Below are 48,093 nucleotides of genomic sequence, written 5' to 3' on the forward strand. Positions count from 1 at the left end.
AGGTTCACCAGCCCCGCGGTCGGCAGGTTGGCCAGCAGGGCGCCGAAGGCAATCGGCACCAGCAGCAGCGGCTCGAACTTCTTGAACACCGCGAGGTACATCAGCCCCAGCACCACCACCCACATGACGGCCATGCGCCACGTGATGCCCGGGATGCCGGTGAGGGCGAACAGGTGCTCGAAGGTTTCCATGGACGGCGCTCCCCAGTGGCGCTTGCCGGTGACGGCCCGCTTGTCGGACCGGCGACGCTCCAACCCGGCCGAGGGCGGACCGCGCGGCATGGGACCTGCTCTCGGGCGCCCATGCCGTGCGTGACCCCGCCCTCACGCTTTGAGCCGGGGCGGAGTTGCGGGATCAATCCGAGTCACGCCGTGAGTCGGATCGATCACGATCGGCCCTAGCTCAGGGACAACAGGACCTGGCCCTCGGCCACACTGGTGCCGGCCTGCACCGCCACGCTGGCGACGGTGCCGCCCTGCGGGGCCTGGATCGGCGTGTTCATCTTCATGGCCTCCAGCATCACCACCTGCTGGCCGGCCGTGACGGTATCGCCGACCTTGACGTCCACCGCCACCACGGTGCCGGCCATGGGGCTGACGATGTCGCCGCTGCCGGCCGGGCCGGCGGGCGTGGCGGGCGGCTGGGCGGTGGCGGCCGACGCCGCGGCGGGCGCGGCCGGCGAGGGCGCGGCCGGCGGCGGGGCCACGGGCGCGCGCGCCGCCGCCGGGGCGGCGGTGGCGGCGGGGCCGCCGGCGTCGTCGTCCAGGGTTTCCACGGTCACGTCGTAGACCGTGCCCTCCACGGTGATGCGCAGCTTCTTCATGTGGTGGTCCCCCTGCGAGACTCTGGCGTTGCTCGGGCATTCGAAACGCGGGCCTGGATGGCCCGGGCGCGTGGTCCCGGGACGGGACCGTGCGGTCGGGACCGGAGCGGCCGCGGTCCGGCCCCGGTGGCGGGCGGGTGCGGGCCGGTCATCGGCCCGAGGAGGCGGTCCGCGCCTGGGTCAAGGCCGGCACCGGGCGGCTCCATCCCCCCTGGAGGCGGTGCGAGCTGAACCCCTGGAGGCGCGCCTGGTTGGCCCAGTCGGTGGCCGGGGAGACCGGCATCCAGACCCGGGTGATGCGGTGCGGTCCGTCGATCGCCGCGGCGGTGGCGGCCGCGATCACCGCCAGGTGGTGGGCCGGGATGCCGCCGCCGGCGGTCCCGGGGGGCGGCGTCGCGGCCGGTGCGGGCGCCGGCGGCGCCGCGGCCGCCACGCGGGCCTGCTCGGCCGCCCGCCGGGCCTCGGCGGCCTGCTGGCGCGCCGTCACCGTGCGGAAGGCGAACCCCATGGCGGCGCAGGCCGCCCACAACAGGGACAGCACCGCCAGCACGACGATGATCCCGATCACGAGGATGTCCAGTCCGGCGAACACAGGCGCCTCCCTGGTGCTGTCGCACGCCCGCCGGCCGGCGGGCGTGGGCCCGGCGCGGCAGGCGCGGGGCAAGTCACTGCGGTTGCGGTCGTCCGGCCCGCGGGCGGCGGGGCGGTGCGGGCCGGGCCACGCATTCGGCGTGGTCCGCCGTCGGGCGGGTCAACGGGGACGCGATCCGCCCTACAGCGGAATGTTGCCGTGTTTCTTCGGCGGCCGCGTCTCGCGCTTGGTCAGAAGGGTGCGCAGCGCCAGCGAGATGCGGCTGCGGGTTTCGGAGGGTTTGATAACGTCGTGCACGAACAGCTTGCCGGCCGAGATATAGGGCGAGGCGAAGTGCGCCCGGTACTCGTCGGCCAGTTCGCGCGACCGGCCGGCGCGGTCCTCGGCCTTTTCCAGGTCGCCGCGATACAGGATGTTGACCGCGCCCTCGGCCCCCATCACCGCGATCTCGGCGGTCGGCCAGGCGAGCACGATGTCCGCGCCCATGTCGCGGCTGCACATGGCGAGGAAGGCCCCCCCATAGGCCTTGCGCATGATGATGGTGATCTTTGGAACCGTGGTGGCGCCGTAGGCGAACAGCATCTTGGCGCCGTGGCGGATGATGCCGCCGCGTTCCTGGCGTACGCCGGGCAGGAAGCCGGGCACGTCCACCAGGTTGACGATGGGGATGCCGAAGGCGTTGCAGAAGCGGATGAACCGAGACCCCTTGTCGGAGGCGTCGATGTCCAGGCAGCCGGCCATCTCCTTGGGCTGGTTGGCGATGAAGCCGACCACCATGCCGGCGATGCGCCCGAAGCCGACGACGATGTTCTTGGCGAAATCGCGCTGCACTTCCAGGAAGCTGTCCGGGTCGACCAGCCGGGTGATGACGTCCTTGACGTCGAACGGCACCTTGCCGGACTCGGGCAGGATGTCGTCCATGCCGGGATCGTCGCCAAGGTCCAGCTCCGGGGTGATGACGTGCGGCGGCTCGCTCATGTTGTTGGCCGGCAGGTAGGACAGCAGGCGGCGCACGATGTCCACGGCGTCCTGCTCGCTGTCGGCCACGAAATGGATGTTGCCGGAGACGCTGGCGTGCACGTCGGCGCTGCCGATCTCGTCCTTGCTGGTGGCCTGGCCGGTCACCCCGCGGATGACCTCGGGGCCGCAGATGAACATCTCCGAGCCGCCGCGGATCATGATGATGAAGTCCATCAGCGCCGGCGAGTAGGCGGCGCCGCCGGCGCACGGCCCGGAGATGACCGCGATCTGCGGCACCACGCCGGACAGGCGGACGTTGCGGTTGAACACCTGGCCGTAGCCGGACAGGGCCGAGACACCCTCCTGGATGCGGGCGCCGCCCGAGTCATTGAACCCGATCACCGGCACACCGCTCAGTTCGGCGTGATCCATGATGAGGCTGAGCTTCTCGGCGTGCATGGAGCCGAGGGAGCCGCCGGCGACGGTGAAGTCCTGGCTGAAGGCGGCCACCGGGCGGCCGTCAATGAAGCCGACGCCGGTCACCACGGCGTCGCCCGGCAGGTCCTTGCCTTCCATGCCGAATTGACGGCTCTCGTGCTGGGCGTGCAGGCCGAACTCCTGGAACGTGCCCGGTGTGAACAGGGAGTCCAGGCGCTCACGCGCGGTCCACAGCCCCTTGGTGTGGCGCGCCTCGATCTTCTTTGGACCGCCGCCGACCGTCGCCGAGGCGCGGCGGCGGTCTAGTTCCTCGACGGCCTGCTTGGAAATCGGCATTGCGGCTCCCCCTGCGTTCGCGGCGCGGCGAGTATAAGATGAGCCCCGGGGGTGTCGTCCACAGCGAACACGGTTCGGCGGCGATCCTGAATCCCCTGGGGTGCTCTGTGGTCGGCCCGTCCGGGGCGGCCGCGGCGGGCGAACGGGTGGGGTGGGGGCGCGGTCTGCTGCGGTGCGAGAGGCCCCCGCGCGCGATGCGCGCCGAGGCCGGCCGGGTGTCGCCCAGGGTGCGTGGGCGGCGCAATACAATAACGATCCGTGGCCGGATTGGATAACGGTCTTGCGTTTTTTGATGCTGCGCCGCATGGTTCCCATCCCGCGCCGCACCGTAATCCGGCCCCTTGTGGCTTGATGTCGACGCCGCCCGCGTGCGGGCGGCCGGACTCTCATGTGACGGGACGCGGGCACGATCACGGGTGCCGCACCAGGCCAAGGGGTCTTGGGCCGGGGTGCCGGCGTCGCGGCCAGCGTAATGCAGGGAACACCGAATCATGCAGGACATCATCCGCCAGCTCGACGCCAAACGCGGTCAGGCCCGCCTGGGTGGCGGCCAGCGGCGAATCGACGCCCAGCACGCACGCGGCAAGCTGACCGCGCGCGAGCGCATCGACCTGCTGCTCGACCCGGACTCCTTCGAGGAGTGGGACATGTTCGTCGAGCACCGCTGCCACTCCTTCGGCATGGACGAGACGCGGGTGCCCGGCGACGGCGTCGTCACCGGGCAGGGCACCATCAACGGCCGGCTGGTGTTCGTGTTCAGTCAGGACTTCACGGTGTTCGGCGGCTCGCTGTCGATGGCCCACGCCGAGAAGATCTGCAAGATCATGGACCAGGCCATCCGGGTTGGGGCACCCGTCATCGGCCTCAACGATTCGGGCGGCGCGCGCATCCAGGAGGGGGTCGACAGCCTGGCGGGCTACGCCGACGTGTTCCAGCGCAACGTCTTGGGCTCCGGCGTCGTCCCGCAGATCTCCATGATCATGGGGCCGTGTGCGGGCGGCGCGGTGTACTCGCCGGCGATGACCGACTTCATCTTCATGGTCGAGGACAGCTCGAACATGTTCGTCACCGGCCCCGAGGTGGTGAAGACGGTGACCCATGAGGAGGTGACGTCGGAGGAACTCGGCGGGGCGCTGACCCACACCGGCAAGTCGGGGGTGGCCGACCTGTCGTTCGTCAACGACGTCGAGGCGCTGCTGAACCTCCGTCGGTTCATGGACTTCCTGCCCGGCAGCAATCGCGAGGCAGCGCCGGTCAAGCCGACCGAGGATCCGTTTGACCGCATGGAGCTGTCGCTGGACACCCTGGTGCCCGACAACGCCAACAAGCCCTACGACATGAAGGAGTTGATCGAGAAGGTCGTGGACGAACACGATTTCTTCGAGATCGCCCCGCGCTACGCCCAGAACATCATCACCGGCTTCGCCCGCATGGAGGGCCGCACGGTCGGCATCGTCGCCAACCAGCCGATGGTTCTGGCCGGCTGCCTGGACATCGACAGCGCGCGCAAGGGCGGCCGCTTCGTGCGCTTCTGCGATGCCTTCAACATCCCGATCATCACCTTCGTCGACGTGCCCGGCTTCCTGCCCGGGGTGAGTCAGGAGTACGGCGGCATCATCAAGCACGGCGCCAAGCTGCTGTACGCCTATGCCGAGGCCACGGTGCCCAAGATCACGGTGATCACCCGCAAGGCCTATGGCGGCGCCTATGTGGTGATGGCGTCCAAGCACCTGCGCGGCGACGTCAACTACGCCTGGCCGTCGGCCGAGATCGCGGTCATGGGGCCGAAGGGCGCGGTCGAGATCATCTTCCGTAAGGATCTGAACGACCCCGAGAAGATCGCGGCGCGCACCGAGGAGTACCGCAGCCACTTCGCCAATCCGTTCGTGGCCGGCGCGCGCGGCTTCATCGACGACGTCATCATGCCGCACAACACGCGTAAGCGGCTGTGCAAGAGCCTGGCCATGCTGCGCGGCAAGCGGCTGGAGAACCCGTGGCGCAAGCACGGCAACATTCCGCTGTAGAGGCCGGGTCGGTGCGGGGAATGACCACCAAGACACCAAGGACACCAAGGCGTGGTCACTCGGCCGCACCCGGTGGCGCGGGCCTGGGCCTTTCGGGGGCTCTTGCGCCCCCGCTCCTGCGTGGGCGCCCCGATGGCGTTTCGCGGTGCGCCGCCGGATCGTGGGACCGGGAGGGAAGCGCGGCCGCCTTGGGGCCTTCGTGCCTTGGTGGGTCGTCTTCACGACGGCAGCGGGGATTGACCACCAAGACACCAAGGACACCAAGGCCGCGTCACCCAGCCTCGCCCGTTGGCGCCGGCCTGGGCGGGGTTGGTTCGTTTTCTGCTGACGACCTCGTGGTCAAGGCGGGTGATGCGGGTTTTGGATCGTGCGACGCCTTGGTGCCTTCGTGCCTTGGTGGTTCATTTTTGCGACGGTTGCGGGGATTGACCACCAAGACGCGAAGAACACCAAGGCTGCGTCACCCACCCTCACCGGCTGGCGCCGGCCTGGGCGGGGTTGGTTCGTTTTCTGCTGACGGCCTCGTGGTTAAGGCGGGTGATGCGGGCTTTGGATCTTGTGACGCCTTGAGGCCTTCGTGCCTTGGTGGTTCGTCTTCGCGCCGGGCGTCACAGGATCAGGCGGGTGATGCCTTGCCGGATCACGGGCACGTTGAAGTTGATCAACAGGCCCAGGCGCTGGTCCAGCAGCCGCATGTACGTCAGAAGCTGCGCCTTGTGCAGCTCGGTGACCCGCTCGACCGCTTTCAATTCGACGATCAGGCGGCCGCCCACCAGCATGTCGACCCGATACCCGGTGCCGATGTGGCGCCCGTCGTAGCGCACCGGCACATCCACCTGTCGCAGCAGTGGGACGCCGCGCTTGTCGAGTTCGTAGGCCAGGCAGCGTTCGTAGATCCCCTCCAGGAGGCCGGGTCCCAACGCCCTGTGAACCCGCAGGGCGCTGTCCACGACCACGTGCGCAAGATCGTCCAACGCCGTATCAATGGGGTCCATGACGGGCGCCCCCTTTGGTCGATGCGTTCCCCTGATTGCACTTAAAGCACGGATCTGGCGAACGCGCCACCGGCCGTGCCGTGATGCCCGCCGCCATGATCGACCGTTCACCGACCGAGGACCAGGACACGCCATGTTCAAGAAGATCCTGATCGCCAACCGCGGGGAAATCGCCTGCCGCGTCATCAAGACCGCGCGTCGCATGGGCATCCAGACCGTGGCCGTGTACTCGGACGCCGACGCCGACGCCCTGCACACCCAACTCGCCGACGAGCGCGTGCACATCGGCGGTGCGCCCTCGGCCGAGAGTTACCTGGTCATCGACCGCATCGTGGAGGCCTGCCGGCAGACCGGCGCCGAGGCGGTTCACCCCGGCTACGGCTTCCTGTCGGAGAACAAGGCGTTCCAGCGGGCGCTCAGCGAGGCCGGTATCGTCTTCATCGGTCCCGATGCCCACGCCATCGAGGCCATGGGCGACAAGATCACCTCCAAGAAGCTGGCCCAGGAGGCCGGGGTCAGCACCGTGCCCGGCTTCATGGGCATCATCAGCGATCCCGACGAGGCGGTGAAGATCGCCGAGGAGATCGGCTTCCCGGTGATGATCAAGGCCTCCGCCGGCGGCGGCGGCAAGGGCATGCGCGTCGCTTTCGACGCCGCCGGCGCCCGCGAGGGCTTCGTCTCGGCCGCCAACGAGGCCCGCTCCAGCTTCGGCGACGACCGCGTCTTCATCGAGAAGTTCGTCCAGCAGCCGCGCCACATCGAGATCCAGGTGCTGTCCGACGGCACCAACACGATCCACATCGGCGAGCGCGAATGCTCCATCCAGCGCCGCCATCAGAAGGTGATCGAGGAGGCGCCGTCGCCCTTCCTCACGCCCGAGGTGCGTGCCGCCATGGGCGCCCAGGCGGTCGCCCTGGCCGAGGCGGTGGGCTACAAGAGCGCCGGCACGGTCGAGTTCATCGTGGATGCCGACCGCAACTTCTACTTCCTGGAGATGAACACCCGCCTGCAGGTCGAACACCCGGTGACCGAGATGATCACGGGCCTCGACCTGGTGGAGTGGATGATCCGCATCGCCGCCGGCGAGCCGCTGACGCTGACGCAGGACGACATCCGCTTCAAGGGCTGGGCCATCGAGTGCCGCATCTACGCCGAGGATCCGTTCCGCAACTTCCTGCCCTCCATCGGCCGCCTGACCCGCTTCATGCCGCCACCCGAGGAGGACGGCCTGATCCGCGTCGACACCGGCGTGATGGAAGGCGGCGAGATCAGCATGTTCTACGATCCCATGATCGCCAAGCTGATCGCCTACGGTGGCACCCGTGACCTCGCCATCCGGCACATGCGCCGCGCCCTGGACGCCTTCTATATCCGCGGCGTGGCGCGCAACGTGCCGTTCCTGGCCTCGGTGATGGGCAAGGAGCGCTTCGTCCGCGGCGAGCTGACCACCAACTTCATCGCCGAGGAGTATCCGGACGGCTTCCATCTGCACGACCTGCCGCCGGAGGATCCGACCATCCTGGTGGCCGTGGCCGCCTGCGTGCACCGCAAGCACGCGGAGCGCGACGCCCGCATCAGCGGCCAGATGCCGGGCCACGAAAAGCAGGTGCGCGACCACTGGGTGGTGCGGCTGGGCGACACCAACCACCCGGTCACCGTCACCCCGATGGACGGCGGCTTCCGCGTCGTGGTGGACGAGGAGCCGATGGTCATCCGCACCGCCTGGCGCCTTGGCCAGTCGCTGTTCCGCTGTGAGATCAACGGCCATCCGGAGAGCGTGCAGATCGACCGCGACGGGGTCGGCTATCGTCTGTTCCATGCTGGCGCCGCCGACCGTGCGGTGGTGATGACCCCGCTGGCGGCCGATCTGGCGGCCCTGATGCCCAAGAAGCAGCCGCCGGACCTGTCGAAGTACCTGCTGTCGCCGATGCCGGGGCTGCTGGTCTCGGTGGCGGTCGAGCCGGGCCAGGAGATCAAGAGCGGCGAGACCCTGGCCGTGGTCGAGGCGATGAAGATGGAGAACATCCTGCGGGCCGAGCGCGACGGCGTGGTGGCCTCGCTGCACGCCGGTCCGGGCGACAGCCTGTCGGTCGATCAGATCATCCTGGAGTTCGAGTAGGCCCGCCGGGGCGGCGGCGGGCAAGGGGGGACGACCGCCGCCGCGCCGCGGCGGTCTCGACCGGCGGGCGGTCCGGCCTCACACCGCCCGGCCTCACACCGCCCAGCCTCACACCGCCCAGCCTCACACCGCGATGAGGCCGCCGGCGATGGCCAGGCTGGTGGCGTGGGTGCGGTTGTTGGCGCCCAGCTTGCGGGCGGCATTGCCGATGTGGAAATTGACCCCGGAGACGGAGATCCCCAGCGCCTCCGCCACTTCCCGGGTGGTCATGCCGTGGGCGCTCAGCACCAGGACCTCGCGCTCGCGGTTCGTCAGCGCGGGGGCCGCGCCGTCCTCCTCGACCCCCAGCTGCCCGAGCCGAAGCTGGGCCTGGCTGGCGGCGTAGACCAGTTCCAGGCCGTGCCGGTCGACCAGATCGCGACAGACGGCGGGGGCATGGCGCGACAACAGGATCATGCCCGCGGCACAGGCAACGCCGCCGCAGCGGAGCGGGACCAGCAGAAGTCCGCCATAGCCCGCCCCGGCGGCGGCCAGCAGAAGCGGCGGCGGCGCCTCGTCCGGCGCCGCCGTGCCGCACGTCTCGGTGGTGAGCAGCGCCGGGCGCAGGGCGCCCGCCATGTGGGCCAGGGCGCCGTCCTTGAGGGCGGCCGCCCGATCCTCGCAGACCGCGACCACCGCCGCCTCGACGGACGCCAGGAGCCGCCGGGTGCCGCGCCCGTCGGCGTCGGGCACGCAGGTCAGGGACAGGACGCCCTCGAACCCGTGCCCCCCGAAATGGGCGACCGTCTCCCGCCAGGCGATGTCCCGGGTCCGGGCCTCGGCGAGGCGATCGAGAAACAGGGTGAGGCCCGTCATCGCCGTCAGCGTGCCTTGGTGCGTCATCGCCGCCCCGTCGGCCGGTCGCCGCACGCCGAAGCCGCACCGACGGCGCGGGTGCGGCGGCCGACCTGACGGGCCGGCCGCACGCGGACCGGCGCGCAGACCACAATCTGTCGGCAGGACATGGCTGCTCTGTCTCTCCCCTCTGGCTCATGGACCGCGCGTGGTGCCGGCACGGCGCGGCCGCCTTCTTCACCTCATGACCCTGAAATACATCTAGTTTTTACACAACCCTAATGCGAACATGGCCGCCTTGCAAGAACTCTCTCTCGCATCGCGCGTCAATACGGTAGCGGTTATTCGCGTCTGACGTGCGCCCGCCGGCACCGCGCCCGGGCGGCGCGCGGCCGCCCCCCGGGTGCGGCGGGCGGACGGCCGGTTCCGCCCCGCCGGACGCCGTGCTATAGGACCGGCGCACCGCACTTCCCGTCCGTCGCCCGGAGTTTCCGCCCGTGTCCGTTGCCGCGCCCGCCCCCGACCTGATGCCCATCCGTCGTGCCCTCGTCTCCGTTTCCGACAAGACGGGCCTGGAGGAACTCGCCCGTGCGTTGTACGACCACGGCATCGCCCTGCTGTCCACCGGCGGCACTGCCCGGGCCATCGCCGCGGCCGGCGTGCCGGTGACCGAGGTTTCCGATCACACCGGCTTCCCGGAGATGCTGGACGGGCGCGTCAAGACGCTGCACCCGGCCATTCATGGCGGCATCCTGGGCCTGCGCGGCAATCCGACCCACGAGTCCGCCATGGAGGCGCACGGCATCGCGCCGATCGACCTGGTGGTGGTGAACCTGTACCCCTTCGAGTCCACCGTGGCGAAAGGGGCCGGCTTCGCGGATTGCGTGGAGAACGTGGACATCGGCGGGCCGGCGCTGATCCGGGCCGCGGCCAAGAACCATGCCGCGGTGACGGTGGTCACCGACCCCGAGGACTACGCGCCGCTGCTGGCCGATCTGAAGGCCCATGACGGCCGCGTCGGGCTCGCCCTGCGGCGCACCCTGGCGGCCCGCGCCTTCGCCCGGACCGCGGCCTACGACGGCGCCATCAGCCGCTGGTTCGCGGACCAGACCGGGGATGCGACCCCGCGCCACTTCATCGCCGCCGGCCGACTGAAGCAGACCCTGCGCTACGGCGAGAATCCGCACCAGCAGGCCGCGTTCTATGTCCACGGGCTGGCCCGCCCGGGCGTGGCGAGCGCGCGCCAGGTGCAGGGTAAAGCCTTGTCCTACAACAACCTGAACGACACCGACGCCGCCTTCGAGCTGGTCAGCGAGTTCAGCGATCCCGCCGTGGCGCTCATCAAGCACGCCAACCCGTGCGGCGTGGCCGTCGCCGACAGCCTGCACGCCGCCTACGAGCGGGCCCTGGCCTGTGACCCCGTCAGCGCCTTCGGGGGCATCGTGGCGGTCAACCGGGCGCTGGACCGCACCGCCGCCGAGGCCATCACCCGCATTTTCACCGAGGTGGTGATCGCGCCCGACGCCGACGACCACGCCCGCGCCGTCTTCGCGGCCAAGAAGAACCTGCGCCTGCTGGTCACCGGCGTGATGCCGGACCCGGAGACGCCGGGCCTGACGGTGCGCTCGGTGGCCGGCGGCATGCTGGTGCAGACGCGCGACAACGGGCGGGTGACCGAGGCCGACCTGAGGGTGGTGACCCGGCGTGCCCCCACGGCGGCCGAACTGGCCGACCTGTTGTTGGCCTTCCGGGTCTGCAAGCACGTCAAGTCGAACGCCATCGTCTACGTCAAGGACGGCGCCACGGTGGGCATCGGTGCCGGCCAGATGAGCCGCGTCGACAGTGCGCGCATCGCCGCCCGCAAGGCGGCCGACGCCGCGGAGGCCGCCGGCCTCGCGGAGCCGCTGACCCGGGGCGCGGTGGTCGCCTCCGACGCCTTCTTCCCGTTCGCCGACGGCCTGACGGCGGCGGTCGAGGCCGGGGCCACGGCGGTGATCCAGCCGGGTGGGTCGGTCCGCGACGAAGAGGTGATCGCTGCCGCCGATGCCGCCGGCCTGGCCATGGTGTTCACCGGGATGCGTCACTTCCGGCATTGAGGGCGGCTGTTTCTCGGCCCCAGGCTCTCTTTCTCGGCCCCACGCTCCGGCGTGGGGCCGCTTGGGTGCAGGGCGCCCCCGCGGGAGCGGGGGCGCGAGAGGCCCGGAGTCTCGGCCCCACGCTCCGGCGTGGGGCCGCATGGGTCCAAGGCGCGGCCTTGGTGTCCGTGGTGTCTCGGTGGTCAAACCCCCGCCGCCGGTTTCCCGGGCCAGCCGCACAGATCGGCGATCGGGCAGGCGTCGCATGCCGGTTTGCGCGCCTTGCACACGTAGCGGCCGTGCAGGATCAGCCAATGGTGGGCGTGCCGCCGGTACCGCTCGGGCACGACCCGCTCCAGGGCGTCCTCGACCGCGCGGACTGTCTTGCCCGCCGCCAGCCCGGTGCGGTTGGCGACCCGGAAGATGTGGGTGTCGACCGCGATGGTGGGCTGCCCGAAGGCGAGGTTGAGCACCACGTTGGCGGTCTTGCGCCCCACGCCGGGCAGCGCCTCCAGCGCCGCGCGCTCGGCCGGCACCTGGCCGCCGTGCTGCTCGATCAGGGCCTGCGACAGGGCGATGACGTTCTTGGCCTTGCTGTTGAACAGGCCGATGGTGCGGATATGCGCCCTGACCCCGTCCTCGCCCAGCGCCACCATTTTCTGCGGCGTGTCGGCCACCGCGAACAGGCCCTTGGTGGCCTTGTTGACGCCCTTGTCGGTGGCCTGCGCCGACAGCACCACGGCCACCAGAAGCGTGTAGGGATTGACGTAGGCCAGCTCGCTCTGGGGCTCGGGCAGGGCGGCGCTGAGACGGGCGAACAGGGCTTCGACCGCCGCCGGCGGCAGCGGCGGCGCGGCCGGCCCGGCCTCGGCAGAGTCGGCGGGGTCGGCGGCGGATGGGGCGGGCTTGGCGGTCGTCATGGCGCACCGAGCCTACACCGCCCGCGCGCCGGCGGGAAGCCGGCGCACGCCGCAATCATGCCCCATTTGGACGTCATCAAGGGCAGGCTGTCGTTTCCCGTGCCCGGTGAAAAGAGGCCGACTCCATGCCCCGTTTCCGTTCCCGTTTCGTCGTCCCGAGGGCCGGTGTGCTGATGGCCCTGCTGGCGCTGGTGCTGACCGCGCTGCTGGCGGTCGCCCCGGCTCAGGCGCAGGTGCGCATCGACATCACCGGCGGGCGCCAGGACCCTTTGCCCATCGCGGTTCCGGCCTTCGCCGGCGCCGGCGATGCGACCATGGCCCAGCGCGGCCGCGAGGTCGCCGCCGTCATCACCAACGACCTGCGTGGCTCCGGCCTGTTCCGGCCGCTGGATCCGGCCGCCTTCGTGCAGACCCTGCCCGACCTGGAGGCGCGGCCGCGGTTCGAGGATTGGCGCATCCTGAAGGCCCAGGCGCTGGTGCAGGGCCAGGTCCAGGGGCTGGCCGACGGCCGCCTTCAGGTCGGTTTTCGGCTGTGGGACGTGTTCGCCGGGCAGCAGCTCGTGGGCACCCAGATCGTCACCGAGCCGGCCAACTGGCGCCGCGCCGCGCACATGGTGGCCGACGAAATCTACAAGGCGCTGACCGGCGAGGAGGGCTATTTCGACACCCGCATCGTCTATATCGCCGAGACCGGCCCGGCCACCGAGCGCGTCAAGCGTCTCGCCATCATGGACCAGGACGGCGCCAACAACCGCTACCTGACGGACGGCCAGGCGCTGGTGCTGACGCCGCGCTTCTCGCCGACGGCGCAGGAGATCACCTACATGTCCTATTATCAGGGCGTGCCGCGGGTGTATCTCTTCAACATCGACACCGGTCGCCGCGAGCTGCTCGGCAACTTCCCCGGCATGACCTTCGCCCCTCGGTTCTCGCCCGACGGCAACCGGGTGGTCATGAGCATGGCCGAGAACGGCAATTCCGACCTCTACGTCATGGACCTGCGCACCCGGCAATCCCGCCGCCTGACCACCAACCCGGCGATCGACACCTCGCCGTCGTTCTCGCCCGACGGGTCGCGCATCACCTTCAACAGCGACCGCGGCGGCGCGCAGCAGATCTACGTCATGAACGCCGGCGGCGGCGCCGTCACCCGGATCAGCTTCGGCGACGGCCGCTATGCGACCCCGGTCTGGTCGCCGCGCGGCGATCTGATCGCCTTCACCAAGATGAAGGGCGGCACCTTCTACATCGGGGTCATGAAGCCGGACGGCAGCGGCGAGCGCATCCTGACCGAGGGCTATCTGGTGGAAGGGCCAACCTGGGCGCCCAACGGCCGCGTGCTGATGTTCTTCCGCCAGCAGCCGGGCGGGGGGACGACGCGCCTGTACAGCGTCGATCTCACCGGCTTCAACGAGCGACCGGTGCCGACGCCCACCGATGCCTCCGATCCGGCCTGGTCGCCGCTGCTGCCCTAGCGCCGATCGCGATCAATCCGAACCACGACGTGGTTCGGATTGATCGCATGACTCCGCGCCAAATGTATGAGTCTCAGCCGATTCATGAGTCTCAGCCGATGATCGCGACAAACCGAAATCGTGGCGCGAATCCGGTGTGTCGCCATCGGCTGTAAGGCGAGGGCCGCGCCGCCCAAGCCTCAGGGTTCCGCCAACGGGTCCCGCCGGCCGGACCCTGGGCGCCTGCGCCCGTCAGGACCGGAAGCGCTCCATCGCCCGTGACCAGGCGTCGGTCATGGCACCCCAGGAGGCTTCGAAGCCGGCGCGGACGTCGCGCCAGGCGTCCTCGCTGGCGTTGCGCAGACGATCCAGTTCGGTGCGCGCCTCGTCCAGGCGCCGCTGCATCTCGTCGGCCTGCTCATGCCACTTGATGCGGGCGTCGGCCTGGGCCGCCTCGGCCTTGGCGCGCATCTTGTCGACCTCGGCCCGCCATTCGCGCAGTTGGGCTTCCATGCGGGTGATGTAGGCGTTTTTCTCGTCTTCGGACCCGGTCATCGCACGTGTCCTTTCCTGTCTTTGGGTCCCGTCTTCGGGGCCGTCTGTGATGACGTCTCGTCGAGGCGGGCGGGGCCGCCCCCGCGCCCCCGCGCCCCCCGTGTGCCCCCCGGCGTTGCCCCCCTCGTCACAACATGGGGAGATGACGCGGCGCGCGCGAGTCCGCGCGGCGCGGGCGCGGAAGGGTGACACGGACGGCCAGTCCGCTGCCTGGCCCCGGGGCGTCCTCCAGATCGAGGGCCCCGCCCCAGGCGGCCAGGATGTCCTGGGCGATCGGGAGGCCCAGACCGGTGCCGGGGCCGGCGGTGTCCAGGCGGGTGCCCCGGTCCAGCACGGCCGCGCGCTGCTCGGCCGCGATCCCCGGGCCGTCGTCGATGACACGCAGCTCGACCGCCTCGTCTGCGGCCGCGCCGGTCAGGGTGACCGAGGTGGCGGCATGGCGGGCGGCATTCTCGATCAGCGCCCCCAGCACCTCGGTCAGGTCGTCGCCGTCGATGCCCGCCCGCAGGTCGGCGGGGATCCGCTCGTGCCAGGTCAGGCGGGCCCCCGCCGGGCCGCGCCGCACCACACCGACGACCCGGGCCGCCACCTCGGCCGGGCGGCAACTGCCGTCCAGCATGCCGGCGGCCAGGCGGGCGCGGGCCAGTTCCCGTTCGACGTGGCGGCGCATGGCGGTGGCCACCTGGTCGATCTCGTCGGCGACGTCGACGGCGCCCGACTCGCGCAGGCGCGCCACGTCGCCGGCCAGCACCTGCAGCGGCGTCTTGAGGCCGTGCGCGAGGTCGGCGGCGCGGGCGCGGGCGCGCGCCACGTCGCCCTCGCGCGCGGTCAGCAGGCCGTCGACCTCGGCGGCCAGCGGCTGCACCTCGTCGGGGAAGTCGCTGCCAAGCCGGCTTGCGGTGCCGGCGCGGATGGCCCCGACGCGGGCGCGGATGGCCGCCAGCGGGCGCAGGCCCACCGTGATCTGCAGCCAACTCGCCACGATCAGCCCGAGCGCCAGCACGCCCAGGTAGGGCAGCAGGTCGGCGGCGAAGGCCGCCGTGGCGGCGCGCAGGTCGGCGCGGTCGAGCGCCACCGCGGCGCGCACCTTGGGGCTGCCGAGCCGGCCCGGCAGGGTGACGCTGCGCTCCAGGGTCAGCAGCGACTGGCCCGCCGGGCCGTCCAGGGTGTGTTCATGCACCTGCCCGTCGCGCAACTCGTCGGCCGGCAGGTCCAGGCGGGCGTCCCACAGCGAGCGCGAGCGCAGCACCCGATCTTCCGCTTCGGCCTCCACCTGCCAGTAGAGCCCGGACAGCGGGCGCGTGAAGCGCGGATCGGCGGGCGGCTGCGGGGCCGCCAGCCGGCCGTCCGGGGCGCGGTCGAGGCCGGCGATCACTTGGTCCAGGTGGACGCCGAGTTCCACGAGGGCGCGGCGCTCCACGTGGCGCTCGAACAGCAGCGACAGCCCGGTGCCGGCCAGCGCCAGCGCGACCACAATCGAGACCGCGCCGGCGATCAGCAGCCGGACGCGGATGGACGAGGGCGCCAGGCGGGTCCCCACGGCTGACTCCCGCTCAGGCCGGGGTGTCGGCGAGTGTGTAGCCGAAGCCGCGCCGGGTCTCGATCACTCCCGCCCCCAGCTTGCGCCGCAGGCGGGTGACGACGGCTTCCAGCGCGTTGGCCTCGCGCGCGTCGTCGTCGCCGTACAGATGATCCAGCAGCTCCGGCGGCGGCACGACCCGGCCATGATGGTGAACCAGATAGGCCACCAACCTGTATTCCAGCGGCGACAGCGGCACCGGCACGCCGTCGACCGCCACCGTCATGGCGCGGGTGTCCACGCTCAGACGGCCGGCCGCGATGACCGCCGCCCCGTGCCCGGCGGAGCGGCGGATCAGGGCGCGCACCCGCGCGATCAGTTCCTCCATGCGGAATGGCTTGGGCAGGTAGTCGTCGGCCCCGGCGTCGATACCCTCGACCCGCTCGGTCCAGCTGCCGCGCGCCGTCAGCACCAGGACCGGCGTCTGCCGCCCGCCGGCGCGCCAGCGCTTCAGCACCGCCAGCCCATCCATGCCGGGCAGTCCCAGGTCCAGCACGATCAGGTCGTAGTCCTCGGTATCGCCCAGGAACCAGGCTTCCTCGCCGTCGCCGCAGGTCTCGACGCGGTAGCCGGCGCGCTCCAGCGCCTGGGCGGTATCGGCCGCGATGCGGGCGTCGTCCTCCACCAGCAGGATTCGCATCAGTCGTCGTCCTCGATCTTCACCACCCGCGCCGTGGCGGCGTCCACGTAGATCTCCTGCACCCGGCCGTTGGGCCGGACCACGGTGAACTCGTAGACATACAGGCCGTCCTCGCGCTCGAACTCGGTGTCGATCAGGCGGCCTTCCAGGGCCGTGCCCACCTGCGACAGGATCTCGGCGAGCGGCCGGATGCGGCCCTGCTGCAGCAACTGGCGGGCGCGCTCGTGGGCATCGGGGACCCGGTCGGAGTCGCGGCCGTAGCGATCGTCATGGTCGTCGTCGTCACCATGGTCGTCGTCATAGTGGTCGTCGTCCCACTCATCATTCCGGTCGTCGTCGCCGTAGCGGCCGGGGGCGGTGGGGCCGTGATAGTAGCCGTCGTCGTCGGCTCGCGCCGGCGCCGGAGCGGCGACGGCCGCGCTGATCAGCAGCGCCGCCGCGAGGGTGCCGTGAACCCAGCGGCGGGCGAGGGGGGATGCGTGTCTCATGGCGCGATCCTCGGCCAGACCGACTGACAGGACGCTGACGCGGGCGATCAGGCTGGCGTCAGCGGCGTTGGCGCAGGGTGGGTCCCACGACGGCCCGGGGCGGGATGGTCCCGCCGCCGGCGCCGTACTCCCCTCTCCATAGCAGACCCGAAGGAGACCGTCCCATGCGACCCACTCTGATCGCCGCCGCCACCGCCACCGCCCTGACCCTGGCCGCGGTGCCCGCCCTGGCCTCCAGCACCGACGTGCAGGGCACGACCGCGCCCCGCAGCGCGTGGATGAGCGTCGGCCAGGTTGCCAATATGTTCACGAGTCGCGGCCTCGACGTCCGCTCGGTCGACACCTACCGCGATCACTACGAGGTCGAGTTCATCGACGCCCAGGGTGTGCGGATGGAAGCCTACGTCGATCCGGTGACCGGCAAGGTGCTGCGCCAGGAACGCGACGACTAAGGACGGGTATGTCGGGCGCGGGGCCAGACCCGCGCCCGTCCCACCGTAGGACGTTTTACCGACAACAGGAGCACCATCGACATGGCTGAGATGTCGAGCACCGACCACGGCACCCCCTCCGAGACCGCCGAGTCCGGCAACGCCGACAGCCGCGGCATGATCCAGGTCTGGGATCCTTTCGTGCGCATCGGGCACTGGATTCTCGTGGCCGGGTTCCTGATCGCCTATTTCACCGAGGGTGAGCCCGCATGGCTGCACGAGTGGGCCGGCTACGCCGTCGCCATCACCATTCTGCTGCGCGTCGTCTGGGGCTTCATCGGCAGCGAGCATGCCCGCTTCAGCGATTTCGTGCGCAGCCCGGTGGCGGCGTGGGAGTACATCAAGGGCATTCCCGCCGGCACTGCCAAGCGCTTCATCGGTCACAACCCCGCCGGCGGTCTGATGGCCCTGGCGCTGATGGCGTCGCTGTTCGCGGCCAGCTACACCGGCATGGCGATGATCGCCCAGGAGGGTGAGGGGCCGCTGGCCTCGTTCATGGGTCCGGCCGCCACCGCGCAGGTGGAGTTCATCGGCCCGGCGTTCGCCGACGATGACGAGTATGGTGAGTACGGCGAGGGCCGCGAGCGCGGCGAAGGCGGCGAGGCCGGCGAGCAGTGGGAGGAGCTGCACGAGTTCTTCGCCAACCTGACTCTGGTGCTGATGGGCCTGCACATCATGGGCTTCATCACCAGCAGCTTCGCCCACAACGAGAACCTGGTGCGCGCCATGATCGACGGCCGCAAGCGGGCCTGACGCCCTGCGTTAGACCGACGCATCTTGTACAACTGAAGCGCAGCGCTATGGTATCGGTCTCGACACAACGCCGGGGCGGTCAACGCCCCGGACCCGACAGGGAGGAGATCCGACCATGGCGCTGCTGGACCTCGGTCCGGGGGCGGGGCTGTACCACGAGTACGACCCGCCCGCGGGCAACAAGCCCACCCTCGTCTTCGTCAACGCGCTGACCGGCAACACCGGCGCCTGGCAGGCGGTGGTGGCGCCACGCTGCCGGGCCGCCGGTCTGGGCACGCTGTGCTGGAACGTTCGCGGCCAGCAGGACAGTCCGTTCACCCCGGACACGGTGCTGGACGCGGCCCTGATCGCGGGTGATCTGCGGCGTCTGGTGGACCATGTGGCGCCGCCGCGCCCGCTGCCGGTGGGACTGTCCATCGGCGGGCTGTACGCCGCCCGCGCCATCCTGGCGGGAATGCCGGCCGAGGGGCTGGTGCTGCTCAACACCCTGCGTCGCATCGGACCGCGCATCGCCTGGATCAACGACGCCATGCTGGCGGCGGTCAGGACCGGCGGCGTCCCGCTGCTGCTGGACATGTTCCTGCCGCTCCTGACCAACGAGGACTACCAGGCCGCCCACCGCGCCCAGTTCCTGACCGGCGCCCCCTACGTGCCGCTGGATCCGGGTCACGGTCACGTGCGGCTGATGGAGGCCGCCGGCGGCACCGACTGGGACCTGCCCTACGAGGCCCTGACCCTGCCGGTGCTGACGGTGACCGGGCTCCAGGACCGGTTGTTTCTCGACCGGCCCATCGTGGACGAGCTGCGCGCGCGGCTGCCGGACGCCCGCCACCTGACCTGGGACGACGCCGGCCACCTGCTGCCACAGGAACGCCCGGAGCGGCTGGCCGATGCCCTGATCGCCTTCGCGGCGGAGGTCTGAGCCATGTGGAGCAATCCCGCGGTGGCTTACGGCGCCGTCATGATTGGCGTCCTCGGCCATGCCTCCAGCGAGTTCGTGGCCGTCTATTCCGGCGTGGCCGGACCGGAGGTGTCGAGCTGGCGCTATCTTCTGGGCGGCACCGGCCTGTTGCTGATCGCGCTGGCGGTGCCGGGCGCGCGCGACATGATCACCCCCCTGCGCGAGGCCGGCGGCCGGATTCTGGTGCTGTCACTGCTGGGGGTGAGCCTGGCCTACCTGCTGTTCCACTGGGCGCTGGACCACGCGACCGTCATCCAGGTGGCCACCCTGGTGACCACCATTCCGATCTGGGTCGGGCTCGCCAACCTGGTCATCAACCGCCAGCCGGTCAGCGCCGCCAAATGGCTGACCGGCGCCGCCGCCGTGCTGGGCGTGGCGCTGCTGCTGACGGACGGCATGCTGGGGCGGCTGATGGACGCCGGCGGCTCGCTGGTGGGCCTGCTGATGGCGCTGGGCTGCGCCGCCCTGGTGGCGGTCTACTCGGTCTTGATGAAGCCGATCATCGGCCAGTACGGCGCCCTGCGAATCACCGCCCTGTCCATGTTCCTGGGCGGCATCGGGCTGTGGCTGCTGGTGGGGGTGGCGTTCGGGGTTTGGGTTGATCCCACCGCGCTGCCGGACCGGCCGCCGCGCGAGGCCTGGAGCCTGCTGGCGATTGCGCTGTGGAACACCACACTGACCCAGTATCTGTGGATCGGCGGGCTGGCGCACGCGCCCGACATCACGCGGGCGAGCTACCTGTTCTTTCTCAAGCCGGTGATCGCCGCGGCGCTGGCGCTGCTGATCCTGGCGCAGCCGGTGACGGCGATCCAGGTGACCGCCATCGCGGTGATCTGTGGCGCCGTGCTGGTGGAGTTCCTGTGGCAGCGCCGGCGCCGCCCGGCGCCGGCCCGGGGATAGGGCGGGCCGGGGCGGCGGTCCGTACGCGGCGGCCGCCCCGGGCCATGACCCTCCGTGCCCTCAGCCCCTCAGTGCACGCTGAGCGGCTCCATGTCGTGCTGGCGGGTGGCCGCGATCGCCTGTTCCGGCGTCGGCGCGAAGCCGATGCGCTGGCCGTTGGCGGCGTGGATCGCCCAGCCGGTCTCGTCGTCCTCGGTGCGGACGGCGTAGATGTAGGCGATGTGGTTCAGGCCCAGACGCGCGAAGTCCTGCGGGCTCATGGACCCGATGGTGCCGCTGTCGTCCCGCTCGGGCACGGGCTGCGCGATCAACGGGCCGGGGGTGGTGGTCTTGGTCTCGGACATGACGGACTCTCCTACTCGAACCTCAGGAGGAGCGCAGCGGCGCCGAAGCGCGGTCGGTTTCCGGACCCTCCGCCTCGGTGTTGGCGTCGGCCCCCGCATCGGCGTCGGCCCCCGGATCGGCCTCGGCATCGACGGCGATGGTCTGGCCGGCGCCCTTGCTGCGCGCCCCGTTGCCGCGCCGGGCTGCGGGCTGACCGCTGATCTTGATGCGGCGCACGCGCGGCTCCGGCACCGGCCGGTCGAGGTCCACGTGCAACAGGCCGGTCTCCAGGTGCGCGCCCAGAATCTCCATGCCCTCGGCGAGCACGAACGCGCGCTGGAACTGGCGCGCCGCGATGCCCCGGTGCAGGAACACCCGCGTGCCGTCGTCGCTGGCCTGGCGGCCGCGGATGACGAGTTGGTTGTCCTCGACCGAGACCGACAGATCGTCCTCGGTGAAGCCGGCGACGGCCAGGGTGATGCGCAGGCGCGTCTCGCCGATCTGTTCGATGTTGTAGGGCGGGTAGCCCTCCGGCTGCGATTTCTGGACCCGGTCCAGCAGCCGTTCGACATGCTCGAAGCCCACCAGCAGCGGGCTGTTGAACCCGGACACGCGGGTCATGGGCGCTCCTCCTCCTCGGTTCCGAGCGAGTGGGTGGGCGGACCCGGTGACCCGGCATCCGCCGCAGCGGTCGGATCGCCCGCCCGACAACCCTGAGGCGGCGTTGCCGGGACGGATCGACCCTCACCCTATTTCGGGACAAAACCCCCAGCCGTCAAGCGGCGACAGGGCGGCGACAGGGTCAATCCAGGGCCACCCCAGGGCCGCCCCGGGGGTCGCCCCGGGGGCGGCCCCTGGATGCAGCCCGCCCTTCCGGGGCGCGGCCGGGACGCCTATACTCCGGACCGTCATGCGCCTCGTCCTCCACTACGTCCTGCGTCAGCTCGTCATCGCGCTCGTCCTCGGGACGACGGCGCTGATGGTCCTGCTGTGGCTGATCCACTCGCTGCGCTTCTTCGATGCCTTCCTGAACAAGGGCCTGCCGGTCGGCACCTTCCTGACCCTGACGGTCCTGTTGATGCCGGGGTTCCTGACCTTCTTCCTGCCCATCGCCCTGTTCGCGGTGATCCTGTTCGTCTACCACCGCATGATCGTCGACCGCGAGTTGATGGTGCTCCAGGCCGCCGGGCTGAGCCGCTGGCAGATCGGGGCGCCCGCGCTCGCGCTGGCCGCCGCGCTGTGCGGCCTGGGCTACTACCTGACCCTGGACGCGGTGCCGCGACTGGAACGCGCCTTCAACGCCCTGCGGTTCGAGATCCGCCACGAGATCAGCCGCCTCGCGCTCACCGAGGGCGCCTTCACCGAGATCAGCGACACCCTCACGATCTATGTCCGCAACGCCACCGAGCGCGGCGACCTGGAGGGCCTGATTATCCACGACCGCAGCGACCCCGACATCACGGTCACGATCACCGCCCGGCGGGGCGCGCTGGTCTACGACCAGGGCCAGCCGCGGGTGATGATGGTCAAGGGGGTGCGTCAGGAGCGCGACCGCGCCAGCGGGCGCGTCAGCTTCCTGTTCTTCGACCGCCATTCCATGGCGGTGGCCGACCGCGACGCCGAGGGCATGGTGCGGGTGCCGGAATCCCGGGAGCGCACCACGGTGGAGCTGTTCACTCTCACCACCGAGGACCAGATGGCGCCCAACTTCCCGCACACCTTCACGGAGGGCAACGTCCGTCGCATGCGGATGGAGGGTCATCAGCGGCTGGCGAAGCCGCTCGCCAACGTCTCGTTCGCCCTGGTGGCCCTGGGGGCGCTGCTGGCCGGCGAGTTCAACCGTCAGGGTCGCAACCGCCGCATCGTGGTGGCGGTGGCGGCGGTGGTGCTGGCCCAGGCCACCACGCTGGGGGCGGCCAATCTGGCGCGCAGCGACCTGACGTGGTTGCCGCTGCTGTACGTCGGGCCGCTGGGCACCATGGCGCTGGGGCTGTGGTGGCTGCTGCGCTATCCGCGTCCCGGCAGCGCAGGCAGCGGGACCGCCGGCGGCGCGACGGCGGCGGGCGCGACCGAGGCCGCGGCGTGACGGCGGCGCCGGCGGCGGGGGTCACGCCCGGTCATGCCGGGCGCCAGATCTGGCGTTTCCTGCGCGAGATGGGCGGGCGCTGGTGGCCGTTCATGGTCGTCGGCGGGGTCGCCATGCTGGGGGTAGCGGGCGCCACCGCGCTGACGGCGTGGCTCATGAAACCGGCCGTCGACGACGTGTTGGCGGCGCACGATCCGACCATGATGTGGGTGGTCGGCCTGGGGCTGCCGGCGGCCTTCGCCGTCAAGGGCATCGCCAACTACGCCCAGCGCGCCAGCATGCTGTTCGCCGGCCTGGGCCTGGTGGCGACGGCGCGCGGCCGGCTGTTCGGGCACCTGGTCGGGCTCGATCTGGCATTCTTCCAGCGTCACCCTGTGGGCGAATTGACTTCGCGGCTCATCAACGATCTGGACACCCTCAAGACCACCATCACCTCGACCGGCATCGCCCTCGGCCGCGACGCCGCGACCCTGGTCAGCCTGTTCGCGACCCTGATGCTGATGGACTGGGAACTGACCCTGGTCGGCACCCTGATCTTCCCGGCGCTGGTGCTGCCGGTGCTGGCCCTGGGCCGGCGGGCGCGCCGCCGCACCACAGAGTTGCAGGAGACGCTGGGCCAGTACGACGCCATGCTGTCGCAGGCGTTCGAGGGCGTGCGGGTGGTCAAGGTGTTCGGCACCCCGGCGCGCGAGCGCGCCCGGGTGCACGGGGTCGTCATGCGCCTGTTCGAGGCCATGTTCCAGGTCGAGCGGTCCAAGATCCTGTCCACGCTGCTGATCGAGGGCGCGGCCGGGCTGGCGGTGGCGGCGGTGGTGGTCTACGGCGGCCACCGGGTGATCGCCGGCGACACCACGGCGGGCACCTTCTTCGCCTTCGTGACCGCGTTGATCCTGGCCTACCGCCCGATCAAGAAGCTGGGTCACCTGAACGCCGTGATTCAGGAAGGGGTGGCGGCGCTGGACCGGCTGTTCGCCATCCTGGACACCCGGCCGGGCCTGACCGAGGCTTCGGACGCCCGCCCGCTGGCCCTGACCGCCGGCACGATCCGCCTGGAGGCGGTGCGGGTTTCGCACGCCACGGCGGCGGTGCCGGCGCTCGATGGGGTGACGCTGGACGTGCCGGCCGGGGCGACCGTCGCCCTGGTCGGGCCGTCGGGGGCGGGCAAGTCCACCGTGCTGGCGCTGGTGGCGCGGCTGCTGGATCCCGGAACTGGCCGCGTGCTGATCGACGGCCAGGACCTGTGCGGGGTGACCCGGGAGTCGCTCTGGCGCCAGATCGCACTGGTGACCCAGGACGTGACGCTGTTCGAGGGGTCGGTGTTGGAGAACATCCTGTTCGGCGCGCCCGGCGCCGTCGATCCCCGCGATCCGTCGCCGGCGTGGCGGGCGCGGGCCGAGGCGGCGGCGCGCGACGCCGATGCGCACGACTTCATCGCGGCCCTGCCCGAGGGCTACGACACGCCGGTCGGGGAACGTGGGCTGCGCCTGTCGGGCGGCCAGCGCCAGCGTTTGGCGATCGCCCGGGCGATGGTGAAGGCGGCCCCGATCCTGCTGCTGGACGAGGCCACCGCGGCGCTGGACCGGGAGACCGAGCGTCGGGTGCAGGCGGCGCTGGACCGGCTGCGGCGCGGCCGGACGACCCTGGTGGTGGCGCATCGGCTGGCGACGGTGCGCCATGCCGACCGCATCCTGGTGATGGACCGGGGACAGGTGGTGGAAAGCGGGGATCACGCGGCGCTGGTGGCGCAAGGCGGACTGTATGCCCGCCTCTGGAGCCGCCAGGGCGGCGATGCGGCCGGGCTCGGCGAGGTCGCCCGGGCGGTGTAGGGCGGTACGGCGGGCCGAAGCGATGGCCCCGCATCCGCCACCGCTGTCTGTGGCTGCGCTTTGCGCGCCTCGCCGTCCCCGAGGACCGCGCGCAGCCCGTTCGACGCAGCCCGTTCGACGCAGCCCGTTCGACGCAGCCCGTTCGACGCAACCCGTTCGACATGGGGCCCGGCGGCGTCACGCACGGCATTGGAGCCCGGGAGGTGGTCCAATGCCGTGCGATCCGCCCTAGCGGTTCTGACCGGCGTAGCAGCCGTCGCGGGCGCAGACCTTGAGCTGACCCTGACGGTTGATCCACAGCGCGGTGACGCTGTCGAGCTGGTGGCCCTCCATCGGCAGCACCCGCGCCGCGCGGCTCTCGTTGCGCCAGATCCAGGCGTTGCAGACGTTGCGCACCGCGATCGGCTCGCACGCCTCCTGGCCCGCGGCAATGTACTGCGCATCGGTCTTGGCGTCCGGGCAGACGACCAGGGCGATGGTGCCGTAGACGCCCACAACATTGCAGGTTTCCGTGCCGGGCGTCACCTTGGCCGTCTCTTCGGCCAGCCCGGGCACGGCCACGGCCGCCATCGCCATCCCGCCGGCCAGCGCGGCCGCCCACTTCAGTTTTCGCATCGCTGGTTCACCTGTCGTCGTCGTGATCGTGTCCCACGGATCCGGGCCTTCAGGTCCTGGCCTTCAGGTCCTGGCCTTCAGGTCCGCGCCGTCGCGCGGCGTGGTCGACCCCGTCTCCGCCGAGACGGTCGGGAACGGCGCGCCTCGCCCCGCACCCCGTGACGACCGACCGGACCGAGGGCCGTCGCGGGGGAGATCGCGGACTCCAACGCGCGCAAGATGCTGGGCACCCTGCTGATTTGCGACGGTCGCGTCAACCTTGGGAATGGTCATAGACCGGGTCCAGAGTCCGACACCCGCCGACACTGCCCACGAGCTTAGCTTAAAGACTCATCCGAAACAATACGGTACGGGTCTGTGTTCAATCGCCGGTCCAGCTCGTGAGGGACCCTGGAGTTGAGGGCGGTGGCGCCGCCGCCCCTCTGTGCGCGAGACTCCGGCCCGAGGGCCGCAGACGGAGCGCCCCCGCCCCGCCGGGCGCAGGGCCGGGCGGCGACGGGGGCGGGACGGTCGTGCGGTCCAGAGTCGTGGGGCGGCGCGGCCGACCGGGCTGTCACGGCAGCCAGAACGGCTTGTCCCCCTCGTCCCGGGCCAACTCCCGGCTCAGGCCGATATCGCGGAGCAGGCGCTCGTCCATGTTGCGCAGTTGCCGGCGGGTGCAGGCGCGGCGGCGCCACACCGTGACCTGATGCGTCACCGTCTGCACGAAGGTCCGCATGGCGCGATGGCGGGCGGCGGCCACGGCGGCGGGGAGCCGGGCCGTGTTCGGCGGGGCGACTCGCGGGATGCTGGTCATGGGTCGATCTCCCTTCTCGCTCGAACGGCGGACACGGTGTGTCGGCCTCTAACGTGAAGGTGGATCCGCCCCGTTCGATCCACAAACGAGACTTTCTTGGTCCCCCCATGAACCAGATTGAGCCTGTGCCGCCGGGTGGCGGCGCCGGGGTCCGGCGCGCGCTCCTACTCCGTCTCGCGGCGGCGGAAGGCCGATTCGGCGACCGCCCGGGCGCCGCCCTTGGCGTCGATCATGGCCCGGGCGCGCGCGATCTCGGCTTCAAGCTGGGCGATGTAGGCTTCGAGGTCGCCGACGGAGAGGGTCTCCAGGGCCGGCGGCCGGGCGACGGTCGGGCGGGGGTCGAGGTCGTCGCTGTCGATGGGCATGGCGGCACACGGTCCGGCTGATGGTCGGTTTGGGATGTCCTGATCCGGGCCGGATGGTGGTCCGCGCCCGGCGGCGGTGCGGGGGCGGTCCGGGGGCGTGGGCGCCGACGCTCAGCCCGCGCCGCGCACCGCCTGGGCCACGCGCACCGCCTGGACGGTCTCGGCCACGTCGTGCACGCGCAGGATCTGCACGCCCTGGTCGACGGCCGTCAGCGCGGCCGCCAGCGAGCCGCCGAGCCGCGCCTTCGGCGCCGCGTCGCCGGCGGCGCGGGCGATGAAGCTCTTGCGCGACGCCCCCAGCAGCACGGCACAGCCCAGACCATGGAACAGCCCCAGGTGGGCCAGCAGGTCCAGGTTGTGCTCCAGGGTCTTGCCGAACCCGATGCCGGGGTCGACGCACAGCCGCGCGGGCGGGATGCCGGCGGACTGGCAGACCGCCACCCGGCGCGCCAGCCAGGCGTAGACGTCGGCCGGGGCGCGGTCGTAGTGCGGGTCGGCCTGCATGGTGCGCGGCTCGCCCTGCATGTGCATCAGGATCACCGGCACGCGGGCCCGCACCACCACACCGAGTGCCGCCGGGTCGTCGGCGAGCGCGGTGACGTCGTTGACGACCCGGGCGCCATGGGCCAGGGCGACCTCCATCACGGCGGCCCGCCGGGTGTCGATGGAGATCAGCGCGCCCCGGTCGGCCAGCGCCTTGACCACCGGCAGCACCCGGCGCAGTTCCTCGTCCGGGCTCACCGGATCGGCGCCCGGGCGGGTGCTCTCGCCGCCGATGTCGAGCAGGTCGGCGCCGGCCTCCAGCATGGCGAGCCCGCTGGCCACGGCGGCGTCGGTCGCCGCATGGTCGCCGCCGTCGCTGAACGAATCGGGGGTGCAGTTCAGGATGCCCATGACCCGCGGCCGGTCCAGGGACGGGCCAGCGAACGGCGCGCGCGGTGCGGTCAGTCGGCTCAGGGCGGCCTGCAGGATGGCCGTCATGGCGGGTCCGTGCGCCCGCGCCCAGGCCATCAGGCCCGGCACGTCGGTGCCGTGCACCTGCCACGGCGCGGACTCGCCCGCGCGCAGGAACACGGTGACCGCGCCGAACACCGTCGGCCCGCCGGCCAGCGGCCATGCCCGGCCTTCCGCCACCGCCGCGTCGGCGGCCGGGCCGCGCATCAGGCCGGTGGGCCGCAGCAGCAGCCCCTTGAGGGGATGCGGCAGTTCCCGGCCGCGGAAAAGGCCCCGCGGGAGCGCGGGGCCCGTTTCCTCGGGGGGCTGGCCGGCGAAGGTGTCGTCTGGCGCCGCCACCCGCATGCGCTAGGCTCCCGGTTGCGGTTCCGGGCCGAGCGGCTTGCCGCGCAGGCCGCCCCCGCCGTCGGTGGTGGGGACCGAGGCCCGGCGTCCGCGCGGCGGCGGCGGGGGCTCGCTGTCCTGCACCTCCTCGCGGTCGATGTGCTCGCCCCGCAGCAAGGCCCGGATCTCGTCCCCGGTCAGGGTCTCGTACTCCAACAGGCCCTGGGCCAGGCTCTCCAGCTCATTGAGGTTTTCCGTCAACAGACTGCGCGCGCTCTCGTGGGCGGTGTCGACGATCTTGCGGATCTCCTCGTCCACCAGGCGCGCGGTCTCGTCGGCCATGTTCTTGTGGCGCGCCACCGAGTGGCCCAGGAACACCTCTTCCTGGTCTTCCGCATACAGCAGCGGCCCCAGCTTGTCCGACATGCCCCACTCGGTCACCATCTTGCGGGCCATGTTGGTGGCCATCTTGATGTCGCTCGACGCCCCGGTGGTGATCTTCTCGGGGCCGAAGATCAGTTCCTCGGCCACCCGGCCGCCCATCGCGACCACCAGGTCGGCCTCTAGCTTGGCGCGCGAGACGCTGATGCGGTCCCCCTCGGGCAGCCGCATCACCATGCCGAGCGCGCGTCCGCGCGGAATGATGGTGGCCTTGTGGATCGGGTCGGACTCCGGCATGTGCAGTGCGCAGATGGCGTGGCCGCCCTCGTGGTAGGCCGTCAACTTCTTCTCGTCGTCGGTCATCACCATGGAGCGCCGCTCGGTGCCCATCATGACCTTGTCCTTGGCGGCCTCCAGTTCGGACATGCCGACCACCCGCTTGCCGCGGCGCGCGGCGAGCAGCGCCGCCTCGTTGACCAGGTTGGCCAGGTCGGCGCCGGAGAAGCCGGGGGTGCCGCGGGCGATCACCTTCGGGTCCACGTCGGGGCCCAGCGGCGTCTTGCGCATGTGCACCTTGAGGATCTTCTCGCGGCCGAGCACGTCCGGGTTCGGCACCACCACCTGGCGGTCGAACCGGCCCGGGCGCAGCAGCGCCGGGTCCAGCACGTCCGGACGGTTGGTGGCGGCGATCAGGATGACGCCTTCGTTCGCCTCGAAGCCGTCCATCTCCACCAGGAGCTGGTTGAGGGTCTGCTCGCGCTCGTCGTTGCCGCCGCCCAGACCGGCGCCGCGGTGGCGGCCGACGGCGTCGATCTCGTCGATGAAGATCAGGCACGGCGCGTTCTTCTTGCCCTGTTCGAACATGTCGCGCACGCGGCTGGCGCCGACGCCCACGAACATCTCGACGAAGTCCGAGCCCGAGATGGTGAAGAACGGCACGTTGGCCTCGCCGGCGATGGCGCGCGCCAGCAGGGTCTTACCGGTGCCGGGCGGGCCGACCAGCAGCACACCCTTGGGAATCTTGCCGCCGAGGCGCTGGAACCGCTGCGGGTCGCGCAGGAACTCGACCACCTCTTCCAGCTCCGACTTGGATTCGTCGATGCCGGCGACGTCGTCGAAGGTCACCCGCCCGGCGCGCTCGGTCACCAGTTTGGCGCGCGACTTGCCGAAGCCCATGGCCTTGCCGCCGCCGCCCTGCATCTGCCGCATGAAGAAGATCCACACGGCGATCAGGAGCAGCATCGGGAACCAGGAGATCAGCACACTCCAGAACGTGGGCGCGTCGTCGTTCGACGGCAGCGCCGAGATGGTGACGCCGTTGTCGCGCAGGGTCGGCACCACGTTCGAGTCCGGCGGGGCATAGGTCGAGAACGACCCGCCGCCGACCATCGTCCCGGTGATGCTCTCACCCTTGATGGTGACTTCCTGCACCTCGCTGTTCTGGACCCGGTTCATGAACTCCGTGTAGGAGATCTGGGTCCCGGTGCTCTGTGGCGCGGCCCCCTGGAAGACGTTGAACAACGCCACCAGCAGCACCGCGATGATGATCCACATCAGAAGATTGCGGCTGAAATTCAAGGCTGGACCCCTTGTCCCCATGGCGGCCGGGTCACCCGTGCCCACGGACCGCGCCAGTCATCACACGGCCTCGATCGAGACCATTTCTCTTCAAATAGGCGGCGGCCGGTCCTGTGCAAGCCGCGTTCCGCCGGTCGCGCCCCGGGTCAGGGGCAGGGCGGGGGCCGGACTCACCCGCATCGCCACCGGCGCCGGGGCGCCATGGTATCGCATGTGGGGCACGACACAAACGACCCCGTGCGCCACGCCGGGCGCCACCCCGGGCGCCACCCCATGCGCCGACCACAGCGCGGGCAGCGCGGCTCGGGCCGCCGCCGGGATCGCCGGGGGTGGCCCGCCCGCCCGCGCCACGGCGTGAGCGATCCGGGGCGCCGCGGCGCCCAGCGGCGCCAGCACCCAGGGTCCGTCCGGAGCGGTCGGCCCCGCATCCGCACCCGGCCCCTCCAGTGTAACGCGGAAGCGGCCGTCCCAGATCACCGCCTGACCCGGACTCAGGGGCTGCGGCGCCGGCAGGTGGCGGGCCTCGCGACAGACCAGCCAGCGTCCCGGCGGACCGCCCGGCGCCGGCAGCAGGCGGCATCGTCCCAGGGTCGCGCCGCTCTCCGGGCGACGGCGCAGGCGCTCCAGCGCGGCCGCGCGCGGCGGCCGCTCGGTGCCGCCGATCCAGGCCAGCAGGCGGCCCAGGGCGGCCCGCGCCTCGCTGGCGGGCGGTGCCAGCAGGGCGGTCAGGTCGACCCAGGCGAACCCGGCCGGATGCGGGGTGACCGTCGCGACCAGGCGCGCGTCCAGCCGTCGCGCCCGTTCGGCCCGGGCTTCGGCGGCGCGGGCGGCGGCCAGCGCCAGCCCCGGTGCGGCCACCCCGGCCTGGCCCAGGGCCGGCGCCAGGTGGCGCAGGCGCACGCGCTGGAAGGTGGCATCGGCGTTGCTCGGATCCTCGATCCAGGGCTGGCCACGATGCGCCAGGGTGGCCCGGGTGCGCGCCCCCGCGACCGCCAGCAGCGGCCGCAGCAGGCGCACGAAACGGCGCCACGACACCGGCGCCATGCCGGCCAGCCCGTCGGGGCCGCTGCCCTGTCCCAGGCGCTGCAACAGGGTCTCGGCCTGGTCGTCGCGGTGGTGCGCCAGCAGCAGGTCGAGCACCCCGTGCTCCCGGCACCAGCCCTCCAGCAGGCCCAGGCGGGCCGCCCGGGCGGCGGCCTGCACGCCGTGGGCCGGCGCCGGCCCGGCCCAGTTCAGGGTGGCATGCCCGACCCCGGCGGCGGCCATCCAGTCCGCCACCCGGCGGGCTTCGGCGGCGGCGGCGGGGCGCAGGCCGTGATCCACCGTGAGCGCGGTCACGGTGCCGCCGCGCGCCCGCGCCCAGTCCCGCGCCAGCAGGGCCAGCGCCAGGCTGTCGGGGCCGCCGGAGACTCCCACGGCGAGGTGGGGCGCCGGCTCGAACGGCCCCAGGGGCGCCATCAGGGCATCGAAGGCGGCCGCGTCGATGGGCGGCGCCCCAGGGTCGGCCGCCATCGCCGGACCGCCGTCAGCAGCCGTTGCGCGCCATCTGGTCGGCGACCTGGCGCTGCAGCGTGCCGGCGACGTCGGGGAAGTCGGCCCGCAGCTTCTGGAAGGCGGCGCAGGCTTCGCGCGGCTTGCCCAGCGCGGACATGGACATGCCCAGCTTGAACAGGTTGTCCGGGGTCTTGGAGCCGTCCGGGTACGCCTTGTAGCCTTTGGCGAAGGCCACGGCGGCGTTCTCGTAGTCCCCGCGCGCGTAGTGCGTCTCGCCCAGCCAGTACTGGGCATTGCCGGCGAGGCGGTGCTGCGGGTTCACCGCGATGAAGGCCCCGAAGGCCTGCTCGGCGCGCCGGTAGTCGCCCTGGCGCAGCAGGGAAAAGGCATGCTGGTACTGCTCCTCCGGGGGGGCATCGGGCAGCACGGCGCGGGCCGCCGCGTCGGTGATCGGCGCCGGGGTCGGTGTCGATGACGGGGCCGCCTCCGGCGCCGGTTCGGACAGATAGCCCAGCACGCCGCTGTCCGGCGCCAGCGGCTGCGGCGATCCCGGCGCGGGCGCGGGCAGGGGCGCCGGGCTGGTCGCGGCGCCGGGGGCGCGGTCCGGGGCGGTCCCGGGTCCGGCCTGCCCGCCCAGGCGCATGTCCAGTTCGCGCTCCAGCAGGTCGACGCGCTGTTCCAGTTGGCGGGTGCGATGCTCGGCCTGTTCGAGCTGGCCGGTCAGGCCGCGCACCATCTCCTCCAACTGGTTGAGGCGCACCTGCATATCGGCCACCAGGGCGCGGGTGTCCTGGGCGCGGGCCGGGGCGAGCGGGCCGGACAGGGCGACGGCCGCCAGGGCGGCCACGGTCACGATCACGACACGGACGGCGCGCGGCGCGGCGGACGGCGGAACGGACGGCATGGCGGGCTCCTGAATCGGGGCGGGGACGCGGGCCATGGGCCACGGGCCTGGCGACGATGGGGCGCAGTCTGACCCATGTTCTTGACGCAATAAAGGCGCCGTCCCGGAAGACGGCGCCTCGCATGCGCGGATGGGGCGGCGGCGGGGGCGGCCCGCGTCCGCCGGTCCGGACCTCAGCGCAGGGTGGTCACGCCGCGGCGGTTACGCGACCAGCAGCTTTCGTTGGACTGGGTGCACACCGGCCGCTCCTTGCCGTAGGACACGGTGCTGACGCGGTTGGCCGGCACGCCCAGCGAGACCAGGTAGTTGCGCGCCGCGGTGGCGCGCCGCTCGCCCAGGGCCAGGTTGTACTCGCGGGTGCCGCGCTCGTCCGCGTGCCCCTCGATCACCGCCGAGTACTGCGGGTACTGCTGGAGCCAGGCGGCCTGGCGGCGCAACGTCTGCTGGGCCTGGCTGTCCAGGTTGTAGGAATCGAAGGCGAAGAAGACGCGATCGCCGACCTCCTGGACGAATTCCTGCTGGCTGCCGGCGGCCGGCCCGCTGGGCGCGGTCACGGGCGCCGCTCCGCCACCGGTCTGGCCGGACCCGGTTTCGGGCGTGGACGAGCAGGCGGCAAGCACCGCGGCGGCGGCCAGGACCGTGAGAACTTTGAGCTTCATGAACAAGAACTCCAGGACCGATGGAAAACCGGCATGCGAGCCTCGTCGGATGGGGCGAACAACCCGACGGTATGGCGTGTGGCGACAACGAAGACCGTCGCCTCCGTCGTCCCAGCACCGGAGGCGGCAGATCCGGGTTGTATCCGAAAGCGCGCGGCGAACACAACAGGGAAGGCGGTCCGCGCCGGCTGTCCCGGGCGCCGGCCGTGACCGGCGTCACACGCCCGGGCGCGCGTACGGTCGCACCGGGACGGGGCGGCGACCGGCTCCGGGGAAGGTGGTGATTATTGGTCGTGATCGTCGTCGGGAACGGCCGGCGCGAGCGGATCGTCGTCTGCCGGCGGGGGATCGGCGTCGGGTCCCTCGGGCGCGTCGGCGGCCGGCTCGGGCTCGCCCTGGCGCTCCGCGTGGCGGGCGCGGCCGCGCGCGATGATGATCGCCTTCTCCAGGTCGGCCTCGGTGCACAGGCCGAGAATCACCGGGTTGCGCGCCTTGATGTTCGGCGCGTTCCAGTGCGAGCGGTCGCGGATGGCCTGGATGGTCGGCTTGGTGGTGCCAAGGAGCTTGCAGACCTGGGCATCCGACAGCTCCGGGTGGTTCTTGAGCAGCCAGGCGATGCCGTCGGGCCGGTCGTGGCGCTTGGAGACCGGCGTGTAGCGTGCCCCCTTCTGGCGCGACTGCGGGATCGGGTTCTCGCCCTTCTGTAGCACCAGGCGGGCGTCCGGGTCGGCCTGGCAGCGGTCCAGTTCGGACTGGGTGAGCTGACCGTTGGCCAGCGGGTCCAGGCCGGTGATGCCGACCGCGACCTCGCCGTCCGCGATGGCCTGAATCTCCAGCTCGTGCATGCCGCAGAAGTCCGCGATCTGCTCGAAGGTCAGCGCGGTGTTCTCCACCAGCCACACGGCGGTGGCCTTGGGCATGAGCGGCAGTGCCATCGGTTCGGTCCTCCAGGCGACGGGTGGGATGCAGGGCGCGCGCGCCGGATCGGCCCTCGGGCGCCGGGACCCGGCACCGCGGGGACGCGCCCCGCGCGCGATCGGCACGCCCGACCCACAAACACGAAGACGGGCCGCCGGATCCGGTCTGGACCCGGTGGACCCTCATCCTCGACAGCGTGGCGTGTGTGAGCGTCCAGGCCCCGGCGACCCCGCGTTGAGCGGGGTCGGGCGTGCGGGGCTCCGGCTCCTACTTGGCCGGTCCGTGGTCCACGGTCAAGACAATCTTGCCGATGTGCGCGCTGGACTCCATCAAGGCGTGGGCCTCGGCCGCCTGCGCCAGCGGCAGGGTGGTGTGGATCAGTGGCGCCACCGTGCCGGCCTCCAGCAGTGGCCACACCGTCTCGTGCACGGCCCGGGCGATGCGGCCCTTGGCCTCGACCGGCTGCGGACGCAGGGTCGACCCGGTCAGGGTCAGGCGCTTGCGCATGACCGGCATGAAGTTCATCTCGACGGTCGAGCGCGCCAGGAACGCGATCGAGACGTGGCGGCCCTCGGGCGCCAGGATCGAGACATTGCGCGGCAGGTAGTCGCCGCCGACCATGTCCAGGATGACGTCCACCCCGCGCCCGTCGGTGGCCGTCTTGACCGCCTCCACGAAGTCCTCGGTGGCGTAGTTGATCGCCAGGTCGGCGCCCAGGCTGCGGCAGGCCGCGCACTTCTCGTCCGAGCCGGCGGTGGTGAACACGGTGGCGCCGAACGCCTTGGCGAGCTGGATCGCGGTGGTGCCGATGCCGCTGCTGCCGCCGTGGACCAGGAGCCGCTCGCCCGGCTTGAGCGCCGCGCGCTCGAACACGTTGTGCCAGACGGTGAAGACGGTTTCGGGCACGGCCGCGGCCTTGACCCAGTCGAAGCCGGCGGGGATCGGCAGCACCTGGGGCGCCGGGGCGACCGCGTAGGCCGCATAGCCGCCGCCGGCCAGCAGGGCGCAGACCGCGTCGCCGACCGCCAGCCCGCCGGTATCGCCCGCGCCCAGGGCGACGATCTCGCCGGCCACCTCCAGGCCCGGCAGGTCCGAGGCGTCCTTGGGGGCGGGATAGTGTCCCTTGCGTTGGATCACGTCGGGGCGGTTCACGCCGGCGGCATGCACCTTGATCAGGACCTCCCCCTCGGCGGGCATCGGCAGCGGGCGTTCGGCCGGGACCAGGGCCTCCGGTCCGCCGGGAGTCGCGATCTCGATGCAGGGCATGGTCTCGGGCAGGGCGGAGGACGACATGGCGGCGACTCTCTTGCGACAGGGCGAACGGGTGAGGGACCGGAGGGTAGCGGGGGCAGGGCCGCCGGGGCAAGCCGGACGGCACCCGCGGGTCCGGCCTTGATGCGCCGGATCCGAGCGCCGCGGTCGGATTTTCCGCCGGGCGATCGCCTTCCGGGGGGCGACGTCGACTCGCCGCGGACCGGGGCCGCCCGCCGCCCCGCAGGGGCACCGGAGGCCCCGCGCCACCCCAGAGATGACCGCAGAGATGAGGGGGCCGCTGGGACGCCGGGACCGGTCCCGGCGCCCCGACCGAGCCCGAGACGGTCCCGGGGGCTCGGTCGCCCGTTGGGCGCGGCGCGGTGGGCGGTGTGCGCAGCCGTGGCAGCAGCCCTGCGGCTAAAACCCTTGAAAAAGATAGGATAATTATGCATATTGGAGGGGTAACGACCGGTTCAAGGAACTAACAGGGAAGAAACCTTCGGGTTGTCTTTCCGGGAGGTGTAAGATGTTGGTGAACCGGACTTTCCTGACCCCTGATTCGCCGGTCGTGCAGACGATCGCCGAGGGGTTTCATATGCCTGTGGTGCTGGCCCAGGCCTGGACCGAAATGACGCTCGCCCAGCCGCACGGCGTGGAGACCGTGCACGACATGATGGAACGGTGCGTCGAGGCCGCCGACGAGCGCGGCGCGGCCAGCATGGCGGCGCGGTACCGGTCGGCGCTGTCGCGATTCGATACCATGGCGCGGGGCGGCGTCGAGGCCCCCGAGGCCGCGGCGGCCGCCGCCATCGAGCACGGCACACTGTGCCCGCTGGATGCCAATATGGAACGGCTGGGCCCCAAAGGGGCGGGCCAGAAGGCCCCCGGCCCAGCCGCCGGCCGCGGCCTGGTGATGCCGCCGCTGCCCGTTCACGACGGCGGCGGCGGGTGGCGCCACGCCCCCGACTAGAGAGGGGCGCGTCCCAGGCGTCAAGACAGGCGTCAAGACAGGCGTCAAAAGCCATTCGCACACGCCGGGTGCGCCGGAGCTTCGGTCCCCTCCCATGGGAGGGGACCGGGGCGGCACCAAGAGAGCCCGGCAAGAGAGCCCGGCGTGACGGCGCTTGACCGGGCCGGGCGGCGAGGGCGATAACCGGGCCATGTTCGGATTGAGCCTCGGCAAGGTGCTCTTCACGGTCCTCGTGGTGGTCGTGGTCTGGGGTGCCTTCAAGTATTACAGCCGCGCCCTCGGGGGCGAGGCCCGCGCCAAGCGCCCCAGCCTGCGTGAGCGTGTCGAGCGCGCCGCCCAGGACGCCGTGCGCAAGCGCATGGGCGAGGACGGCGCGCCCGGCGGCAAGCCCGCCGAGGACTTGGTGCGCTGCCCCAACTGTGGCGCCTGGCACGCCAAGGGCACGGCCTGCCCCTGCGGCTACGGCCGCTGAGGGTGGGCCGGTCCCCCGCGGGAGCGGGGGACCAAGAAAGACCGGGACTCTCGCGCCCCCGCTCCGGCGGGGGCGCTTTGGCGTGATGGGCCCGGTCCCCCGCGGGAGCGGGGGACCAAGAAAGACCGGGACTCTCGCGCCCCCGCTCCGGCGGGGGCGCTTTGGCGTGATAGGCCCGGTCCCCCGCGGGAGCGGGGGACCAAGAAAGACCGGAACTCTCGCGCTCCCGCTCCGGCGGGGGCGCTTTCGCATGATGGGCCCGGTCCCCCGCGGGAGCGGGGGGACCGAGAAAGACCGGGACTCTCGCGCCCCCGCTCCGGCGGGGGCGCTTTCGCATGATGGGCCCGGTCCCCCGCGGGAGCGGGGGACCAAGAAGGACCGGGACTCTCGCGCCCCCGCTCCGGCGGGGGCGCTTTGGCGTGATGGGCCGGTCCCCCGCGGGAGCGGGGGACCAAGAAAGACCGGGACTCTCGCGCCCCCGCTCCGGCGGGGGCGCTTTGGCGTGATGGGCCGGTCCCCCGCAGGAGCAGGGGGACCGAGAAAAACGATCTCGCGCCCACGCTCCCGCGTGGGCGCGCCTCAATCACCCCTTCGCCAACACCGCCACGAAAAATCCGTCCGTGTCGTGATCGGCCGGGGACAGACGCAGCGCCGTCGCGCCCGCCGGGGCCGGGCAGGGCGCGGCCATGTCCGCGTCCGCCCAGGCGTCGGCCATCGGCACCGGCGTGAACCCCGCGCCCGCGTCGCCCTCCAGGAACGCGCTCACGCGATCCTCGTTCTCCGCCGTCAGCAGCGAGCAGGTGACGTAGACCAGCCGCCCGCCCGGCTTCACCAGCCGCGCGGCGCGGGCCAGGATGGCGTCCTGCTCGGCCTGGAGCGACTCCAGGTCGGCCGGCGCCAGCCGCCAGCGCGCATCCGGGTTGCGCCGCCAGGCGCCCGTCCCGGAGCACGGTGCGTCGACCAGCACGCGGTCGAAGCCGCCGGCCTGACGCTTCAGCCACTTGCGCGACTCGGCGTCCAGCACCCGCAGGGTCGCGTTGTGCACCCCAGCCCGGCGCAGCCGCACCTTTGCCCGCTCCAGACGCGACGCCGACACGTCGCAGGCCAGCAGCCGCCCCTTGTTGGCCATCGCCCCGGCCAGGGCCAGGGTCTTGCCGCCGGCCCCGGCGCACAGGTCGCAGACCGCCATCCCGGGCGCCGCCGCGACCAGGGCGGCGGCCACCTGGGAGCCGGCGTCCTGCACCTCCACCAGCCCGTCGCGGAAGGCCGGCGTGGCGGCCAGATTGACGCGCCCGTGCACGCGCAGGGCCAGCGGCGCCAGCGGCCCGTCCTCCGCGACACCACCGGGGGCCGGAATGCCGGCCTCGGCCAGGGCGGCGCGGGCGCCGTCCCGGTCGGTCTTCAGGGCGTTGGCGCGCAGATCCAGCGGCGCCTCGGTGTTGAGCGCCGCCATGGCCGTCCGCCAGCCCTCGCCCAGGCTGGCCTCCAGGGGCGGGGCGATCCAGTCCGGCAGCTCCAGCCGCACCGCCTCCGGCATCTCCGCCGGCTCCAGCGGCTGGCCCGCCAGCCGGGCGGCGAGGTCGCGCTCGGCGGCGGTCAGCGGCGCCGGGTCGTGGCCCATGCCGGTGAACAGCCCCTTCAGCGCCGCCCGGTCCAGGCCGTCGGTCAGCACCAGGTCGGCGATCAGGCGCTCGCGCGGGCTGCCGTCGCCGGTCCACCAGCCGAGCCGGGCGTGCCGGCGCAGCATCCCGTAGGCCCGGGCCGTGACCGCCCGCCGGTCGCCGCCACCCATGTAGCGCCGCGCGCGCAGGAAGGCCTGGGTCACGGCATCGGCGGGGCGGGGCGAGGCGGCCATCTCCTCCAGCAGGTCGAGGGCGGCGTGCAGACGGGCACCGGGGGTCATGGCGAACGGGTCCTGAGCGGCGGGAACGGCGGCCCCGTCTAGCGCGTCCGCACGTCCACGGCCAGCCTTTCCACCGGGGCCGGGTCCCCGGTCAGGCCGTGTTCGGCCAGGAAGGCGCCCATGCGGTCGTAGCGCGGGCCGTCCACCACCGCCGGACGCAGGGCGAACCGGGGCAGGGTGTCGACCCAGGCGCGCCGGTTCAGGGGGTCGTCCAGGTCGGGATAGGCGGCCAGGAACAGGTCCCAGCTCTCTTCCGGGTGGTTGATGAGGTACTGTGTGCCCTCCTCCAGCGCGGCCATGAAGGCGTCCAGCCAGGGTTCGCCAACGCGGTCGGCGTGGGCGATCAGCACCAGTTCATCGTATGGGGGGACACCGTGCTCCTCGGGGAAGAAGGCGCGGCCCTCGGCGCCCTCTAGCTCCAGTTGCGTCAGCTCGAAGTTGCGGTAGCCGCCGACGATGGCGTCGACCTGCCCGGACAGCAGCGCCGGCGACAGGCTGAAGTTGACGTTGATCATCTCCACGTCGTCCATCGACAGCCCGACGGTGTTCAGCATGGTGCCCAGCACACCGTCCTCGAAGCCGCTGAGGGAGAAACCGACCGTGCGGCCCTTCAGGTCCGCCAGGGTCTGCACCGGCCCGTCGGCCAGCACGATCACGGTGTTCAGGGGCGTCGCCACCAGGGTTCCGACGCGCAGCAACGGAAGGCCCTGGTCCACCTGCATGTGAAGCTGCGGCTGGTAGGACACGCCCAGGTCGACCCGGCCGGCGGCGACCAGCTTCGGCGGGTCGGCGGGATCGGCCGGGGCCTGCAACGTGACGTCGAGGCCGTGGGCGGCGAAGAAGCCCTGCTCGCGCGCGACGACCAGGGGCGCGTGGTCCGGGTTGACGAACCAGTCCAGCAGCACGGTGACGGCGGTGGTCTCGGCGCGCGCCGGTGCGGCGGTCAGCAGCAGGGCCGGGGCCAGGCACAGGGCGCCGGCCAGGGCGGCGAGGCTTCGGCGGAGGACTGTCATCTTGAGGCTCCCTCTGTCTTTGAGCGGCTCACGCATTGCTTTCCGCCTGCCAGGGCACGAGGCGGCGCATGGTGGCGTCGACCAGCCGGTAGAGCGTCACCGCGAACACGGCGAGCAGGGCCATGGCGGCGAAGACCAGGTCGGTCTGCATGCGCCCGTTGGCATGCAGCATCAGGTAGCCGAGCCCGGCGCTGGAGCCGACCCACTCGCCCACCACGGCGCCGATGGGGGCCACGGCGGCGGCCACCCGCAGGCCGCTGGCCAGCGCCGGCAGCGCCGCCGGCAACCGGATGTGCACCAGCGCGGCCCAGCGCCCGGCGTTCATCACCCGGGCCTGTTCCAGCCACAGCGGATCGGTGCGGCGCAGGCCGTCCAGGAAGGCGGTGGTGACCGGGAAGTAGATGATCAGCATGGCCATGACGACCTTGGAGGTCAGACCATAGCCCAGCCACAGCGCCAGCAGCGGCGCCAGGGCGAACACCGGGATGGCCTGACTGACCACCAGGACCGGCAGCAGCCAGCGCCGCGCCGGCCCCCACAGCACCAGCACCAGGGCCGAGAGCATGCCGAGGCCGACCCCGAAGGCGAAGCCCATCAGGATCTCGGCGAAGGTCACCCCGGCGTGGTACGCCAGCCGGTCGGCGCGGGCGATCAGGGTCTCCAGCGTGCCCAGCGGCGACGGCAGCAGGTAGTCCCGCGACCCGTTCAGCAGGTAGACCGCCTGCCACAGCGCGATCAGGCCGGCGGCGGTGACCAGGGGCCGGACCACGGCGGACAGGCGGCTCATGCGGTGTCTCCCGGGCCGTGGGCGGCGCCGGTGAGGCGGCGCAGCAACTCGCCCTGCAACGCCAGCAGCGCCGCATCGGTGGCGTCGCGCGGCGGTGCGCCGGGCGGGATCAGGGCGGCGTCCAGGGTCGCCGGGCGGCCGTGCAGCACGTGCACGGCATGGCCCAGGCGCAGCGCCTCCAGCGGATCGTGGGTCACCAGCAGCACCGTGCGCCCGGCCAGCAGGCGGGCGGTCAGGTCCTGCAGGCGCAGCCGGGTGAGGAAGTCGAGGGCGGAGAACGGCTCGTCCATCAGGATCAGCGGCCGGTCCTCCCCCAGCGCCCGCGCCAGGGCGACGCGCTGGCGCATGCCGCCGGACAGGGCGCCGGGGCGGTCGTGCAGGCGGTCCCCCAGGCCGACGTCCGTCAAGAGCGCGCGGGCACGGGCGCGCGCCGGCCCCAGCGGCGCGCCGCGCAGGCGGGCCCCGAGCACGGCGTTGTCGAGCGCGCTGGCCCAGGGCAGCAGTGAATCCCGTTGCGCCAGGTAGGCGACCCGACCGGCCAGGGGCCGGCCATCGTCGCAGGCGATGGTGGCGCGGGCGTGAGTGCCGTTCTCCAGCCCGGCCAGCAGGCGCAGCAGGGTGGACTTGCCCACGCCGCTGGGGCCCAGCAGGGCGGTGGTGCGCCCGGGCGCCAGATCCAGCGTCAGGCCATCGAACAGCGCCACGCCGTCGAACGCCAGGCAGGCGTCGGTCATGCGCACGCCCAGGCCGGGCGCGTCGCTCTGCGGGGGCGATATCGCGGAGGATGAAGCGGAACAGGAGTCCCGGTGTGCCGGGCGGCCGTCTGGGGTCACGATCCCTCACCAATCCCTACGCCGGTGCGAACCGGATCAGGTTCAAGGGGTCGTCTCCCGCGTCGCCCGGACATTGCCCCGGGCGAACCATGGAGGCCTCTCAGCCGGTGGCGCCGGCTCCCCCTGGTGTCACTGCCATGACAATGCGACCACCCGGGCCGCGGGTCAAGCCCGATGCGACCGCCCCATTGGGGCCATGTTCGGCGCTATCCTCGACGCCGTGTCCCTGTGTCCCTGTGTCCCTGTGTCCCTGTGTCCCTGTGTCGCTGTCGAGGGAGAGCCCCGCCATGACCCTGTCGCGTCGGTTCCTGTTGCGCGGCGCGGCCGCCGCCGGCCTGCCGCTGGCCGCCGTGGCCGCGCTGACCGGCTGCACCGCCAATCCGGCCACCGGCCGTTCCAGCTTCATGGCGTTCCAGTCCATCGAGGGTGATGTTGCCACCGGCCGCCGCGAGTACCCCAAGCTCGTCAAGGCCTTCGGCGGGGCCTACGACGACCGCCGGGTGCAGGGCTACGTGGAGGGGATCGGCCGCCGCCTCGCTCCGTTCACGGAGTATCCGCAGCTTCCCTACACCTTCACGGTGCTGGACACGCCGATCGTGAACGCCTTCGCCCTGCCCGGCGGCTACGTCGGGGTGACGCGCGGCCTGCTGGCGCTGGCCTCCAGCGAGGCCGAACTGGCCAGCGTGATCGGCCACGAGTTGGGTCATGTCAACGCCCGCCACTCGGCCGAGCGCATGGGCCAGGGCATGCTGGCGCAACTCGGCGTCCTGGTCGTCGGGGTGGCCACCGGCAGTGCGGACCTGGCGCGGCTCGCCGGCACCGCGGCGACCCTGTACGTGCAGAGCTACTCGCGCGATCAGGAGTTCGAGGCCGACATGCTGGGCGGCCGCTACATGACCCGCGCCGGCTACGATCCGGAGGGCATGGTCGGCCTGCTGGCGACCCTGCGCGAGCAGAGCCAGGTCGAGGCGGCGATGAAGGGCCTGCCGCCCGGCCAGGTGGATCAGTTCAACATGATGTCGACCCACCCGCGCACCATCGACCGCACCCGCGCCGCCCTCCAGCAGGCGCAGGCGACGCGGCCGGCCGACGCGGTGGTGGGCCGCGCGCCCTATCTGCAGACCATCGACGGCCTGGTGTTCGGCGACCGGCCCGAAAACGGCGTGGTCGACGGGCGCACCTTCATCCATCCCACGCTGCGCCTGCGCTTCACCGTGCCGCCCGGCTACGTGCTGCGCAACGGCGATGATGCCGTCACCGCGCGCGGACCCGGCGGCGGGCTGATCCAGGCCGACCTGACGCCCCTGCGCGGCGATGTCGGCCGCACGCTTCAGGCCCAACTGGCGAAGACCCCGGCCCGCGCCTTCGAGCGCCTGTCGGTCAACGGGTTGCCGGGGGCGACGGCCTCGGTGCCGCTGCGCACCAACCAGGGGCGCGCGGAGGGCCAGGTGGTGCTGGTGGATCTGGGCGGCGGGCAGGCGCTGCGGTTCCTGTTCGCGGCCCCGCCCGGGCGGTTCGCCGCCGCCAGCGGGGGGTTCCGCGAGACCACCTACTCGCTGGCCCGCCTGAGCCCGGCGGAGGCGGCGGCGATCCGGGCGCGCCGGCTGGACGTGCGCACGGTGCGACCGGGCGAGACCGTGGCCGCGCTGGCGCAGGGCCTGCCCTACGGCCGCTTCAACGAGGCCTGGTTCCGGCTGCTGAACGACATGGCGGCGGGCGCGCCGGTGCGGCCGGGCCAGACCGTCAAGGTGGTGGGTTAGGGGCGGACTCGGTCCCACGCAGGAGCGTGGGACCGAGAGAGAAGACCGTCTTGCGCCCGCGCTCCCGCGTGGGCGCTGGCGCCCCCTCAGCCCGGGCCGACGGCCCGGGAGACGGTGTCGACCAGATTGCGGGCCGTGATCGGCTTCTCCAGGAACGCGTCCACGCCGGCCGCCTGGGCGGTCTTGTCGAACCCCGGTTCGCTGTAGCCGGAGATCATCACGATCGGGACCGCGATGCCGCGCCGGCGCGCCTCGCGCACGAAGCCCAGCCCGTCCATGCCGTCCATGCGCCAGTCGACCAGCATCAGGGTCGGCGTGTGCGACTCCAGGGCGGTCAGGCCGGCGCTGGCGCTGTCGGCCAGGACGACCGAGGGGCAGCCCAGACCCTTCAGGATGGTGCGCAGGATGATCTGGAAGTTCGGGTTGTCGTCCACCACCAGCACGCTGTGGGCGCGGAAGTCCACCGGCTCCGGTACCGGGGGGCCGTCCTCGTTCACGGCGGCGGGGCGGTTGCCGTCGAAGGTGATGGCGCTCGCCAGTCGCACCGCCTCGGGGTGCGCCGTCACGGCCGGGCGGTAGCGGAAGTCCTGCTTCAGGATATGGTCGATCAGCCACGTGCGCAGGAATTCCATGACCTCGCGCGCGTTCACGCTGTCCGGCTGGGCGGCATAGCGGCCGCGGATGTCGCGCGCCTGCCGGGCCAGCCGCTGGTGCAACTCGCGATGCGCCGGCAGTTCCGGATAGCGCGCGGCCTGCATCAACCGCTCCTCACGCGCGAAGTGGTATTCGGTATAGTCCACGAGCGCATGCAGCACGCTGCCCAGGGTCGCGGTTTCCTCCCCGGCCCCGATGCAGTCATGGGCCTGATTGAGCAGGTCGACCAGGACCCTGTGGTCCTGGTCCACCATCTCAATGCCGGTTTCCAGATCGTCGCTCCAGTTCAGGTAGGCCATCGCCGGTCACACGTCCTCCGCTTCCAGACGTCGCGTCGCCGCGCCTTGGGACGCCGCGGTCTCCGCCCCGGCCCCGCCGGGCTCGATCTGGCTCACGTCGCGCACCGCGCCCCTGTCGGCGCTGGTGGTCAGCGCGGCATAGGCCCGCAGCGCCGGCGAAACCGCACGCTGGCGGTCCATCGGACGCCACGCCGCCGCCCCGCGCGCCTCCATGGCGGCGCGCCGGCGGGCCAGGTCCTCGGCGTCGACGCGCACGGCGATGGTGCGGGCCGGAATGTCGATGTCGATGATGTCGCCGGGCTCCACCAGGGCGATGCCGCCGCCGGCCGCCGCCTCGGGCGAGGCATGGCCGATGGACAGGCCCGAGGTTCCGCCGGAGAAGCGGCCGTCGGTCACCAGGGCGCAGTCCTTGCCCAGGCCCATCGACTTCAGGTAGCTGGTCGGATAGAGCATTTCCTGCATGCCGGGGCCGCCCTTGGGACCCTCGTAGCGCACCACGACGACGTCGCCCTTGCGCACCTCGCCGCCCAGGATCTTGGCCACCGCCTCCTCCTGGCTCTCGCAGATCACCGCCGGTCCGGAGAAGCGCAGAATGGACTCGTCGACGCCGGCGGTCTTCACGATGCAGCCGTTCTCGGCGATGTTGCCGAACAGCACCGCCAGCCCGCCGTCCGCCGAGTAGGCGTGGGCGCCGTCGCGGATCGTGCCGCCGGCGCGGTCCAGATCCAGCTCGGTGTACATCCGGTTCTGCGAGAACGCCTCCGTGGTGCGCACCCCGCCCGGGGCGGCCCGGTAGAAGTCACGCACCGCGTCCTCGGTCGTGCGGCGCACGTCCCAGCGCTCCAGCGCCTCGCCCATGGTGCGGGCGTGCACGGTCGGCACCGACGTGTCGATCAGGCCCAGCCGCTCCATCTCGCCCAGGATGGCCATGATACCGCCGGCGCGGTGGACGTCCTCCATGTGCACGGTCTGGACCGCGGGGGCGACCTTGCACAGATTTGGCGTGGACCGCGACAGGCGGTCGATGTCGGCCATGGTGAAGGGGATTTCGCCCTCGCGCGCCGCCGCCAGCAGGTGCAGGACGGTGTTGGTCGACCCGCCCATGGCGATGTCCAGGCGCATCGCGTTCTCGAACGCGGCGACGCTGGCGACATTGCGCGGCAGCACGCTGGCGTCGTCCTCCTCGTACCAGCGCCGGCACAGGTCGACGACGCGCCGCCCGGCCTCCAGGAACAGCTCTTTGCGGTTGGCGTGGGTGGCCAGCGTCGAGCCGTTGCCGGGCAGCGACAGGCCCAGAGCCTCGGTCAGGCAGTTCATGGAGTTGGCGGTGAACATGCCGGAGCAGGACCCGCAGGTGGGGCAGGCGGACCGCTCATAGGCCTCCACATCCGCGTCGCTGGCGTTCGGGTCGGCGGCGTGCACCATGGCGTCGACCAGGTCCACGGCCTTCTCGACGCCGTCCAGCACCACCTTGCCGGCCTCCATCGGGCCGCCGGACACGAACACCGTCGGCACGTTCAGCCGCATGGCGGCCATCAGCATCCCCGGCGTGATCTTGTCGCAGTTGGAGATGCACACCAGCGCATCGGCGCAGTGCGCGTTGACCATGTACTCGACGGCGTCGGCGATGATCTCGCGGGACGGCAGGCTGTAGAGCATGCCGCCATGGCCCATGGCGATGCCGTCGTCGACGGCGATGGTGTTGAACTCCTTGGCGACGCCGCCGGCCTTCTCGATCTCGCGGCAGACGAGCTGGCCCAGGTCCTTCAGGTGCACGTGTCCCGGCACGAACTGAGTGAACGAGTTCGACACGGCGATGATCGGCTTGCCGAAGTCCGCGTCGGTCATGCCGGTGGCGCGCCACAGGCCGCGCGCCCCGGCCATGTTGCGGCCGTGCGTGGTGGTGCGGGACCGAAGCTCTGGCATGGAAACTGCCTCCCTCTCGTGGTCGTGGTGGGCGTCCGCGTCCCCGCTCCGCGGTCAGGAGGGCGCGGCGGCGCGTGCGGTCGCCCTGACCCGGACCGTTCTCTTACCGCACCGCAGGACCGGTGCGATACCCCAAAAGCCCAGGTTGGGACGACGCCTCGCGGAAAAAAGATGCGCCACGGAATTTCGCGTCCGGTTGTTCCGCCGCAGCATTGTTGCGCTCCTGGCGTCACGGCGCGGGGTCCGGGCCGCCCCGTGGCGCGCTGGCCCGTCCGGCCGCTGGACCCGCCGTGCTGGGCGGTCTAAACAGGCGCGCCCGTCCCCTCCCGCCCTGGCAGCGTGCCGCCATGCCCGAGACCCCGAGCCCCGACGCCCTCGCCGTCTCCGTCGTCGTGCCGATGTACAACGAGGCCGACTGCGTGCGCGAGTTCCACCGCCGCACCACGGCCGCGCTGGCGGCGCTGGGCCTGTCCTATGAGATCGTCGCCGTTAGCGACGGGTCGACCGACGGCACCAACGCCCTGCTGGCCGACCTGGCGGCGGCGGACCCGCACCTGCGGCCGCGGTACCTCACCCGCAACACGGGCCAATGGGCGGCGCTGTCGGCCGGCTTCCGGGTGGCGCGCGGACACCACGTGGTGGTGATGGACGCCGACCTGCAGAACCGGCCGGAGGAGATCCCGGTGCTGCTGGCCGAGGCGCGCAAGGGCTACGACCTGGTCTCGGGCCGGCGCGTCGGCCGGCCGGAAAGCGCCGTGTGGCGGCTGCTGCCCAGCCGCGCGGCCAACGCGATGCTGCGCGCCACCACTGGCTGTCCGGCGCGCGACATGGGCGGCTTCAAGTGCCTGCGCGGCGACGTCGCCCGCACCCTGCGCCTGCGCGCGGGGCAGCATCGCCTGCTGCCGGCGCTGGTGCACCTCATGGGGGGCGCGATCAGCGAGGTGGACGTGCACGCCGACGCCCGCTTCGCCGGCACCAGCAAGTACGGGCTCAGCCGGGTCGTCGACGTTCTGTTCGACATTGTCATGCTGTGGTTCCAGGCTAGCTTCAAGGCCCGGCCGATCTACCTGTTCGGCCGCGTCAGTCTGGCGACGCTGGCGCTGGCGCTGGTGGCGCTGGTGTGGATCGGGGTCGACCGGCTGGTGTTCGGCAACCCGATGACCGAGCGGCCGATGTTCTACGTGTCGATGGTCGCCGGGCTGGCCGCGATGATGCTGCTGGGGTTCGGATTCGTGCTGGAGCTGCTCTCCGACACCCATGCGCGCATCACGGGACAGGACCCCTATCTGGTGCGGGACGAGCCGCCCGGGGCGGCGCAGGGGCCGGCCGGGTCGTCCCCTGGCGACACGCCGTTGCCCTGAGACACCTTTGCCCTGACACACCTTTGCCACGAGTCGGGCGCAGCGTGAGCGCAGGCCCGGACCGGCCGGGTCGCCCGATTCTACCCATGGAGGCTCCCATGCCCGCGTTCCGCTCCCCGCGCCCGGCCCGCGTTCTGGCCGGTGCCCTGGTTGTCGCCTCCCTGACCGCCCTGGCCGCGCTTCCGGCCCACGCGGCCGGCGCGGCGACCGAGGAGATCGCGGTGCCGCCGGGCGGTCCCGGCTCGGTGGCGCTCACCATCCTCGGTGGGGCCACCGCGGTGGTGCGCGAGATCCGGTCCGCCCTCGTCCCGGCCGGAGAGAGCGTGCTGGCCTTTCCGGATGTGCCGGACGCGGCCGATGCGGCCTCGGTGCGGCTCGCGCCGGCCGACGGCGGCGGTGGCCTGACCGTGCTGGAGCGCGCCCTGGCGGCGGACGTGCCCAGCCTGCAGCGCCTGCTGGCGCTGTCGGTGGGTCGGGAGATCGGCGTGCTGCTGCACGACCAGGGCGAGGGGGCGCCGCCCCGGCGTGTGCCGGCCACCGTGGTGTCGGTGGCGGAGGACGTGGTGCTGGAGATGGAGGGCCGGATCCATGTGGGCCTGCCGGGCGAGCCGGTGTTCGACGCCCTGCCGCCGGAGCTGCGCGCCACCCCGACCCTGCTGGCGACCGTGGACAGCGCCGCCGCCGGCGCGCGCGACCTGGCGCTGACCTATCTCACCGGGGGTCTGGCGTGGCGCGCGGACTACACCCTGGACCTGACCGGCGCGGCGGACCGCGCGGCCCTGTCGGGCTGGGCGACCGTCACCAACACCAGCGGGCGGTCGTTCCGGGGCGCCCGCCTCACCCTGGCCGCCGGCGAGGTGGCGGTGGAGACCGACAAGCGCGGCGGCGGCGCCGAGGCCACCATGATGCGGGCCGACATGGCGATGGCCGCGCCCATGCCGCCGGTGCCGGAGGCCGAGGCCCAGGGCGGCCTGCACTTCTATCCGGTGGAGCGGCCGGTGAGTCTGGCCCACCGCCAGACCCGCCAGGTGGCCCTGGTCGATGCCCCCGATGTGGCGGTCACGCCGCGCCACGTGGTGCCGCCGGCCCGCTACGGCGTCTATGCCAATGCCCAGGTCGACGACGAGACCGTCAACGCCCGCCGTCAACTCGTGCTGCGCAACACCGCCGAGGACGGTCTGGGCCGGCCGCTGCCGGCCGGTACCGTGCGGGTGTGGCAGCCGGGGCCCGACGGCGCGCCGCGCTTCCTGGGTGCCGACCGCACGCCTCATGTGGCCGTGGGCGGCGAAGCCGCGCTGGACCTGGGCACCGACTTCGACGTCACCGCCGAGCGCCGCCGCACCGACTTCCGCCGCATCGGTGAGCGCGTCACCGAGACCGATCACGAGATCGTGGTCCGCAACGCCAAGCCGGAGCGCGCGGTCTCCGTCACCGTCGAGGCGGAGCTGCCCGGGGAATGGACCATCCTGGACGAGTCGCACCCCCACGCGCGGGTCAACGCCGGCCGCGTGGCCTGGACGATGGAGGTGCCCGCCGATGGCGAAACCCGCTTGACCTACAGCGTGCGCACTCGATTCTAACAAGCCGGTCGTCCGACCGGCCGGTCTAACAAGCCGGTCGTCCGACCGGCCGGTCTAACAAGCCGGTCGTCCGACCGGCCGGTCTAACAAGCCGGTCGTCCGACCGGCCGGTCTAACAAG

44 protein-coding genes and 1 riboswitch (1 of these 45 cut by a window edge) are annotated in these 48,093 nt (G+C 72.1%); of the genes, 15 read left to right on the forward strand and 29 right to left on the reverse strand.

Annotated elements, in window-relative coordinates:
* The 4 genes from GGD88_RS05835 to GGD88_RS05850 form a co-directional block, all read right to left on the reverse strand.
* Positions 1 to 191 carry the 5' end (the start) of a sodium ion-translocating decarboxylase subunit beta gene (locus GGD88_RS05835; protein ID WP_184432691.1) on the reverse strand. The gene continues 940 nt to the left of window position 1, outside the view, so 191 of the gene's 1,131 nt are visible here — the first part of the coding sequence; its start codon is at positions 189 to 191; the stop codon falls past the left edge of the window.
* A 206-nt stretch (positions 192 to 397) separates the two neighbouring features.
* Positions 398 to 823 carry a biotin/lipoyl-containing protein gene (locus GGD88_RS05840; protein WP_184432693.1) on the reverse strand — a complete coding sequence of 142 codons (426 nt, stop codon included), beginning with the start codon at positions 821 to 823 and terminating at the stop codon, positions 398 to 400.
* Positions 824 to 971: 148 nt separating this feature from the next.
* Complete coding sequence (locus tag GGD88_RS05845; RefSeq protein WP_184432695.1) at positions 972 to 1,415, reverse strand: OadG family transporter subunit; 444 nt, start codon at positions 1,413 to 1,415, stop codon at positions 972 to 974.
* Positions 1,416 to 1,595: 180 nt separating this feature from the next.
* A complete protein-coding gene (locus GGD88_RS05850) occupies positions 1,596 to 3,149 on the reverse strand; it encodes an acyl-CoA carboxylase subunit beta (protein WP_184432698.1) in 1,554 nt (517 codons plus the stop codon).
* Between the two features lie 491 nt (positions 3,150 to 3,640).
* Between GGD88_RS05850 and GGD88_RS05855 the strand changes: the two genes are divergently transcribed.
* Entirely contained in the window at positions 3,641 to 5,173 is a 1,533-nt protein-coding gene (locus GGD88_RS05855) for an acyl-CoA carboxylase subunit beta (RefSeq protein ID WP_184432700.1), read from the forward strand.
* A gap of 608 nt (positions 5,174 to 5,781) precedes the next feature.
* Here the strand turns inward: GGD88_RS05855 and GGD88_RS05860 are convergent.
* Positions 5,782 to 6,168 carry a GxxExxY protein gene (locus tag GGD88_RS05860; protein WP_184432702.1) on the reverse strand — a complete coding sequence of 129 codons (387 nt, stop codon included), beginning with the start codon at positions 6,166 to 6,168 and terminating at the stop codon, positions 5,782 to 5,784.
* A 133-nt stretch (positions 6,169 to 6,301) separates the two neighbouring features.
* Between GGD88_RS05860 and GGD88_RS05865 the strand changes: the two genes are divergently transcribed.
* Positions 6,302 to 8,287, forward strand: a complete 1,986-nt coding sequence (locus GGD88_RS05865; RefSeq protein ID WP_184432704.1) for an acetyl-CoA carboxylase biotin carboxylase subunit — start codon at positions 6,302 to 6,304, stop codon at positions 8,285 to 8,287.
* A 123-nt stretch (positions 8,288 to 8,410) separates the two neighbouring features.
* On the opposite strand, the gene GGD88_RS19105 is transcribed toward GGD88_RS05865, so the two are convergent.
* Complete coding sequence (locus GGD88_RS19105) at positions 8,411 to 9,169, reverse strand: helix-turn-helix transcriptional regulator (RefSeq protein ID WP_281392835.1); 759 nt, start codon at positions 9,167 to 9,169, stop codon at positions 8,411 to 8,413.
* 479 nt (positions 9,170 to 9,648) lie between these two features.
* Here GGD88_RS19105 and purH point away from each other — a divergent pair, with 479 nt between their 5' ends.
* Positions 9,649 to 11,217, forward strand: coding sequence for a bifunctional phosphoribosylaminoimidazolecarboxamide formyltransferase/IMP cyclohydrolase (gene purH / locus GGD88_RS05875; protein ID WP_184432912.1), 1,569 nt, complete (start codon positions 9,649 to 9,651; stop codon positions 11,215 to 11,217).
* Between the two features lie 182 nt (positions 11,218 to 11,399).
* Here the strand turns inward: purH and nth are convergent, their stop codons facing one another.
* Entirely contained in the window at positions 11,400 to 12,041 is a 642-nt protein-coding gene (gene nth, locus GGD88_RS05880) for an endonuclease III (RefSeq protein WP_246423604.1), read from the reverse strand.
* 200 nt (positions 12,042 to 12,241) lie between these two features.
* Between nth and tolB the strand changes: the two genes are divergently transcribed.
* On the forward strand, positions 12,242 to 13,591 hold the full coding sequence (gene tolB / locus GGD88_RS05885) for a Tol-Pal system beta propeller repeat protein TolB (RefSeq protein WP_425502574.1): 1,350 nt from the start codon (positions 12,242 to 12,244) through the stop codon (positions 13,589 to 13,591).
* Positions 13,592 to 13,822: 231 nt separating this feature from the next.
* Here the strand turns inward: tolB and GGD88_RS05890 are convergent, their stop codons facing one another.
* The 4 genes from GGD88_RS05890 to GGD88_RS05905 all read right to left on the reverse strand — a co-directional run bounded on the left by GGD88_RS05890 (position 13,823) and on the right by GGD88_RS05905 (position 16,832).
* A complete protein-coding gene (locus tag GGD88_RS05890) occupies positions 13,823 to 14,125 on the reverse strand; it encodes a sll1863 family stress response protein (protein WP_184432707.1) in 303 nt (100 codons plus the stop codon).
* 127 nt (positions 14,126 to 14,252) lie between these two features.
* Entirely contained in the window at positions 14,253 to 15,665 is a 1,413-nt protein-coding gene (locus GGD88_RS19275) for an ATP-binding protein (protein ID WP_221237025.1), read from the reverse strand.
* Between the two features lie 13 nt (positions 15,666 to 15,678).
* Complete coding sequence (locus GGD88_RS05900; protein WP_184432709.1) at positions 15,679 to 16,344, reverse strand: response regulator transcription factor; 666 nt, start codon at positions 16,342 to 16,344, stop codon at positions 15,679 to 15,681.
* Positions 16,344 to 16,832 (reverse strand): PepSY domain-containing protein, encoded by a 489-nt coding sequence (locus GGD88_RS05905; RefSeq protein ID WP_184432711.1) that lies wholly within the window; start codon positions 16,830 to 16,832, stop codon positions 16,344 to 16,346. Before GGD88_RS05905 ends, GGD88_RS05900 begins: the two co-directional genes overlap by 1 nt.
* A 164-nt stretch (positions 16,833 to 16,996) precedes the next feature.
* Here GGD88_RS05905 and GGD88_RS05910 point away from each other — a divergent pair, with 164 nt between their 5' ends.
* The 4 genes from GGD88_RS05910 (at position 16,997) to GGD88_RS05925 (ending at position 19,937) form a co-directional block, all read left to right on the forward strand.
* Entirely contained in the window at positions 16,997 to 17,284 is a 288-nt protein-coding gene (locus tag GGD88_RS05910) for a PepSY domain-containing protein (protein ID WP_184432713.1), read from the forward strand.
* Positions 17,285 to 17,365: 81 nt separating this feature from the next.
* Entirely contained in the window at positions 17,366 to 18,076 is a 711-nt protein-coding gene (locus GGD88_RS05915) for a cytochrome b/b6 domain-containing protein (RefSeq protein WP_246423592.1), read from the forward strand.
* Between the two features lie 115 nt (positions 18,077 to 18,191).
* Positions 18,192 to 18,998 carry an alpha/beta fold hydrolase gene (locus GGD88_RS05920; protein ID WP_184432715.1) on the forward strand — a complete coding sequence of 269 codons (807 nt, stop codon included), beginning with the start codon at positions 18,192 to 18,194 and terminating at the stop codon, positions 18,996 to 18,998.
* A 3-nt stretch (positions 18,999 to 19,001) separates the two neighbouring features.
* The gene (locus GGD88_RS05925) at positions 19,002 to 19,937 is read left to right on the forward strand and encodes a DMT family transporter (protein WP_184432717.1); all 936 of its coding nucleotides are present in this window, start codon (positions 19,002 to 19,004) and stop codon (positions 19,935 to 19,937) included.
* Positions 19,938 to 20,005: 68 nt separating this feature from the next.
* Here the strand turns inward: GGD88_RS05925 and GGD88_RS05930 are convergent, their stop codons facing one another.
* A complete protein-coding gene (locus GGD88_RS05930) occupies positions 20,006 to 20,281 on the reverse strand; it encodes a DUF1150 family protein (RefSeq protein WP_246423593.1) in 276 nt (91 codons plus the stop codon).
* 22 nt (positions 20,282 to 20,303) lie between these two features.
* Positions 20,304 to 20,882 carry an Hsp20 family protein gene (locus GGD88_RS05935; protein WP_184432720.1) on the reverse strand — a complete coding sequence of 193 codons (579 nt, stop codon included), beginning with the start codon at positions 20,880 to 20,882 and terminating at the stop codon, positions 20,304 to 20,306.
* Between the two features lie 289 nt (positions 20,883 to 21,171).
* Between GGD88_RS05935 and GGD88_RS05940 the strand changes: the two genes are divergently transcribed.
* Together GGD88_RS05940 and GGD88_RS19110 are read left to right on the forward strand one after the other, a co-directional pair.
* Positions 21,172 to 22,347: an LptF/LptG family permease gene (locus tag GGD88_RS05940; RefSeq protein ID WP_184432723.1), complete on the forward strand. Its 1,176-nt coding sequence runs from the start codon at positions 21,172 to 21,174 to the stop codon at positions 22,345 to 22,347.
* The gene (locus GGD88_RS19110; RefSeq protein ID WP_184432726.1) at positions 22,344 to 24,173 is read left to right on the forward strand and encodes an ABC transporter transmembrane domain-containing protein; all 1,830 of its coding nucleotides are present in this window, start codon (positions 22,344 to 22,346) and stop codon (positions 24,171 to 24,173) included. The genes GGD88_RS05940 and GGD88_RS19110 overlap by 4 nt, the downstream gene beginning before the upstream one ends.
* A 228-nt stretch (positions 24,174 to 24,401) precedes the next feature.
* Here GGD88_RS19110 and GGD88_RS05950 read toward each other — a convergent pair whose 3' ends face one another.
* The 10 genes from GGD88_RS05950 to GGD88_RS05995 form a co-directional block, all read right to left on the reverse strand.
* Positions 24,402 to 24,788 carry a hypothetical protein gene (locus GGD88_RS05950; RefSeq protein ID WP_184432728.1) on the reverse strand — a complete coding sequence of 129 codons (387 nt, stop codon included), beginning with the start codon at positions 24,786 to 24,788 and terminating at the stop codon, positions 24,402 to 24,404.
* A gap of 553 nt (positions 24,789 to 25,341) precedes the next feature.
* Entirely contained in the window at positions 25,342 to 25,584 is a 243-nt protein-coding gene (locus GGD88_RS05955; protein ID WP_246423594.1) for a DUF1127 domain-containing protein, read from the reverse strand.
* A gap of 164 nt (positions 25,585 to 25,748) precedes the next feature.
* The gene (locus GGD88_RS05960; protein ID WP_221237026.1) at positions 25,749 to 25,949 is read right to left on the reverse strand and encodes a DUF1192 domain-containing protein; all 201 of its coding nucleotides are present in this window, start codon (positions 25,947 to 25,949) and stop codon (positions 25,749 to 25,751) included.
* Between the two features lie 111 nt (positions 25,950 to 26,060).
* Positions 26,061 to 27,248 carry a dihydropteroate synthase gene (gene folP / locus GGD88_RS05965; RefSeq protein WP_184432731.1) on the reverse strand — a complete coding sequence of 396 codons (1,188 nt, stop codon included), beginning with the start codon at positions 27,246 to 27,248 and terminating at the stop codon, positions 26,061 to 26,063.
* 3 nt (positions 27,249 to 27,251) lie between these two features.
* Positions 27,252 to 29,207: an ATP-dependent zinc metalloprotease FtsH gene (gene ftsH, locus GGD88_RS05970; protein ID WP_281392836.1), complete on the reverse strand. Its 1,956-nt coding sequence runs from the start codon at positions 29,205 to 29,207 to the stop codon at positions 27,252 to 27,254.
* Between the two features lie 69 nt (positions 29,208 to 29,276).
* A complete protein-coding gene (gene tilS, locus GGD88_RS05975; protein ID WP_184432746.1) occupies positions 29,277 to 30,698 on the reverse strand; it encodes a tRNA lysidine(34) synthetase TilS in 1,422 nt (473 codons plus the stop codon).
* A 13-nt stretch (positions 30,699 to 30,711) separates the two neighbouring features.
* On the reverse strand, positions 30,712 to 31,584 hold the full coding sequence (gene ybgF, locus GGD88_RS19115) for a tol-pal system protein YbgF (protein ID WP_184432749.1): 873 nt from the start codon (positions 31,582 to 31,584) through the stop codon (positions 30,712 to 30,714).
* A gap of 173 nt (positions 31,585 to 31,757) precedes the next feature.
* A complete protein-coding gene (pal, locus tag GGD88_RS05985; protein WP_184432752.1) occupies positions 31,758 to 32,243 on the reverse strand; it encodes a peptidoglycan-associated lipoprotein Pal in 486 nt (161 codons plus the stop codon).
* 284 nt (positions 32,244 to 32,527) lie between these two features.
* Positions 32,528 to 33,178: a DUF1013 domain-containing protein gene (locus tag GGD88_RS05990; protein ID WP_184432755.1), complete on the reverse strand. Its 651-nt coding sequence runs from the start codon at positions 33,176 to 33,178 to the stop codon at positions 32,528 to 32,530.
* A gap of 250 nt (positions 33,179 to 33,428) precedes the next feature.
* Positions 33,429 to 34,454: an NAD(P)H-quinone oxidoreductase gene (locus tag GGD88_RS05995; protein WP_221237027.1), complete on the reverse strand. Its 1,026-nt coding sequence runs from the start codon at positions 34,452 to 34,454 to the stop codon at positions 33,429 to 33,431.
* 487 nt (positions 34,455 to 34,941) lie between these two features.
* Between GGD88_RS05995 and GGD88_RS06000 the strand changes: the two genes are divergently transcribed.
* Together GGD88_RS06000 and GGD88_RS06005 are read left to right on the forward strand one after the other, a co-directional pair.
* Positions 34,942 to 35,385 (forward strand): hypothetical protein, encoded by a 444-nt coding sequence (locus GGD88_RS06000; RefSeq protein ID WP_184432758.1) that lies wholly within the window; start codon positions 34,942 to 34,944, stop codon positions 35,383 to 35,385.
* 190 nt (positions 35,386 to 35,575) lie between these two features.
* Positions 35,576 to 35,857, forward strand: a complete 282-nt coding sequence (locus GGD88_RS06005) for a hypothetical protein (protein WP_184432761.1) — start codon at positions 35,576 to 35,578, stop codon at positions 35,855 to 35,857.
* A 583-nt stretch (positions 35,858 to 36,440) separates the two neighbouring features.
* Here the strand turns inward: GGD88_RS06005 and GGD88_RS06010 are convergent.
* The 4 genes from GGD88_RS06010 to GGD88_RS06025 are packed head-to-tail and all read right to left on the reverse strand — an operon-like array spanning position 36,441 to position 40,294.
* Positions 36,441 to 37,760 carry an RsmB/NOP family class I SAM-dependent RNA methyltransferase gene (locus tag GGD88_RS06010; protein WP_184432764.1) on the reverse strand — a complete coding sequence of 440 codons (1,320 nt, stop codon included), beginning with the start codon at positions 37,758 to 37,760 and terminating at the stop codon, positions 36,441 to 36,443.
* Between the two features lie 38 nt (positions 37,761 to 37,798).
* Complete coding sequence (locus GGD88_RS06015) at positions 37,799 to 38,773, reverse strand: ABC transporter substrate-binding protein (protein WP_184432768.1); 975 nt, start codon at positions 38,771 to 38,773, stop codon at positions 37,799 to 37,801.
* A 28-nt stretch (positions 38,774 to 38,801) separates the two neighbouring features.
* Complete coding sequence (locus GGD88_RS06020; RefSeq protein ID WP_184432771.1) at positions 38,802 to 39,560, reverse strand: ABC transporter permease; 759 nt, start codon at positions 39,558 to 39,560, stop codon at positions 38,802 to 38,804.
* Positions 39,557 to 40,294 (reverse strand): ABC transporter ATP-binding protein, encoded by a 738-nt coding sequence (locus GGD88_RS06025; protein WP_184432774.1) that lies wholly within the window; start codon positions 40,292 to 40,294, stop codon positions 39,557 to 39,559. Before GGD88_RS06025 ends, GGD88_RS06020 begins: the two co-directional genes overlap by 4 nt.
* A 94-nt stretch (positions 40,295 to 40,388) precedes the next feature.
* Positions 40,389 to 40,527: riboswitch (TPP riboswitch) on the reverse strand.
* Positions 40,528 to 40,680: 153 nt separating this feature from the next.
* Here GGD88_RS06025 and GGD88_RS06030 point away from each other — a divergent pair.
* Positions 40,681 to 42,153, forward strand: coding sequence for a M48 family metalloprotease (locus tag GGD88_RS06030; RefSeq protein WP_184432777.1), 1,473 nt, complete (start codon positions 40,681 to 40,683; stop codon positions 42,151 to 42,153).
* A gap of 86 nt (positions 42,154 to 42,239) precedes the next feature.
* Here the strand turns inward: GGD88_RS06030 and GGD88_RS06035 are convergent, their stop codons facing one another.
* Both GGD88_RS06035 and ilvD read right to left on the reverse strand, forming a co-directional pair.
* Positions 42,240 to 43,106, reverse strand: coding sequence for a bacteriohemerythrin (locus GGD88_RS06035; protein WP_184432780.1), 867 nt, complete (start codon positions 43,104 to 43,106; stop codon positions 42,240 to 42,242).
* A 6-nt stretch (positions 43,107 to 43,112) separates the two neighbouring features.
* Entirely contained in the window at positions 43,113 to 45,032 is a 1,920-nt protein-coding gene (gene ilvD / locus GGD88_RS06040) for a dihydroxy-acid dehydratase (RefSeq protein ID WP_184432782.1), read from the reverse strand.
* Between the two features lie 347 nt (positions 45,033 to 45,379).
* Here ilvD and GGD88_RS06045 point away from each other — a divergent pair, with 347 nt between their 5' ends.
* Together GGD88_RS06045 and GGD88_RS06050 are read left to right on the forward strand one after the other, a co-directional pair.
* Positions 45,380 to 46,393, forward strand: coding sequence for a glycosyltransferase family 2 protein (locus GGD88_RS06045; protein ID WP_184432785.1), 1,014 nt, complete (start codon positions 45,380 to 45,382; stop codon positions 46,391 to 46,393).
* 98 nt (positions 46,394 to 46,491) lie between these two features.
* Positions 46,492 to 47,973 carry a DUF4139 domain-containing protein gene (locus tag GGD88_RS06050; protein ID WP_184432788.1) on the forward strand — a complete coding sequence of 494 codons (1,482 nt, stop codon included), beginning with the start codon at positions 46,492 to 46,494 and terminating at the stop codon, positions 47,971 to 47,973.
* Positions 47,974 to 48,093 lie beyond the last annotated feature (120 nt).

It is taken from the genome of Roseospira goensis (assembly GCF_014197795.1).
In the GTDB taxonomy this organism is placed as follows: domain Bacteria; phylum Pseudomonadota; class Alphaproteobacteria; order Rhodospirillales; family Rhodospirillaceae; genus Rhodospira; species Rhodospira goensis.

What these genes read in the sequence shown, in the direction of transcription:
- GGD88_RS05860 (WP_184432702.1), bottom strand. Translation starts at nt 6,168, where the DNA reads ATGGACCCCATTGATACGGCGTTGGACGATCTTGCGCACGTGGTCGTG.
- GGD88_RS05910 (WP_184432713.1), top strand. Translation starts at nt 16,997, where the DNA reads ATGCGACCCACTCTGATCGCCGCCGCCACCGCCACCGCCCTGACCCTG.
- GGD88_RS05850 (WP_184432698.1), bottom strand. Translation starts at nt 3,149, where the DNA reads ATGCCGATTTCCAAGCAGGCCGTCGAGGAACTAGACCGCCGCCGCGCC.
- ilvD (WP_184432782.1), bottom strand. Translation starts at nt 45,032, where the DNA reads ATGCCAGAGCTTCGGTCCCGCACCACCACGCACGGCCGCAACATGGCC.
- GGD88_RS06050 (WP_184432788.1), top strand. Translation starts at nt 46,492, where the DNA reads ATGCCCGCGTTCCGCTCCCCGCGCCCGGCCCGCGTTCTGGCCGGTGCC.
- GGD88_RS05915 (WP_246423592.1), top strand. Translation starts at nt 17,366, where the DNA reads ATGGCTGAGATGTCGAGCACCGACCACGGCACCCCCTCCGAGACCGCC.
- GGD88_RS05940 (WP_184432723.1), top strand. Translation starts at nt 21,172, where the DNA reads ATGCGCCTCGTCCTCCACTACGTCCTGCGTCAGCTCGTCATCGCGCTC.
- GGD88_RS05925 (WP_184432717.1), top strand. Translation starts at nt 19,002, where the DNA reads ATGTGGAGCAATCCCGCGGTGGCTTACGGCGCCGTCATGATTGGCGTC.
- GGD88_RS05920 (WP_184432715.1), top strand. Translation starts at nt 18,192, where the DNA reads ATGGCGCTGCTGGACCTCGGTCCGGGGGCGGGGCTGTACCACGAGTAC.
- GGD88_RS05950 (WP_184432728.1), bottom strand. Translation starts at nt 24,788, where the DNA reads ATGCGAAAACTGAAGTGGGCGGCCGCGCTGGCCGGCGGGATGGCGATG.
- GGD88_RS06030 (WP_184432777.1), top strand. Translation starts at nt 40,681, where the DNA reads ATGACCCTGTCGCGTCGGTTCCTGTTGCGCGGCGCGGCCGCCGCCGGC.
- GGD88_RS05960 (WP_221237026.1), bottom strand. Translation starts at nt 25,949, where the DNA reads ATGCCCATCGACAGCGACGACCTCGACCCCCGCCCGACCGTCGCCCGG.
- GGD88_RS06020 (WP_184432771.1), bottom strand. Translation starts at nt 39,560, where the DNA reads ATGAGCCGCCTGTCCGCCGTGGTCCGGCCCCTGGTCACCGCCGCCGGC.
- pal (WP_184432752.1), bottom strand. Translation starts at nt 32,243, where the DNA reads ATGAAGCTCAAAGTTCTCACGGTCCTGGCCGCCGCCGCGGTGCTTGCC.
- GGD88_RS05955 (WP_246423594.1), bottom strand. Translation starts at nt 25,584, where the DNA reads ATGACCAGCATCCCGCGAGTCGCCCCGCCGAACACGGCCCGGCTCCCC.
- GGD88_RS06045 (WP_184432785.1), top strand. Translation starts at nt 45,380, where the DNA reads ATGCCCGAGACCCCGAGCCCCGACGCCCTCGCCGTCTCCGTCGTCGTG.
- tolB (WP_425502574.1), top strand. Translation starts at nt 12,242, where the DNA reads ATGCCCCGTTTCCGTTCCCGTTTCGTCGTCCCGAGGGCCGGTGTGCTG.
- ybgF (WP_184432749.1), bottom strand. Translation starts at nt 31,584, where the DNA reads ATGCCGTCCGTTCCGCCGTCCGCCGCGCCGCGCGCCGTCCGTGTCGTG.
- GGD88_RS05995 (WP_221237027.1), bottom strand. Translation starts at nt 34,454, where the DNA reads ATGTCGTCCTCCGCCCTGCCCGAGACCATGCCCTGCATCGAGATCGCG.
- GGD88_RS06035 (WP_184432780.1), bottom strand. Translation starts at nt 43,106, where the DNA reads ATGGCCTACCTGAACTGGAGCGACGATCTGGAAACCGGCATTGAGATG.
- GGD88_RS05990 (WP_184432755.1), bottom strand. Translation starts at nt 33,178, where the DNA reads ATGGCACTGCCGCTCATGCCCAAGGCCACCGCCGTGTGGCTGGTGGAG.
- GGD88_RS05865 (WP_184432704.1), top strand. Translation starts at nt 6,302, where the DNA reads ATGTTCAAGAAGATCCTGATCGCCAACCGCGGGGAAATCGCCTGCCGC.
- GGD88_RS05840 (WP_184432693.1), bottom strand. Translation starts at nt 823, where the DNA reads ATGAAGAAGCTGCGCATCACCGTGGAGGGCACGGTCTACGACGTGACC.
- GGD88_RS05855 (WP_184432700.1), top strand. Translation starts at nt 3,641, where the DNA reads ATGCAGGACATCATCCGCCAGCTCGACGCCAAACGCGGTCAGGCCCGC.
- ftsH (WP_281392836.1), bottom strand. Translation starts at nt 29,207, where the DNA reads ATGGGGACAAGGGGTCCAGCCTTGAATTTCAGCCGCAATCTTCTGATG.
- GGD88_RS06010 (WP_184432764.1), bottom strand. Translation starts at nt 37,760, where the DNA reads ATGACCCCCGGTGCCCGTCTGCACGCCGCCCTCGACCTGCTGGAGGAG.
- GGD88_RS06015 (WP_184432768.1), bottom strand. Translation starts at nt 38,773, where the DNA reads ATGACAGTCCTCCGCCGAAGCCTCGCCGCCCTGGCCGGCGCCCTGTGC.
- purH (WP_184432912.1), top strand. Translation starts at nt 9,649, where the DNA reads ATGCCCATCCGTCGTGCCCTCGTCTCCGTTTCCGACAAGACGGGCCTG.
- folP (WP_184432731.1), bottom strand. Translation starts at nt 27,248, where the DNA reads ATGCGGGTGGCGGCGCCAGACGACACCTTCGCCGGCCAGCCCCCCGAG.
- tilS (WP_184432746.1), bottom strand. Translation starts at nt 30,698, where the DNA reads ATGGCGGCCGACCCTGGGGCGCCGCCCATCGACGCGGCCGCCTTCGAT.
- GGD88_RS05890 (WP_184432707.1), bottom strand. Translation starts at nt 14,125, where the DNA reads ATGACCGGGTCCGAAGACGAGAAAAACGCCTACATCACCCGCATGGAA.
- GGD88_RS19105 (WP_281392835.1), bottom strand. Translation starts at nt 9,169, where the DNA reads ATGACGCACCAAGGCACGCTGACGGCGATGACGGGCCTCACCCTGTTT.
- GGD88_RS05935 (WP_184432720.1), bottom strand. Translation starts at nt 20,882, where the DNA reads ATGACCCGCGTGTCCGGGTTCAACAGCCCGCTGCTGGTGGGCTTCGAG.
- GGD88_RS05905 (WP_184432711.1), bottom strand. Translation starts at nt 16,832, where the DNA reads ATGAGACACGCATCCCCCCTCGCCCGCCGCTGGGTTCACGGCACCCTC.
- GGD88_RS05930 (WP_246423593.1), bottom strand. Translation starts at nt 20,281, where the DNA reads ATGTCCGAGACCAAGACCACCACCCCCGGCCCGTTGATCGCGCAGCCC.
- GGD88_RS06025 (WP_184432774.1), bottom strand. Translation starts at nt 40,294, where the DNA reads ATGACCGACGCCTGCCTGGCGTTCGACGGCGTGGCGCTGTTCGATGGC.
- GGD88_RS05900 (WP_184432709.1), bottom strand. Translation starts at nt 16,344, where the DNA reads ATGCGAATCCTGCTGGTGGAGGACGACGCCCGCATCGCGGCCGATACC.
- GGD88_RS06000 (WP_184432758.1), top strand. Translation starts at nt 34,942, where the DNA reads ATGTTGGTGAACCGGACTTTCCTGACCCCTGATTCGCCGGTCGTGCAG.
- GGD88_RS06005 (WP_184432761.1), top strand. Translation starts at nt 35,576, where the DNA reads ATGTTCGGATTGAGCCTCGGCAAGGTGCTCTTCACGGTCCTCGTGGTG.